We start from the raw sequence: 57,671 nt of genomic DNA, 5'->3' as shown, positions 1-57,671 counted from the left end.
AGAGGGTATCAGGTTTTATCACAATGTGATTGATGAATGCCTTGAGCAGGGGCTTGTCCCCTACATCACGCTGTACCACTGGGACCTTCCCGAGGCTTTGGAACAGGAGGGGGGCTGGACGGCATTTGGGATCAATACAGCTTTTAATGCTTTTGTGCTGCTGTGTGCCAAAACCTATGGAGATAAAGTGAAAAACTGGATGGTGCTCAATGAGCCATTTGGTTTTACTTCGCTTGGATATATGCTGGGCGTGCATGCGCCTGGTAAAACAGGGCTCACCAATTTCTTCTCGGCTGTGCACCATACCGCTATTGCGCAGGCAGACGGGGGAAGAATTTTAAGGGCAGAAGTTCCTGCTGCGAATATCGGTACTACCTATTCCTGCGCGGAGATTGTTCCGTATACGCAGAGCGACAGTGACATCCTGGCTGCTTCGCGGGTAGATTGCCTGATGAACAGGTTATTTGTGGAACCCGCCCTTGGAATGGGCTATCCCGGTGAAGACTGGGAGGTGATGGAAAAATTTGCCATTTCACATTCTACCTGGCGGCACACGGAACGCTTAACTTTTGATTTCGATTTTATAGGCATACAGAACTACTTTCCGCTGACCATTAAATACAATGCTTTTATCCCTACGCTGCAGGCCTGGGAAGTGAAAGCCAAAAGCAGAAAGAAACCCTATACGGCAATGGGCTGGGAGGTTAATGCCGACAGCTTCTATAATATCATTAAACAGTTTGCCTCCTATCCTAAAATCAGGAGCCTGATGATCACAGAGGGAGGGGCTGCCTACCATGATAAATTCATTGACGGAAAAGTTGATGATACAGAACGTATCGAATATTTTGAACTTTATCTGGCCGCATTGCTGAGAGCTAAACAGGACGGTATGAATATTACCGGATATATGGCATGGACACTGATGGACAACTTTGAATGGGCCGAAGGGTATAATGCCAGATTCGGACTGGTATACAATGATTTCAAAACCCAGAAACGGACAATTAAATCATCAGGCTACTGGTGGCAGGAGTTCTTAAAAAAACAGGCATAAAAAAAGCTCCCGCATGATACGGGAGCTTTTGTATATAGATCAGGCAGCAATTATGCTACTACTTGTCTGCGGATAATGTTTAATGCACCGCCGGCTTTGAACCATTCGATTTGCTGTGCATTATAACTGTGGTTAACCGGGAATTCTTCTTTAGAACCATCAGTATGGTTTAACACAAGTGTTAAAGGTACGTTAGGAGTGAAAGTAGTTAAACCTACGATATCGATCGCATCGTCTTCACGGATTTTCTCATAGTCCTCTTTATTTGCGAATGTTAATCCAAGCATACCTTGTTTTTTAAGGTTGGTTTCGTGGATACGTGCAAATGATTTTACCAATACGGCACGAACACCCAGGTGACGCGGCTCCATTGCAGCATGCTCGCGTGATGAACCTTCACCATAGTTTTCGTCGCCGACAACTATAGTTCCGATACCAGCAGCTTTATATGCGCGCTGAGTAGCAGGAACTGGTCCGTATTCTTCAGTCAGCAGGTTTTTTACATCATCAGTTTTGTCATTAAAGAAGTTGACGGCACCGATCAGCATGTTGTTGGAGATATTGTCAAGGTGGCCACGGAATTTTAACCATGGGCCAGCCATAGAAATATGGTCAGTAGTACATTTTCCTTTAGCTTTGATCAGCAATCTCAATCCTTTAAGATCTGTGCCTTCCCAAGGGGTAAAAGGATCAAGCAACTGCAGCCTGCTCGACGTTGGAGATACTAAAACCTGTACACCGCTTCCGTCAGCAGCCGGTTGCTGATAACCATCGTCATCCACATCAAAACCGCGTGTTGGCAGTTCATCACCCGTAGGTTCGTCAAGCATTACCTGCTCGCCGTTTGCATTGGTTAAGGTATCTGTTAATGGATTAAAGCTCAGATCACCTGCAATAGCCAAAGCAGTTACCAGTTCTGGTGAACCAACAAAAGCAAAGGTGTTAGGGTTACCATCGGCACGCTTGGCAAAGTTACGGTTGAAAGAGTGAACGATTGTGTTTTTCTCCTGTTTTTCCGCACCAACCCTGTCCCACATTCCAATACACGGTCCGCATGCGTTGGTAAACACTTTTGCACCAATCTGGTTGAATACATCTAAGAATCCGTCACGGGCAATCGTAAAACGCACGCGTTCAGATCCCGGATTGATGCAGTATTCTGCTTTAGCTGTCAGCCCTTTTGAAGCAACTTGTTTTGCAACACTTACTGCTCTTGAAATATCTTCGTAAGAAGAGTTTGTACAAGAACCGATCAGTCCTACATCAATTTTCATTGGCCATCCGTTTGCTGCTGCCACTTCTTTCATTTTAGAAATTGGTGTGGCCAGATCCGGAGTAAAAGGACCATTCAGGTAAGGCTCAAGAGTTGACAGGTCAATTTCGATTAACTGGTCGAAGAATTTATCAGGCTCAGCATATACCTCAGCATCGCCAGTAAGGTGTTCTTTTACTGCGTTGGCAGCATCAGCTACATCAGCTCTGTCTGTTGCACGAAGGTAACGTTCCATGCTCTCGTCATATCCGAAAGTAGAAGTTGTTGCACCAATTTCGGCACCCATATTACAAATGGTTCCTTTACCGGTACAGCTCATGCTTGTAGCGCCTTCGCCAAAATATTCAACAATAGCACCGGTACCACCTTTTACAGTAAGGATACCTGCTACTTTTAAGATCACATCTTTGGGAGAAGCCCAGCCGTTTAATTTTCCGGTGAGTTTTACTCCGATTAATTTAGGGAATTTAAGCTCCCATGGTAATCCTGCCATTACATCGCAGGCATCAGCACCACCAACACCAATTGCAACCATTCCCAATCCGCCTGCATTTACAGTGTGTGAATCGGTACCGATCATCATTCCGCCAGGGAATGCATAGTTTTCCAGAACTACCTGGTGGATAATACCAGCTCCGGGTTTCCAGAAACCAATACCATATTTGTTGGATACCGAAGCAAGGAAATCAAATACTTCTTTACTCTCTGTATTTGCTGCCGGTAAATCTATTTCTGCACCAAATTTTGCAGTGATCAGGTGATCACAATGTACTGTTGAAGGTACGGCAACTTTAGGCCTTCCAGCCTGCATGAACTGCAACAAAGCCATCTGGGCTGTTGCATCCTGCATTGCTACACGGTCAGGAGCAAAATCTACATAGTCCGTTCCCCTTACATAAGAGGTGTTCGTGTTTTCGTCCCAAAGGTGGGTATATAAGATTTTTTCTGAGAGTGTTAAAGGTCTGCCTACTAGTTTACGTGCCGCCTCAACGCGGGGGCCAAAGTTTGCATACACCTTTTTGATCATTTCAATATCAAAAGCCATTGATAATATGTGTTAAAAGGTAATATATTAGATTAAATTTCTAGCGAATTTACAAAAAAAAACAGGCTAAGGGCATCATATTGATATCATTATATTATTTATATATGTTCTAAATAAAAGCCTTCTGGCGGGGCTTGTGCCCCTGATCTTAAATTGCTGTCCGTTACTGAACGGATTCGTTCATAAACGGACACTGCCTTGTTTTAGGGGGCTTTTAAAGTGTTGCAGGACAGCGTTATTGACGGTTTATGATTTCTGGCCTGAACTTCGTGTCAGCTGCCGAAAATTATAGCGTATGAAACTGATAACCCTGTTTGGTAAAGAAACTGAGCGCAGCGGGCAGGGCAAACCGAAGCCGGTCAAATGCTTTGAGGCTGTCATGAAATACAATGATAGAACCGTTGCCTGTATGGCGGACAACATTCTCATAACATTTCTCCGGAGAAAGATTAAGGTCAAAATCTCCGCTTAAAACATCCCACATGATGATCCTAAGGTCGGGATTTATCGTTTTAAGATAGGAGATCTGAGATTTTTTGATCCTTCCGTAAGGGGGTCTGAAGAGGTTGGATCGGGTGAGCTGCTGGCATTGCTGAAAATTGCTGATGTAAAGGTCGTCTGCTGTTTTCCAGCCTTTTAAATGGTTAAAAGTATGGTTTCCGATGGCGTGCCCATCGTTTTTGACCCGTTCAAATATTTCCGGATGTTTAGAGATATTATCTCCGATGCAAAAGAAAGTTGCCTTGCAATTGAAACTTTTTAAAGTATTTAAAACAAAGTCTGTAACAACCGGTATGGGTCCATCGTCAAAGGTTAAATAAATGACTTTTTCGTTGCGGCTTTTGTTCCAGACTAATGATGGGTAATACCATTTTAATAAAAGAGGAGATTTAACCAGGTACATCACCAAATGTAATAAAAATCGGTGCTTGTACTGGGAAAATTACAAAATGAAATGAGTTGTTTATCTTAATATTGTGAAATTAGAATTATGAAAATGTTTACTAACAATAGTCTGTTGTCAAAATATACATTCGCAGCCGCCATTGGGTTCCTGAGTCTGGGGTTCTCAGTGTCCGCGCAGGCACAAGAAACATTAACTATACAGCAGGCCATTGAAAGAATGCTGCAAAATAACCTGAATATCAAAAGGGCGGTGCTCAGTGTGTCTTCTGCAGCGGTAGACCTGCAGCAATCCAAAGCAGCGCTTTATCCCAGTTTAAATGCAAGCGCTGATAACAGCCTCAGTTTTGGACGTGGTTTGAACAGTACAACATTTCAGGTGGTAAATCAGAAGTTTTACCAGGGAAGCGGTACCTTAAGCACCTCTGTGGATGTATTCGGTGGCCTTTCGAAGATTAACCAGATCAGACAGAACAAGATCCTGCTGGACGCCGGTAACAGTAACCTTGATAAAGTGAAGAATGATCTGATCCTGCAGGTGGTAACGTCTTATTTTCAGGTGGTTTTTAATGTGGAGCTTTTAAAAGCTTCCAAGGAGCAGCTATTGGTTGCACAGCAAACTGAAGAAAGAGAAGAAGCACTGATGGATGCCGGTAATAAAACAGTGGCAGATGTATCTCAGGCAAAGGCCCAGGCGGCTACTGCAGAGCTGAATGTAACCAATGCGCAGAATCAGCTTACCATTTCTTATTTGACCTTGTCCCAGCTGATGGAAATGCGGACAGATACCAATGAGTATAATGTTGTGGCCCCAACCGTTCAGGATATTGCAATGGCACAAAAGGTATTTAACGTAAATGACGTTTTCAATTCGGCAATGAGCGTTTTCCCTGATGTAAAACTGGCTGGTTTAAATAGACAGGCAGCAGAGAAAGGTATCGCTGTAGCCAGGGGCGCGCTTACCCCAAAAATTTCATTTGGTGCCAACCTGGGTTCTTCGTATTCCTACCTGCTTGCTGCTGAAAGCCAGAACCAGCATTTCTTTGACCAGGTGAGTTCAAGATTTAACCAGGGGATAGGCCTTAATCTGCAGATCCCTATATTCAATGGTCTTCAGGCCCGTTCAAATGTAAAAAGGGCAAAGATCAATTATGAAGATTATAAGCTGCAGGAAAATCTGACTAAAAACAATCTGTACAAAGTGATTGCACAGGCAATTGCCGATCTTAGGGCCGCAGACAGCCGTTATAGCTCTACCTTAAATACATTTAATGCCCAGAAGGACGCTTTCAATGTAATAGAGCAGCGCTACAATGTGGGGCTGGTAAATTCACTCGACTACAATACTTCAAGGACCAACAGAAATAAAGCAGAGACCGATTTTATACAGGCTAAATACGATCTGTTGTTCAGATCCAAGGTGATAGACTATTACTTAGGCCGGCAGATTAATTTTTAAAAATAAAAACCCAGACAAATAAATAAATTACAATGAACCCGCCTTTTTCAAATTAATTATTAAGCTCTCAGAGCAATAATTAATTTGAAAAACCAAGGCTCCATCAAACAACTAAAAACAAAATAAAATCAGATGAAATTAAAACACATACTCATCACTGTAGGCGTACTCATCGCTCTGCTGGTTGTAGCAAAGCTGACGGGCTTGATTGGCGGTGAAAAGATGGAGAAGGTTACCGTAGAGAAAGCAGCAAGCCGGAGAATTATAGAAACCGTTACTGCCAGCGGAAAAGTACAGCCCGAAACGGAAGTTAAACTGAGTTCCGAAGTTTCCGGAGAAGTGGTAGAGTTGCTGGTGAAGGAAGGTGATATTGTGAAGAAGGGACAGCTCCTGTTTAAAGTAAGGCCAGACGTGCTGCGCTCGGGTTTTGACAGGGCCAGTGCATCGTACAGTTCGCAGAAGGCAAGTGTGGCTTCGGCTGCGCAGGTACTGGAGCAGTCTAAGGCCAGTTTCGCCAACGAACAGGGTATATATAAACGTAACGTTGAGCTTTTCAAAAAGAAAGTAATCTCTGTTGCTGAATTTGATGCGGCAAAAGCAGCCTTTGTTACGGCAACAACTAATCTTGAAGGTGCCAAGCAGTCACTGATCGCTGCGAAATTTAATCTTGAAACATCAGGTGCCAATGTTCAGGAAGCAAGTGCGAATCTAGCCAAAGCAACGATCTTTGCGCCTGTTGACGGGGTGATTTCCAAGCTTTCGGTAGAATTGGGAGACAGGATTCTGGGTACTGCCCAGTTTGCAGGTACAGAAATCATGAGGATTTCAAACTTAACATCTATGGAAGTGAACGTGGATGTAAATGAGAATGATATCAACCGTGTAAATGTAGGCGACAGTGCTGTGATTGAAGTAGATGCTTTTGAAGATAAAAAGTTTAAGGGTGTAGTGACAGAGATCGCAAGTTCATCGAAAGATGTAGGCACCGCTGCCGCAACTGCAAGCACTGATCAGGTGACCAACTTTGTGGTTAAAGTACGTATCGCTGCGGACTCATACTCCGGGGTAAAAGGAGGAGCAAAAGATCTTCCTTCGCCATTCAGGCCAGGTCTTTCTGCAACGGTGGATATAGAAAGTTCTTCAGTAACCAGTTTGTCGGTTCCTATACAGTCTGTTTTTACCAAAGGAGGCAAAGATGAAGGCGATGCCAAGAACCCTGATGCAAATGCCGATAAGCAAAAAACAAAGCTGAATGATAAAACGATTAAACAGTATGTTTATACTTACGCTGAAGGCAAGGTAAAACAGGTAGAAGTGGTTACCGGAATTCAGAACGACCAGTATATCCAGATCAAAAAAGGATTGAAAGCCGGCACAGAAGTAATAAGCGGACCATATTCTGCCATTCAGAACAAACTGAAGGATGGTATGAAGGTAGAGAAAACCACTAAGGATAAGCTCTTTGCTGATCCTGGCAAAAAGTAAACTAACGCCTTATCAATAAAATAAGTAATTTGTCCCGGTTTAAACATTAAGCCGGGATTTTTTATTTATACAGAATGATACCAAAAGTCGCAATGATTGGTGGCGGTAGCTGGGCAACGGCCGTCATAAAGATGCTCTCTGACAATCTTACTGAAAAGGAAATTTACTGGTGGCTACGCGATGCCGAGTCCATTGCTTACCTGCAGAAATATAAGCATAACCCTAAATATCTGAGCGCAGTAGAACTCAATATCCCTGCAAGCCATATCTCAGGAGATATCGCTGAGGTTATAGGTTCTGCCGATTATATTATCCTGAACGTGCCTGCTGCATTTTTAAAAGAAACACTGAAAGATGTAAGTCCTGAGTTGTTGCGTGGCAAAAAGATCGTTTCTGCAATTAAAGGGGTTGTGCCAGACGAAAACCAGATTATCGGTGAATTTATGAACGAGCATTTCGGTGTTCCGCTGGACGATATACTGGTCATCAGTGGCCCCTGTCATGCAGAGGAAGTGGCACTGGAGAAATTATCCTATCTGACCATTGCTTCCATCAACATCGCATCGGCAGGGGATTTTTCAAAACTCCTAAATACAAGATACCTGAAAACCGTCATTTCGGATGATATTTTTGGTACAGAATATGGTGCCGTTTTAAAGAACATCTATGCTGTGGCCAGCGGTATCTGCCATGGACTAGGCTATGGTGATAATTTCCAGGCCGTACTGATCTCTAACGCAGTGCGTGAAATGGAGAGGTTTGTAGACGCCGTCCATCCTATTTCAAGGGACATCAAGGAGTCTGCCTATCTGGGTGATTTACTTGTTACTGCGTACTCCCAGTTTAGCAGGAACAGAACTTTCGGCAATATGGTGGGCAAAGGTTATACTGTTAAATCTGCGCAGCTGGAAATGAACATGGTGGCTGAAGGGTATTATGCTGCCCGGTGTATGCATATCGTAAACAACAAATACAAGGTAGAAATGCCAATTTGCCTCGCGGTATACCACATTCTTTACGAAGGTCATGCCCCGGCTACTGAGATGCAGGAACTCACTGAGCAGTTAAATTAAAACAATCCATATGTCGCGCTGTTGTATAGTTAAAATCTATAACGATGAACAAGAAATTTTTATCGGGTTTACTAACCCTTGCAATTGCCGGTACCATTTCCTTATCTGCTCAAGCACAGGAAAAAAAGAAAACTGTTGGTCAGACGATCGATAAAACTGCAACCAGTGTTGGACATAAAACGGCAGAAGTTGCTGTAAAAGGAACTTCAAAAGTAGGCGACAAAACATATAAAGGTAAAATGGCGCCAGATGGAACTGATGTATATATTGATGGTAAAAACCGTAAATATTATGTCAACAAAAAAGGCGGAAAAGTATATCTGAAAGCTTCTCAGATTATGGATAAGCCAGTAAAATAATTAAGGTTTTAACTATTACCTATTATTACCTGATCCGGATCATTTGATTCGGATTTTTTTTGCCCTTTCATTTCTAAAAAATTTTTAATGCCATTGAAATCAGGTATTTTTAAACACCTAAACAATCCTGATGATGACCAGAACTATTTTATTAACCTCGTTTGCAATCAGCCTCTGTGTTGAACTGTTTTCCTTCAATTGGGCTGCCGCACAGGAAATTCAGAAGTATAAACACGCAGCAGTAGTATGTGCGCATCCCGAAGCCGCCAGGGTAGGTGTGGCTATTATCAAAGATGGAGGAAATGCTGTAGACGCGGCTATTGCAGTACAGTTTGCACTGGCCGTAGTATATCCCAATGCCGGGAATATTGGCGGCGGAGGATTTATGATGTACAGAAGCAAAACCGGGGAGTCGGATGCGCTCGACTACCGTGAAACAGCTCCCGGAAAAGCTTCCCGTGATATGTACCTGGATGCAAAAGGGAATCCTGTCATTGATAAGAGTTTACTTGGTGCACTGGCCTCTGGCGTACCGGGATCTGTTGACGGAATGGTGAAGGCACATAATAAGTATGGTAAATTAAAATGGAAGAAAGATATCCAGCCCGCTATCGATCTCGCCGAAAAAGGTTTTGCTGTAACTGCACAGCAGGCTGCTGAACTCAACAGGCATAAAGCAGATTTTTTGAAATATAACAGTAAACCTGTTGCCTTCGTAAAAGAGGCCGTGTGGAAAGAGGGGGATCTGTTAAAGCAGCCACAGCTGGCAGCCACCTTAAAACTGATCAGGGATAAAGGCCGTGCAGGATTCTATGAAGGACCTGTAGCAGCTGCAATTGTTGCTGCTATGGCACATACGCAGGGTATTATCTCTGAGCAGGATCTGAAGGAATATAAATCTGTATGGAGAAAGCCGGTCTCCGGCAGTTATCAGAATTATACCGTCATCTCTATGCCTCCGCCGTCAAGCGGTGGTATTGCCTTGTTAACGATGCTGAAGCAGGTTGGCAATTATCCTTTATCGCGCTGGGGCTTTCAGCAGGATTCTACTGTACAGCTAATGGTTGAGGTGGAGCGCCGGGCATATGCAGACAGGGCCAGCTATCTGGGTGATCCTGATTTCTTTAAAGTACCGCAAACAGCACTGCTGGATACAAACTATATCCAGTCCAGGATCAAAGGGCTGAGTTTTGAAAAGGCCACGCTAAGTACTGATGTTAAACCGGGTGTATTGCCGGGATATGAAAGTGAGCAGACCACACATTATTCCATTGTTGATGCGGAAGGCAATGCAGTATCCGCAACGACTACGCTGAATGGTTCTTACGGTTCACTGGTTGTGGTAGATGGTGCCGGATTTATCCTCAACAATGAGATGGATGATTTTTCTGTAAAACCGGGATCTCCGAATATGTACGGGCTGATTGGCGGAGAGGCCAATTCTATCTACGCGGGCAAGCGGATGCTGAGCTCCATGACACCGACAATCATTGAAAAAGATGGGAAATTACTGATGGTTGTGGGCACTCCGGGCGGATCTACGATTATCACTTCTGTATTTCAAACCGTATTGAATGTACTGGCTTTTGGACAGGGCATGCAGGCTGCGGTTGCAGCGCCAAGGTTTCACCATCAGTGGCTGCCTGATGATGTCACGGTAGAAAAGGGTGCAATAGCACCAGCTGCGAGAGCACACCTTCAGGTAAAAGGATATACGTTTAAAGAGCGTGGTTCTATAGGCAGGGTTGATGCCATCCTGGTAAGGCCGGACGGTGAACTGGAGACAGGTGCTGATCCCAGGGGGAATGATACAGCCTCCGGTTTCTGATCACAGATGGTGGTGCAGGGTTGCAGCCTACCATCGCTGAGGGCAGAAAAGAAATCATATAGATATATTTAACGCTGTAAACAGAAATGGCCCGGACGATTGTCCGGGCCATTTCTGTTTATGATTGAGGAGTATTAAGATCTGCGTCTTCTGTCTCCGCTTCCGCTGCTTTCGCGTCTTCCGCTTCCACCGGCGTTTCCGCCTTCACGTGGTTTACCAGAGAAATCCCTGAATCCGCCACCAGCACTTGCGCCTTCACGTCTGCCACCGCCGCCAGAACTTCTTCTGTCGCCGCCGCCATAGCTCTTACGCTCGCCGCCACCGTAACTTTTACGTTCACCACCACCACTGTATGGTCTTCTTTCGCCGCCTCTGCTGCCGCCACCTTCTGGGGCATCACCAGATTTTTCGATTCTTACACCACGGTTGTTAAACTGGATATCGTTAAAGTTGGCAAACAAAGTATCAACACTTGCATTTTCAACTTCAAAGAATGAATAAACACCTTTAAGGTCGATTTTACCAATGTTTTTACCGCTGATCTTACCGTTGTTACATACAAAAGATAACAAGTCGCCTCTTGTAAATTCATCTACCGAACCTAAGTTGATAAATAAACGGGTGTAATCACTGTTTCTTGCGCCTCTTGCACCACGTTCTCCACGCTCGCCACGTTCATCCAATGCTGCTGCATTTAAGTCAGGCGCATTTTTGTAGTATTCTAAAAAGCGGTTAAACTCTAAAGATGCGAAACGTTTGATCACGTCCTCTTTGCTCAGTTCAGCAAATTCGTCCATGATCCTTGGAATGTACTGGTCAATCTGGCTTTCGTTTACTTCAACATTGTGAACTTTGTGAACCAAAGAGAACAATTGTTTTTCGCAAACATCAAACCCTGTTGGCAATTCTGCCTTAGTGAATGATTTACCGATGATTCTTTCAATCTGACGGATTTTGCCCAATTCTTTAGAATTGATGATACAGATAGAGATACCAGTTTTACCGGCTCTTCCTGTACGTCCGCTACGGTGCGTATAACTTTCAATTTCGTCAGGCAGTGAATAGTTCACAACGTGAGTTACGTTGTTTACGTCAATACCACGTGCAGCAACATCCGTTGCAATCAGCAATTGCATGTTACGGTCACGGAAACGCTGCATTACTTTATCACGTTGTTGTTGTGACAAATCACCGTGCAAAGCATCAGCATTGTAACCATCCTTGATTAAGTTTTCGGCAACATCCTGTGTATCCAGTTTGGTTTTACAGAACACTACTGCGAAAATTTCAGGGTTGAAATCCACAATACGTTTTAAGGCAGCATATTTATCTCTTGCACGTACTACATAGTACTCATGCTCGATATTTACGTTACCAGTGTTTTTGGTACCCATGGTCAACTCAGTAGGGTTGTCCATGTAGTTCTTAGCTATACGTCTCACTTCAGGAGGCATAGTTGCAGAGAATAACCATGTTTTTTTGTCGTCAGGAGTAGTAGATAAGATATCGTTGATATCGTCCTGGAAGCCCATGTTCAACATTTCGTCAGCTTCGTCAAGAACTACATATTTCACACTGCTGAAATCTATAGCCTTACGGCCGATAATGTCTAACATACGACCCGGTGTTGCAACAACAACTTGTACACCGTTTCTGATCTCACGCAATTGCTGCATAATGTTTGCGCCACCGTAAACGGCAACCACACTAGCACCAGGCGTGTTTTTTGAGTAATTTTTGATGTCGCTGGCAATTTGCAAGCAAAGCTCTCTTGTAGGGCATAAAATCAACGCCTGAGGCTTTTTAGAACTGAAGTCGATCAGTTCGATTAGCGGCAAACCAAATGCTGCTGTTTTTCCTGTTCCTGTTTGGGCCAAACCAACAAAGTCATTATTGCCCTCTAACAGCACAGGAATAGCTTGCTCCTGAATAGGTGTTGGATTTTCGAAACCTAAATCCTTTACGGCATTAACAACGTCATCACTTATCCCCAATAATTTAAATGGGTTTATCATTATAACTTTATTTATTAAGCCGCGAAGGTACGCTTATTTTTTGGTATTTGTTTGGTACATAACGAAATAATAATTAAATAGCCATTATCTCAGTCTGTCGGCCGACCGGATCAGCTGTTCGTCTTTGCGGATCCCTCTGAAAGCCAGTGCACAAAAAATGACAGACAGAAAGGGCAGGTAGGCGCCCAGATTGAAAACCGCACCAACAATTCCGCCGGGGATGTTGAGCGCATAATAAACGATGGCTGCAATCACCAGGATGATCACAAAGATGGCCAGGAGTACAATACGCTTCTGTAAGGCCCTGTTGTTAAATAAGAAGATAGCCGCCAGGCAGATCATGCCTGCAAGTATTGTACCGCCAAAAAGGGCAGAATAGGATACGGTTTTTTGAGTGATGTTATTTGCAGTGCTATAAATTCCGCCAACCTGCAGCCAGTTCAGCCCTGTGCTGGTGGGCACGGTAACTACCGGTAAAATAAGCAACAGGAACAGTGTCAGAGCAGCCAGAAAAAGCCATACAGATTGTACTCTTTGTATCATATCAATTTAATAATTTCAACAAATATATTAAAACACAACTAAACGCCTGTCTTGTTGAGGGGAAAAAAGTATTTTTGCAGTCAATTGAATACGCAACGCTTTTTTATAGAATTATCTTACGATGGCACAGCTTATCATGGCTGGCAGACACAGCCCAATTCGGTAACTGTGCAGCAGGAACTGGACAAAGCACTGTCTGTTTTTTTCAGGCAGCCGGTGGCAAGCCTGGGCTGCGGGAGAACGGATGCCGGTGTACATGCCAGTAAGTTCTTTGCGCACGCAGACTTGAAAGATGTTACTGAAACCGCGGCTGCAAATGCACTTGGCAGTATCAACGCTTTATTGCCTTATGCCATTGCAGTCAAAAGGATTTTTGCTGTGGAAGCTGAGGCCCATGCCCGTTTTGATGCAACGGCAAGATCCTACGAATATCATTTTCATTTTTGTAAAGATCCATTTAAGCTGAACCGCTCCTGGCTATATAAAGCGCCACTGGATGTTGCGGCAATGAATGCGGCAGCGGCCAGCCTGCTTAACTTTACAGATTTTACCAGCTTTAGCAAAACGAATACAGATACCGCCACAAACAACTGTAAAATTACTGAAGCCTGGTTCCGTGAAACGGATGAGGGGCTGATCTTCAGGATTTCTGCCGACCGCTTTTTAAGGAACATGGTACGTGCCATTGTAGGTACGCTGGTGCAGGTAGGGCGGAAAGAAATTGGTTTGGGTGATTTTACTTCAATCGTAGAAAGTAAAAACCGGAGCAGGGCGGGGCAGTCGGTACCGGCCTGCGGACTTTATCTTGTGAACATCATTTATCCTTTTGTAAATTAATTATGTCCAAAATTACCGGTGATGCTTTAAATGTAGGCCTGTTGAAAAGAGTTTTTCAATATGTAAAGCCTTACCGTACAATATTTATCTGGTCGGTCATTCTCACGATACTGCTTGCGGTTGTGGCGCCCGTAAGGCCATTCCTGATCAAATACACGCTGGATCATTATATCCTTCAGGGCCAGTATCAGGGATTGCTGATGATGACTGTGGTCATGCTGCTGTTGCTGGTGCTGCAAAGTGCAATCCAGTACAGTCATACGCTGCTTACCAATATCCTGGGGCAATCTGCTATTCGCGATCTAAGGATCAATGTATTTAATCACATCACTACGCTCCGTTTAAAATTCTTTGATAAAACCCCGATCGGGCAGCTGATCACACGTACTGTGTCTGATCTTGAAACGATATCCGATATCTTTTCTGAAGGGCTGATTGTTATTATAGGTGATATTTTGCAGGTAATTGCCATCATCTGTGTAATGTTTTATGCCGACTGGGGCTTGACCCTGATGGTATTGCTGCCCATGCCACTGCTGATTATTGCGACCTCAATCTTTCAGCGTTCTATCAAGTCGGCCTTCCAGGAGATCCGTACAGAGGTTTCCAATTTAAATACCTACCTGCAGGAACATATTACCGGCATCTCCATTATCCAGTATTTTGCCAGGGAAGATCAGGAGTACCGTAAATTTAAAAAGATCAATCAGCGCTACCGCGATGCCAATATCCGTTCTAACTGGTACTATTCTATTTTCTTTCCGGTTGTAGAAATTATATCGGCGATGTGCCTTGGCCTGCTCGTGTGGTACGGTGCTAAAAGCATCCTGTCCAAGCCGCTGGATGTAACTCCCGGCACTATTGCAGAATTTATCCTGTATATCGGTATGCTGTTTAAGCCAATCAGGGAGCTGGCGGACAAATTCAATACCCTGCAGATGGGTATGGTAGGCGCAGAGCGTGTTTTTAAGGTACTTGATACAGATGAAAAAACAGTAAATAATGGTACACACGCACCGGCGATGATGGAAGGAGATATTTCCTTTGATCATGTCTGGTTTGCCTATAGTGATGAGAACTATGTGCTGAAAGACCTCAGTTTTAAAGTTAAAGCAGGGCAGACAGTAGCCATGGTAGGTGCTACCGGTGCTGGAAAATCTTCTACCATCAATATCCTGAACCGTTTTTACGAGATCCAGAAAGGCGACATCAAGGTGGATGGGATTAATATCCATGATTATGAACTAGGCTATCTGAGGAGCCGCATCGCCACGGTGCTGCAGGATGTATTTCTGTTTTCTGATACAATCTTTAACAATATCACCCTGAACAATCCCCATATTACCATGAATGAAGTGGTAGACGCAGCGATAAAAGTTGGGGCACATGATTTTATTGAAAGGCTTCCGGGCGGATATCAGTACAATGTGATGGAGCGGGGCGCAACGCTTTCTGCGGGACAGGCACAGCTGATCTCATTTATCAGGGCACTGGTATACAATCCCTCTATCCTGGTACTTGATGAGGCTACCTCATCGGTAGATACAGAAACTGAGATGCTCATCCAGACCGCAATAGACAAGCTGATGAAGGGGCGTACTTCCATTGTGATTGCCCACCGGTTATCCACCATTCAAAAAGCAGATCAGATCATTGTACTGGATAAAGGAGAGATCATGGAAATGGGCAACCATCAGGAATTGCTGAGGTTAGATGGTTATTATAAACGTCTTTACGATCTGCAGTTCCATTCTGAGGGCATCGCTAAGTAGCATTTCTGTTTCTTTTCATTAATGTTTGAATTGCATTTGGCATTCCATGCAATAATCTTAGATTTGCATAAAAAATTATAGATACATGAGTGTTTTAGTAAATAAAGATTCGAAAGTAATTGTACAAGGTTTTACCGGAAATGAAGGTACTTACCATGCTTCACAAATGATAGAATACGGAACTGACGTAGTTGGCGGGGTAACACCTGGTAAAGGCGGACAAACTCATTTAGACAAACCGGTTTTTAATACGGTTAAAGATGCGGTTGATCAGGCTGGTGCCAATGTATCTATCATCTTTGTTCCGCCTGCATTTGCTGCAGATGCTATTATGGAAGCTGCTGAAGCTGGAATTAAAGTTATTGTATGTATTACTGAAGGTATCCCTACAAAGGATATGATTCAGGTTAAAGAATATATTGCCGGAAGGGATTGCCGTTTAATCGGTCCTAACTGTCCTGGTGTAATTACTGCGGATGAAGCTAAAATCGGTATCATGCCAGGTTTCATCTTCAAAAAAGGTACCGTTGGTGTAGTTTCTAAATCAGGTACGCTTACTTACGAAGCTGTTGACCAGGTAGTAAAAGCAGGTTTAGGTATCACTACTGCAATCGGTATCGGTGGAGACCCGATTATCGGAACAACAACTAAAGAAGCTGTTGAGCTGTTGATGAACGATCCTGAAACTGAAGGTATCATCATGATCGGTGAGATCGGTGGTGGTATGGAAGCTGAAGCTGCACTCTGGATCAAAGAAAATGGTACAAAACCAGTAGTTGGTTTTATCGCCGGACAAACAGCTCCTGCGGGCCGCAGAATGGGCCATGCTGGTGCAATCGTTGGTGGTGCCGATGATACTGCTGCTGCAAAAATGAAGATTATGGCTGAATGTGGTATTATCGTAGTGGAAAGCCCTGCTGAAATTGGCCAGGCAATGGCAGACGCACTAAAGAAATAATCCTTTTGATAAATAATATTGAATGAGGCTTGCCATGTTGGTTAAGCCTCATTTTTTTTATATCAACATATTGTCAATTTGCGCTGCGCCAACACTAAAAACCACCGGTTGTTGTTAATCGTATATAGGGCTTAACACACAAAAATATGATGAACAAATTAATTTTAATCATGGGTTTCGTCATGATCACCGGCTTAACTGCCTGTGCCCAGAAACAGGAAAAAGAAAATACAACTAAAACTACCAGCAAGATGGGATGGAATAAATTAACAAAAGAGGAAGAAGATGTAATCGTGCGCAAGGGAACAGAGTATCCGGGTACAGGAACATTGCTGAATAATAAAGCAAAAGGCACCTACACCTGCAAACGCTGTAATGCGCCGCTTTATCGCTCGGAGTCTAAATTTGAATCGGAATGCGGATGGCCAAGCTTTGATGATGAGATCAAGGGAGCTGTGATCAGGATCCCTGATGCAGACGGTTCGCGGACTGAAATTGTATGTGCAAATTGTAAGGCGCATCTCGGACATGTATTCCTTGGAGAAGGCTTTACTGCTAAAAACACACGTAACTGCGTAAACTCAATTTCAATGAATTTTGTTCCCGATAAATAGGGCCTGATGTTCCTTAATGCGCATAAATGCCCGATGATCAGTTCATTGGGCATTTTTTGTTTTGAAACTTGGGTGTTTTTTATATACCTTTGGCAGGTCACCAACAAAATTAAATATGAACCCGACTTGATTAAAATAATTATTTTAATCATCAAAGGCTCCATCTTTCAATTAAAAATCAATAGATGAATAAGATGAAATACTGTTTGCTTTTATTGAGTATGTTCGTGTTTCTGCAGGTCAGCGCACAGTCAGATGCTACCGGTACAGAATCCGGAACCGGTATTGTAACACGGATAAAAACAGGACTTGCAACCTATTATCATAGAAAATTTGAAGGCCGCAGAACTACCAGCGGTGTAAAGTACCGGGGCAGGAAATTCACCTGCGCGCATATGAGTCTTCCCCTGGGTACCATCGTTACCGTAACGAACCTTTCCAATGGAAAATCTGTAGATGTGGAGGTAAATGACAGGGGCCCGCACAGTAAACGCTATATTATTGATGTTTCTGAAAGTGCTGCCAAAGAACTTGGTTTCTTTAATAAAGGGCAGTCCCAGGTGAGCATCAGCTACGGTAACCCAACTTAAAATCAATCCGTACATCAATACAATCAGTCAGGTGAGGCATTATGCTGCGCTGCGCCTCCTTGCTGAAATCTTGATCTTTTCGCTTATAAAGTCAGGTTTGTAAATGTTATTAACATTTATCTGCTGCTCGCACGTGACAGCCGTAAATCATTAACAACTTTCTAAAGTAATTTATCGGTAATATTTTCCCCTCTGTGTGGATAATTACGCCCACTTGTTAACAACTATTGCTAACGATTAAAAGCTTCAAAGTTTATATTTGTTATTATAAGAATCCTGTTAAACTCATCAAAATATTGTTGGCTAAGGATTTAATATTTAATTAGTTAAGGTTAGATAATAAATCTGTTTTATTTTAAACTTTTGATTTGCGCAAGAAAAGCCGATGAAGAGGGTTTAACAGGAAGTTCGACGCAATTGATTATACATCATTTAAAATATACCATGGAAGAAGAAGTATTACTGAAAGAGAACAAAGATCGCTTTGTCCTGCTGCCAATCAAATATCCGGCAATCTGGGAAATGTATAAAAAGAGTGAAGCTAGTTTTTGGACAGCGGAAGAGATTGACCTCTCTGACGATCAGAAGCACTGGGATAACCTGAATGATGGTGAGCGTCATTTCATCTCTCATATCCTCGCCTTTTTCTCTGCCAGTGATGGTATCGTCAACGAGAACCTTGCGGTTAATTTCATGAGCGAAGTTCAGTTGCCTGAAGCACGCTGTTTTTATGGCTTCCAGATCATGATGGAAAATATCCATTCTGAAACCTACGCCTTACTGATTGATACCTATATTAAGGATGAAGCAGAGAAGGACAGGTTGTTTCATGCCATCGAAACCGTACCATGCGTAAAGAGAAAAGCAGAATGGGCACTAAGGTGGATTGATAACGGCAACTTTGCTGAACGGCTGGTAGCTTTTGCTGCGGTTGAAGGTATTTTCTTTAGCGGAAGCTTTTGCTCTATCTTCTGGTTGAAGAAACGCGGACTGATGCCCGGACTGACTTTCAGCAATGAACTGATCTCGAGGGATGAAGGTATGCACTGTGAATTTGCGTGTCTGCTTTACAAGATGCTGAACACCAGGCTTTCTCAGGAAGCGGTACATGGCATTATCAAAGACGCAGTGGAAATAGAGAAAGAATTTGTCACTGACGCATTGCCGGTTGCCCTGATTGGAATGAATGCGAAGTTAATGTCTCAGTATATTGAGTTTGTGGCCGACAGATGGTCTGCAGAACTGGGATATGATAAAATATATAATGCCACTAACCCTTTTGATTTCATGGAAATGATTTCTCTGCAGGGCAAAACCAACTTCTTTGAAAAACGTGTTGGTGATTACCAGAAAAGTGGAGTACTTACCTCGTCTGAAGACAAAGCTTCGGCTTTCTCTCTGGATGATGATTTTTGATATTTACAGCTGCCCTTGCCGGTAAGTATTGAACCAATAAAATAATATTAATTTATTGCCGATGTTGGGCGTTGCCTTGAACAACACTGAATAAGCAATACAAAACCCTGAAAAAATATGTTTGTAGAAAAAAGAGATGGTCGCAAAGAAGCGGTGCGGTTTGACAAAATCACAGCCCGCATCGAGAAATTATGTTATGGCTTCAATGCTGAACTGGTTGATCCTATTGATGTAGCCAAGAAGGTAATTGAAGGTTTATATGATGGCGTTACCACGTCAGAATTAGACAACCTTGCTGCTGAAACTGCCGCCTCTTTAACTACCAAGCATCCTGATTACGCCTTACTGGCGTCAAGGATCGCTGTATCCAACCTGCATAAAAACACGACGAAGTCGTTTTCTAAAACGATGGAAATGTTATACCGTTATGTAGATCCTAAAACTGACAAGTCAGCTTCACTGATTGCCGATGATGTTTGGGCAGTGATCGAGGCCAATGCCGATATCCTGGACAGTACAATTATCTACGACAGGGATTTTGGATTTGATTATTTTGGCTTTAAAACGCTTGAAAAATCTTACCTGCTGAAAATCAACGGAATTATCGTTGAGCGTCCGCAGCATTTATACATGCGTGTAGCCGTTGGAATCCATAAAGGTGATATCGACAGCGTTATTGCAAGTTACAACCTGATGAGCGAGCGCTGGTTTACACATGGAACGCCTACACTGTTCAATGCAGGAACACCTAAACCTCAGATGTCGTCGTGCTTTTTGCTGACGATGCAGGATGACAGTATCGAAGGTATTTATGACACCCTTAAACAAACTGCCAAGATTTCACAGAGTGCCGGCGGTATAGGTTTGAGCATCCACAATGTAAGAGCTACCGGAGCCTATATCAGCGGAACTAACGGTACAAGTAACGGTATCGTGCCGATGTTGAAGGTATTTAATGATACTGCCCGTTACGTAGACCAGGGTGGAGGCAAGCGTAAAGGTGCTTTCGCCATCTACCTGGAACCATGGCATGCAGATGTATTCTCATTCCTTGACCTGCGTAAAAACCATGGTAAAGAAGAAATGCGTGCCCGCGATCTGTTCTATGCACTGTGGATCTGCGATTTGTTTATGCAGCGCGTAGAGGACAATGGCGAATGGAGCCTGTTCAGCCCGGATGAAGCACCGGGACTGGCTGATTGCTGGGGCAAGGAATTTGAGGCTTTATATGAGCGCTACGAGAAAGAAGGACGTGCCCGCAAAACCATCAAAGCACAGGAATTATGGTTCGCAATTCTTGATTCACAGATCGAAACAGGAACGCCATATTTATTATACAAAGATGCCGCAAACGGCAAATCAAATCAGCAGAATTTAGGAACCATCAAAAGTTCTAATTTGTGTACCGAGATCATGGAGTACAGCTCTAAAGATGAGGTAGCTGTGTGTAACCTGGCTTCACTGGCCCTGCCAAGATTTGTAATCAACGGAGAATTTGATCACCAGAAATTATATGATGTAACTTACCAGGCTACATTGAACCTGAATAAGGTAATCGATTATAACTATTATCCGATCGAGGAAGCGAGATATTCCAACATGCGCCACAGACCTGTTGGCCTGGGTGTGCAGGGACTTGCCGATGCCTTCATCCTGATGCGCCTGCCTTTTGAAAGTGAAGGTGCAAAAGAACTGAACAAGGAAATCTTTGAAACGATCTATTTTGCAGCAATGACTGCTTCGCATGATCTTGCATTAAAAGATGGTGCATACGAAACATTCAAAGGTTCCCCGCTGTCGGAGGGTAAATTCCAGTTTGACCTCTGGAATGTAAAACCTGCCAGCAACCGCTGGAACTGGGAAGACCTGCGTGCCAAAGTGGTGAAAGACGGTGTACGTAACTCGCTGCTCGTTGCTCCGATGCCTACCGCATCAACTTCACAGATCCTTGGCAACAACGAATGTTTTGAGCCTTATACTTCAAATATTTATACCAGAAGGGTATTGAGCGGTGAGTTTGTGGTAGTAAATAAACACTTGCTGAAAGATCTTGTTTCTCTTGGCCTGTGGACACCTGCAATGAAAGACAGGATCATCCTGGCTAACGGATCAGTTCAGGATATCGCTGAGATCCCTGATTACATCAAGGAATTATACAAAACAGTTTGGGAAATTAAAATGCGCAGCATTATTGATATGGCGGCCGACCGTGGCGCGTATATCTGCCAGTCGCAGTCACTGAACCTGTTTATCAATGCACCGAATACTTCCAAACTGACTTCAATGCACTTCTACGCATGGAAAAAAGGTTTGAAAACGGGTATGTATTACCTGCGCACCCAGGCAGCTTCTCAGGCAGTTAAATTTACTGTAGAGAACCAGGCTGGCAAAGCAATGGAGCCTGTAATCCCTGAAATTATCGAGCAGGTGGTTGAAGAGATCACTGATGGCCCGGTTTGTTCTATGGAAGAAGGCTGTATCAGCTGCTCAGGATAATCTAAATCTCATAAAATTGAACGCATAAAGTACGGTAATTGATTTTACCGTACTTTTGTGTTTTAATCCTGTCCCTCAATGACCAAGCACGAAATCATACCATGCGAACGCTGCGGTTCGGCAATAGAGTGTAAGGCCAATTCTTATACCAAGTGCCAGTGCAGTGTAGTGCATCTCGATCTCAACGAGGTGCAGTATATCAGTGAACATTATGACAGCTGCCTGTGTGCCAAATGCCTGTTTGAACTGCAGCAGGAATACAAAGACAGCCTGATCATAGAGATGCCGCCTAAGGCTTCATAATCAGACAAACTATATCTGATCATATCAGTTTCGATATTTTCTTTAACTTTGCACCACAAAATTTCATAGAATGGCTAAAGTACAAGTTGGATTGGTGCAGATGAGCTGTACCAGTAACAAACAAGAAAATTTAGATAAGGCAATTGTAAAGATCCGCGAGGTAGCAGCACAGGGTGCCCAGGTGGTGTGCCTGCAGGAACTTTTTACATCACTTTATTTCTGCGATGTTGAAGATTACGAAAATTTTAAACTTGCGGAGACTATTCCCGGCCCTTCAACAGATGCATTATCTGCTGTTGCTGCCGAACTGAATGTGGTGATCGTTGCTTCACTTTTTGAGAAAAGAGCTGAGGGCCTTTACCATAATACTACCGCTGTTCTGGATGCTGACGGTACCTATTTAGGTAAGTACCGCAAAATGCACATCCCTGATGATCCCGGTTTTTACGAGAAGTTCTATTTTACTCCCGGCGATCTGGGCTACAAAGTCTTTAAAACCAAATACGCAAAAATCGGTGTGCTGATCTGCTGGGATCAGTGGTATCCTGAAGCTGCCCGTTTAACGGCGCTGATGGGTGCTGATTTCCTGGTTTACCCTACCGCAATCGGATGGGCAACTACACAGGATGAAGCCACAAATACCGAACAATATAATGCATGGCAGACCATGCAGCGTTCACACGCTATTGCCAACGGCGTTCCCGTGGTAAGCATTAACCGTGTAGGCGAAGAAGCAGGTGTTGCTTTCTGGGGCGGATCATTTGTATCCAACCCTTTCGGATCGCTTTTATATCTGGCTTCACACGATAAAGAAGAACTAAAAGTTGTAGAACTTGACCTTACCCTGTCCAACAGCTACAGGACACACTGGCCCTTCCTGCGTGACAGAAGAATTGACAGCTATTCGCAAATTACTAAAAGATATATTGATGACGAGTCTATTTGATCACTCGCCAAGGAGAGCCGGTTACCGCTTTCCGGCAGAATGGGAAGAACATGAAGCAACCTGGCTGACATGGCCGCACAAAGAGGCTTCGTGGCCCGGCAAGCTGGATACGATCTATGCACCTTACTGCGAATTTATTAAGGTTGTAGCCACAGGTGAAAAGGTACGGATCAATGTAAATGACGAAGCAACAAAAGCTTTTGCCATTTCAAAATTAGAGGAAGCCGGGGCGGACCTGAGCCAGATTGAGTTTTACTTTAACCCCAGCAATGATGCATGGTGCCGTGATCATGGGCCTGCATTTCTGATTAACCCCGGTTCAGATCAGAAAAAGGTGGTGGTAGACTGGGATTATAATGCCTGGGGCAATAAATATCCTCCCTATGAACTGGATGATGTGATCCCTACCAGAATTGGCGATCATTTTAACCTGCCGGTATTTAACCCCGGTATCGTGATGGAAGGCGGATCTGTGGAATTTAATGGTGCTGGCACCATTCTAACGTCGCGCGCCTGTTTATTAAATGAAAACAGGAACCCGCATCTCAGCCAGGAGCAGATAGAAGAATACCTGAAAGAGTGCTACGGTGCCCTGCAGGTGCTGTGGGTTGGCGATGGCATTGTTGGTGATGATACTGACGGACATATTGATGATATCACCCGTTTTGTAAACCCCAATACTGTACTGACAGTGATTGAATCCAATCCTCTGGATGAGAATTATATCCTGCTCAAAGAAAATCTTGAAGAGCTGAAGGCAATGCGCCTGATTAACGGCATGCCGCTGAATATCGTTCAGCTGCCGATGCCCTCACCGGTGATCCATGAAGATACAAGATTGCCTGCTTCATATGCGAACTTTTATATCGCGAATGCAGCAGTCATCGTACCTACCTTCAGGGATGTAAATGATGAGATTGCACTGGAGATCATCCGTGGTGTTTTCCCTGACAGGAAAGTGGTAGGTATAGATTCTACAGACATTATCTGGGGACTGGGCAGTTTCCATTGCCTGAGCCAGCAGGAACCTGCAGTATAAATAAAGATTTAAAAAAGCTGTTGAAGGGCATATGGCCTTGAAACAGCATACCAAACCATTAACAACCAATACATAACCAGATGAAATTATTAGAAGGAAAAACGGCATTAATAACTGGTGCCTCAAAAGGCATAGGACGCAAAATTGCTGAGAAGTTTGCTGAGCAGGGCGCGAATGTTGCTTTTACTTACCTGTCTTCTGTAGAAAAAGGAGAAGCCCTTGAACATGAATTGCAGGCTTTTGGAACAAAGGTTAAAGGCTACCGTTCTGATGCTTCTAAATTTGACGAAGCAGAAAAACTGATCAGTGACATCGTTGCGGAATTTGGTACACTGGATATCGTAGTAAACAACGCAGGTATCACCAAAGACGGTTTGCTGATGCGCATGAGCGAGGAAAACTGGGATGATGTAATCAATGTAAACCTGAAGTCGGTATTTAACGTAACCAAAGCGGCATCAAAGATCATGATGAAAGCCCGTAAAGGATCCATCATTAACATGAGCTCTGTGGTAGGTGTTCAGGGAAATGCAGGACAGGCAAATTATGCAGCTTCCAAAGCAGGTATTATCGGCTTCTCCAAATCAGTAGCCAAAGAACTGGGATCAAGAAATATCCGCACCAATGTTGTTGCTCCGGGATTTATCCGTACAGAAATGACCGATGTGCTTGATCCTAAAGTGGTAAAAGGCTGGGAAGAAGGTATCCCGCTGAAAAGAGCTGGAGAGCCGGAAGATGTAGCTAACGTTTGCGTATTTCTGGCATCAGACATGAGCGCATATGTTACCGGACAGGTATTGTCGGTTTGCGGCGGCATATTATAGCCAGCTGTAAAGCACGAGATACAGGCGTCAGGGATTTTCCCTGACGCTTTTTTTTTGCATCTTTACTTCCGGGCAATGGACAATTCATTTACTTTTTATTCATTTATAGCTGTTCTCTGCTGTTTACTGGCGGGAGGGTTTTTTGCGTGGCTGCTGTATGGCCGGTCTTCTGCCATGGCACAATCGCTGCGCGTAACACTGGCCATATTCAGGGCAGTTACCGTGTCTCTCATTTTATGGCTTTTATGTGCCCCGTTAATCAGGCAAATCAGTTATACGCTGGAAAAACCCATAATTGTGATTGCACAGGACAATTCACAATCGATTGCCGCATTTAGTTCTCCGGGCCTGGATACGCTGCAATACAGGAAGGCTGTAGAGGAGCTCAGGGATCAGCTTTCTCAGCAATATGAGGTAAGGGCCTATAGTTTCAGTGATCATGTCGCCAAAGGCCTTTATTTTGGCTATACCGGAAGATTAACCAATGCCGCGTTGTTGGTTAGCCAGCTGAAGGATGAGCTCATGAACAGAAATGTAGGCGCTGTTATACTTGCTTCTGACGGGATATTCAACAGGGGAGGTAATCCTGCGGAGGATATTGCAGAACTAAAGGCCCCGGTTTATACCATTGCCCTGGGCGATACTACGGCACAGAAGGATGTGCTGATCGCCAATATTAACAGTAACGACCTGGTTTACCTGGACAATGATTTCAGGATTGAAGTGCAGGCTGAAGCCTGGCAGTGTGCCGGTGCCGAAACGAGGCTGACGGTTACTGAAAATGGAACGAAACTGCATGAGGAAGTGCTGAAGCTGAATTCCGGTCAGTTTTTAAAGACGATACCCATAACCTTAAAAGCAAGCAGCCTTGGTACACACCGGTATACCGTAAGCCTGGCATCCGTTAAGGGCGAAATCTCCCTGAAAAACAATGTTCAGCGTGTGATTGTAGAAGTAATTGACGACCGACAGAAAGTGCTGATCGCTGCGGCAGGACCTCATCCCGATCTTGCAGCGCTGAAGGAAGCAATTGCCCTTAACAAACACTATGATGTATCTTTGCAGACTGGGGAGCAGCTCGCGCATACCGATCCGGCAACTTTTGGACTAATTGTTCTGTACCAGTTACCCAGCCTTTCCTACGATGCCCGTGGTTTTTTGGAAAAAGTCCGGGCTCTCAAAGTCCCTTTATGGTATATTGTGGGTGCACAAAGCAACCTCAGCCAGTTTAGCCAGTCGCAGGCCGGTGTAAGCATCGCTGCGGGCAGCAGGGCCTTGTTATATGCCTACAGCGATATCAATACTGCCAATTCTGTTTTTGATCTGGATGCAGCATCCAGGAAAGTCATTGAAAATTTTGATCCCCTGCAGGTAAGTTCAGGCGAGCTGAAAACCTTTGGTGATTTCCAGGCAGTTATCAATCAGCGCAGGGGCAAGATCAGTACAGGTTTGCCGCAGTTGTTTTTTATGAATGTGAACGGCCGGAAAACAGGTTACCTGATCGGGGAAGGATTATGGAAGTGGAAATTCTCAGAAGCGAAGGACAATCAGCTGGTACCGGTATTTTCATCGCTGATGGGCAAAATTGTACAGTACCTCTCTGTCCGCGATGATAAAAGGAAGTTCGTAGTACATGCCGCTAAACAGACCTTTGATGAAAATGAACATGTCCTGATCAACGCCAGTCTTTACAATGATAGCTATGTTCCTGTAAACTCTGCTGATGTGACCATTCAGCTCAGGAATGATGCGGGAAAAACCTATAACTTCAGCTTCTCCAAATTTGAATCGGCCTATCAGCTGGATGCAGGCATACTACCGCCGGGCAATTACAGTTATGTAGCAGGCACCGCACTGGGAACGCAGAAATATACAGCCAAAGGTTCTTTTTACATCAACGCCCTGATTGCAGAATTTCAGCAGACTGTGGCAAATCATCAGCTGCTCTACCAGCTTTCAAATCAGACAAATGGGAAACTGTACCTTCCTCAGCAGATACCGGCACTGCAAAAAGATCTGATGAGCAGTAAAGAGATGAAAACCCTGAGCTACGAAGACCGAAGGTATGAGGAGCTGATTAACTTTAAATCGCTGCTGGTACTGATCCTGTTACTGCTCAGCACGGAGTGGTTTTTAAGAAAGAGAAACGGAGCGATTTAACCTTCAACTGGTTCCTGTTATTGAAGCATGAAATGCTTAGTCTTTGGGCGCTTCCTTAATGATGATGAAGACATCTTCATTGTCCTTTTTCATAAAGTATTTCTCCCTGGCAAATTTCTCGGCAGTATTCAGATTGGTATTGAGTTCGTTGAGGTCTTTTTTTACCTGGGCAGTTTCCTTTTCATAGAAGTCTTTTTCTTCCTGTAGTTTGTGTACTTCCGCACGGTATTCATATTGAGAGAGCATGTCATTTTTATCGAAGAATAACATCCATACCACGAAGGCTGCGGCCGACAGAAAGTATTTGTTCCTAAAGATATCCAGCAATCTGTTCATAAGACAAATGTATATAAAAAAAAACATCCGAAGTTTAAAACTCCGGATGTTTTTAAAATGCTCATATTCATCCAATTGATCTATTGTTTTTCAATTGTTAGATGGGGCCTTGGATGATTAAATTCATCATCTCGGGTTCAAATGTTAACAAACGCTTGTCAACACATAAGGATACCTTATTATTTGATGAATTTGAAGTCTTTACCAATGAAACGCGCTGCAGAACCTAATTCTTCTTCAATACGTAACAACTGGTTGTATTTTGCGATCCTGTCTGAACGTGAAGCAGAACCAGTTTTAATCTGGCCACAGTTTAACGCTACAGCTAAATCAGCAATTGTAGTGTCTTCTGTTTCGCCTGAACGGTGACTCATTACTGAAGTATAACCATTGTTTTGTGCAAGAGATACTGCATTGATGGTTTCAGTTAATGAACCGATCTGGTTTACTTTAACCAGGATAGAGTTTGCGATGCTTTTATCAATACCTTGTTGTAAACGTTTTACGTTAGTTACGAATAAATCGTCACCTACTAACTGTACTTTGTTGCCGATAGCTAAAGTTAAAGCTTCCCATGCAGCCCAGTCATCCTCATCCAAACCATCTTCGATAGAAACGATAGGATATTTGTTAGCCCAGTCAACCCAGTATTTAACCATCTCGTCAGAAGTTAATTTCTCACCTGATGATTTATGGAAGTTGTAAGTTTTGGTTTTTGAATCGTACATTTCAGATGCAGCAGCATCCATAGCGATCCAGATATCTTTACCAGGAGTAAATCCGGCAGTTTCGATGGCAGTTAATACTGTTTCGATTGCCTCAACGTTTGAACCGATGTTCGGTGCAAAACCACCTTCATCACCAACGTTTGTAGAATATCCTTTTTTCTTTAATACGTCTTTCAGGTGGTGAAATACCTGAGTACCCATTTGCAATGCTTCAGAGAAGCTGCTGGCACCCAATGGCATGATCATGAACTCCTGGAAGTCGATTTTGTTGTCCGCGTGAGCACCACCATTCAGGATGTTCATCATTGGAACAGGTAAAGTGTTTGCATTTACGCCGCCGATGTAACGGTATAATGGTTGTCTGCTTTCTGCAGCAGCTGCTTTAGCAACCGCCAAAGAAACGCCCAGGATTGCGTTAGCACCTAAATTACCTTTGTTTTCTGATCCGTCAAGGTCGATCATGGCTTTGTCAATCAGATTTTGCTCAAAAACATCAATACCCTGAAGTTCTTTAGCAATTTTCTTGTTTACATTTTCAACAGCCTTTAAAACACCTTTGCCCATGTAGACTTTTTTATCCCCATCCCTTAATTCAACAGCTTCGTGTTTACCAGTACTTGCACCTGAAGGTACAGCCGCACGGCCCATCTGACCATTTTCAGTGATTACTTCTACTTCAACAGTAGGGTTACCTCGTGAATCGAGGATTTGCCTTGCATGAACATCAATAATTAAACTCATTTTATTTGTTTTAAGTGTTATATATCCTTAGTGTAAATATTACAATTACCCAGTTGATAATCAAAGTTAAAATAAAATTTAAACTATAGGGACGGATTGCCCTATAAAAATTATTCCCACTTGAATACCTTGACTGCCAGGGCATAAATTGCGATGCCCCAGATCAGCATAATTAAAATCTGTAATTTCACATCCCATAGCCCTGCGCCCTCAAAAGCCACCTGTCGCATCGCATCGTTTAAATAGGTAAGCGGTAAAGCGCGGCTGATCGGCTGCAGCCAAACGGGGAAATGATCTATAGAAAAAAACGTGCCCGACAATAAAAACTGGGGCAGTGTAATGATATTTGCAATCGGCGGAATGGTACTTTCGCTTTTAGCGATGCCTGATACCACAAAGCCAAAGCCCATAAAAACGATGAGCCCGATAATTGACAATACCAGCATATTCAGTACAGTGACTATGCCGTGTATCAGCGTAAAGTGAAAAAAGAAGTGGCCTATCATAATGATAAATACCGCTCCGAGCAGCGCAAAGCCAATTCTTGCCAGGCCTTCGCCTAAGATGATACTCGCCCTTTTAACCGGTGTTGCAAAGAAACGTTTGATCACCAGCGTTTGCCTTAAACTGAAAAAGACAAAGGCGGTTCCAAAAACGCCGGTACTCAGCAGGGAAAAGCCCAGCTGGCCGGGTAGGATGAAATCTATCGTTCTGTAAGTCCTGCCATGAACAGTACTTTCCCTGATCTCTGCCACAGATGGTTTTAAATCTCTGGTATTCAGCATGAACATCAGGTTGTTCAATACAGATTTCAGGATGTTGCCTTTATCCATTGAGGCCGAGGTATATTGCACATTGGCCAGGTAGGCGGGCTGTGGTACCGTGTTTTTACGAACGTCGATTACTCCTGCAATGTTTCCTTTTTCCAGCTGCTGCGCAATCTCTGTTTTAGATTTATTCTTCACCAGGTTGATGACAGCGGTTTCTTCCAGTGCTTTGATCACGGGGTTCTGCAGATCAGACCCGGGAGCGATGGCCAGATCTACCTTAATTCCCCCGCCGCCCAAAAATCCGAAAACCAGGATAAATATCAGTGGGAAGGCTAAAGTGAAAACTACTGCCGAAGGGCTGCGCATGATAGAGCGGAAACTTGCTTTGGCAAGCGCAAGGGTAGCCTTTGTATGGTTATACGGTTTATTCATCTTTGATATCATTTAGCCTTCGCGCCATTCTTTGCCGGTCAGGTTGATGAATACATCCTCCAGATTAGCTTTTTTTACTTCTTTTGTGCGTTCAAATCCTCTGCTCAGTAACTGATCAATAAGGTTATCCGGCGTATCCAGTGCGATGATCTCTCCGCGCTCTACAAAAGCAACCCGGTCGCACAGCTGTTCGGCCTCATCCATATAGTGAGTAGTGATCACTACCGTGGTGCCATTTTTTCTGATCTCTGTGATCAGGTCCCACAAGTTCCTCCTGGCCTGAGGGTCAAGTCCGGTGGTGGGCTCATCTAAAAATATGATCTTTGGAGAGTTAAGCAGGGTGGTAGCGATAGAAAATCTTTGTTTCTGACCGCCCGAAAGTGCTTTGTATTTTGCTTTGGCCTTGTCCTGCAGGTTTACCTTTTCGAGCATTTCCATCGGTTTGATATTTACCCCGTATAAACCGGCAAATAGTTCCATCAGCTCTACCAGGTTCAGGTTAGGATAATAACCTGCGGCCTGTAATTGTACACCGATAATACGTTTAATTTCATTGGCATCATGATCTACCGAAAAGCCATCAACAATGATTTCGCCGGATGTTTTCTCCCTGAGGGTCTCGATAATTTCAAGGGTTGTGGTTTTTCCGGCACCATTAGGGCCGAGCAGTCCGAAAATTTCATTTTCATAGACGTCAAAGCTCAACCCCTTCACCGCAGTGAAGTCAGCATAATTTTTTACCAGATTACGGACACTGATAATGGCGTTGTTTCTATCCATAGGATAAATGTAAGTATGTTTCATGCAAAAAGGATTGATATTGCACAATCCTTTTCAAATATGGTGGTCAGATGATGGTTAAACGCGGTTGAAAATGCTTACCAGGTTTTTTCGCTTGTGATCATATTTACAAAATCATCAAACAGGTAACGTGAATCATGTGGGCCAGGAGAAGATTCAGGGTGGTACTGTACCGAGAATGCTTTCTTACCTTTTACACGGATACCTTCGATCGACTGATCATTAAGGTTGATATGCGTAATTTCTACTTTATCAGAGTTTCTTACTTCGTCAGGGATCACACCAAAACCGTGGTTCTGAGAAGTTACTTCACAGTGATTTTTGATGATGTTTTTTACCGGGTGGTTTAATCCCCTGTGCCCGTTGAACATTTTCATAGTGCCGATTCCATTGGCCTGAGCCAGTAACTGGTGACCCAAACAAATACCGAAAAGCGGCTTGTCTGCTTCAAGGATTTCTTTTACCATCTCAATTGCATATGGCATGGCAGCAGGATCGCCGGGGCCATTGGAAATGAAATATGCATCTGCACCCCATTTGTCCATTTCTTCAAATGAAGTCCTGGCCGGGAAAACCTGGATGTATAAGTCCCTTTCATCAAAATTACGCAGGGTATTTTTCTTGATCCCGAAATCTACCGCTGCAACTTTATAGGTTGCATCAGGAGAACCGTAAAAATAAGGTTCTTTGGTAGAAACCTGCGAAGACAGCTCAAGGCCGTCCATTGAAGGCACACTTGCCAGCTTGGCTTTCAGTTCATCAATGTCAGTGATCTCTGAAGAGATGATGGCATTCATGGCGCCCTGGTCCCTGATTTTTCTTACCAGTGAACGCGTGTCAATATCTGATATACCAACGATGTTCTCATTCTGGAAGTAATCCTGTATAGATTCACTGGCTTCCTTGCGGCTATAGCCGATGTTGTAATTCTTACATACCAGACCTGCGATTTTAATCGAATCAGATTCGATTTCTTCTTTATGAATTCCGTAATTACCGATATGGGCATTGGTGGTGACCATGATCTGACCAAAATAAGAAGGATCAGTGAAAATTTCCTGATACCCTGTCATTCCGGTATTGAAACAAATCTCTCCTGTTGTTGTACCAATTTTTCCGGCAGCTTTACCGTGGTAAACGGTACCGTCAGCCAATAACAAGATCGCAGGTAACTTGGTGTAGTTAGTCATCGTAATTAAAATGAGAAAATAATTTGAAAAAAGGGGTTAATGAACCGGTAATTAGCAGATTGATACCGCTGTAAGAGCTGAAAAATGTGATGTTGAATACTCCGTTCATTTCGGGATACAAAGATACGTTTTTACGCAGTTAAATCAAGATTTTTTTTGAAAGGATTAAAATGTTACGCAACGCTGAGGATATAATAAACGTGAAGACACGGGTTTCTCAAATGAATACCCTAATTTTGTCCGCTTAAAGCATAAATTTATGTCTGTAAATAAAGAAGTAAAACGTATCACGACCCACATTCTGCAGGAAATGAAGCATCGTGGCGAAAAAATATCGATGTTAACGGCTTATGATTATTCCATGGCTACAGTTCTTGATGATGCGGGCCTGGATGTTTTATTGGTAGGTGATTCAGCCTCTAATGTAATGGCTGGCCACGAAACTACATTGCCTATTACCCTGGATCAGATGATCTATCATGCACAGGGCGTAGTAAGGGGCGCTACCCGCGCATTTGTGGTAGTTGATCTTCCGTTTGGATCATATCAGGGCAATTCTAAAGAAGCGCTGAGTTCTGCGATCAGGATCATGAAAGAATCGGGGGCCCATGGTGTAAAGCTGGAAGGTGGTACCGAGATCGTAGATTCTATCGAACGTATTATCACTGCAGGTATCCCGGTAATGGGCCATCTGGGCTTAACACCACAGTCTATCTATAAATTCGGTACCTATACCGTGCGCGCCAAGGATGAGGCAGAAGCAGAAAAGCTGAAAGTTGACGCAAAAGCGTTACAGGATGCAGGTTGCTTTGCGGTCGTTCTTGAAAAGATCCCTGCAGCACTGGCAAAAGAAGTAGCAGAAAGCCTTCATATCCCTGTGATTGGTATAGGTGCCGGACAGTATTGCGACGGACAGGTGCTGGTAGTAAATGATATGATCGGTTTAACCAAGGGCTTTAAGCCCCGTTTTCTTCGTCAGTATCTTAACTTATACGAAGAGATCCTGGGCGCTGCAAAATCTTACATCAGGGATGTGAAAGCAAACGATTTTCCAAATGAAAAGGAGCAATACTAAATGCCGGTAACAGATAAAGATATACTCTTTGAGGATAATCACCTGATCGCGATCAGTAAGCGTGCAGGGGATATCGTACAGGTAGACGAAACCAAAGACGAACCTCTGGACGAGATGGTGAAAAAGTACATTGCTGCAAAATATAATAAGCCCGGGGGTGCGTTCCTGGGGGTGGTACATCGTTTAGACCGTCCCGTAAGTGGTGTTATTCTTTTTGCAAAGACCAGCAAAGCGCTGGAGCGCATGAATGCTGTTTTCAAAAACCGGGAGGTAAAGAAAACCTATTGGGCAATCGTGCGCAATAAACCTGCAGTCCCTTCGGGCACGCTGGTACACTGGCTGGTGAAGAATCCTAAAACAAATGTGGTTACGCCGCATCTGAAAGAAGTGGAAGGGAGCCAGCGCGCAGAGCTGAGTTACAGGCTGCTGGGCGAGCTTGGCGGTTATTACCTGATCGAGGTTGATCCTCTGACGGGACGATCGCACCAGATCAGGGTGCAGCTGTCTACGCTGGGCTGCCCTATCGTGGGCGATAACAAGTACGGCTACCCAAGGGGCAGCCGTAAAGGTAGTATCTGTTTGCATGCACGCAGGCTGCAATTTTTGCATCCGGTAAAAAAGGAACCTGTAAATATATTTGCCAAACTGCCAGTAGATGGCTTTTGGGAGCGTTTCGAAGGATTTTAATACTTCGGAACGCCTATTTACATTCAACAGCGGTAAGGCCTATTGCACTTACAAATTTCAGTTCATGAACCTTTGTGAACACCATTTTACCATTTTCTTCCCGGGTATCGCCATAGCCTTCCAGTAGCTGGTCGCCTTTCTTTAAAAAAGCCACCTGCCGTACAGAAGTTACTCCTTCGCCTTTGGCCGTATAATCTGCGATGATGGTATCTCCTTTGATTATTCCATTGATCTGTCCTGAGTTTTTATCTTTTTCAAACAGATTGTTGCTGAATTCCCCGGCAATGTTATTTCCTGCGATCGTGTAAGAAAGCGTAACTGTATCCCTGTTTTTAATATATGCGTAACATGCTTTGGATTGCGCGGCTACGGTATCCGGCGACTTTGCAAGGCTGTCAATTTTCTCCTCGGGAGTTTTGCTCTGGCAGGCAGCCATGAAGACCGCAATCATACCAATTGATAAAATTGATTTGTTCATATGTATGGTTTCTATGTGTTAGAATACATCTTTTTTCAGCAATACCCTTGCCAAAGCAGGTGTTCTACCAGACAAAAGTCCCTACAGCCCCTCCAGCCAGCGATGCCGTAACGATTTTACCTTTGCTCAGGATATTAAATACCTGCTCACCAGGGTTTCCGTTTGCCACGATCAGTACTGTTTTACCTTCAGGTGTCTTAAAAGCTACATTTTGCAGCTCTCCGCTGATATTTGATGCAATCCTTACCGAACCCGGGCTCACAAATTTCGAGGCATGGCCGATGATATAATATGCTACGTTTCTTTTTACCGCATTGCTCACTGTAATGGCACCTAAGCAGGTTACACAGCCGCCAACAGTGTGCGGGCCATAAGAAGGATCGGCAGCAAGGTTCCATTCCAAAACATTGCGGCTCCAGTTGCGGGTAGCGCCAATGATCAGCGTAGATACATGCCATTTCAGATCCTCATCAAACTTACCGGGACCACCCACCCACTGCTCGGTAAAGTACAGGTTCTTATCAGGATGCGCATCATGGACAGTGCTTAAAGCCGAAATCTTGCCTGCATATAAGTGAAATGCAGAACCATCTACGTAAGGTTTGGCTTCAGCATCATTTAGGATCGTAACCGGATAATCCGGCCTGTCGGCATTATGGTCGTACAAAATGATCTTGGTTTTGATACCTGATGATTTAAACAAAGGCCCCAGTGCAGTTTTGATAAATACCGCCTGATCTTTTGCCTCCATGTACATGCTTGGCACATTACCTGGATGTAAGGGCTCATTCTGAATCGTGACCGCATCGATTGTAATGCCCTGGGCTTTCATCGCCTCAATATATTTTACAAAGTATTTTGCGTACGACTGGTAATACTCCGGCTTAAGGCTGCCGCCTTTAAAGCTGTTGTTGGTTTTCATCCAGATAGGGGCCGACCATGGGGAACCCAGGATTTTGATCTTAGGCTGGATAGCCACGATCTTTTTCAGCACAGGTATCAGTGCGCCCATATCCTTGCTGATGGAGAACTTTGTTTGTTCAGCATCCGTTTGCCCGGCAGGAAGATCATTATAGGTAAAGGTATCCGCACTCATATCTGATGCACCGATACTTACCCTGATATAACTTACCCCGATACCATCTTTTTTATTAGAAAATAAATTCTGTAAAAGCGAATCCTGTGCTGCGGCATTCATTCCGTTGATCAGTCCGGCGCTTCCGCCTGTAAGGGTATATCCAAAACCATCGATACTCTGGAATTTCTGCGACTCATCCACCGTAATGGTAGGGTTGCTGTTTTTCAGTTCTCCGAAATTCAAGACTGTATTTTGTTTTTCCAGCAGGGCAGAGCGGTCGCCTTTAGTCAGCCAGAAGGCAACATCACTGGCAGCATTGCTGTTTTGTTGGTTGTCTGCGGTATATTTCTTTGCTGAACAGGCCGCTAACGTGATTGCAACTGCACAAATTATATATTTCTTCATCTATTTTATCGTTAAGTCGCCCCCTTGTCATTTGGGCTTCATTTCAAATCAAGCCTATGCTCAGCGCTCCTGTAAATCCATTGAAAATACCAAAGGCTGAATGAACAGCCTTTGGTAGATATTATATTTATTTATTAATGTTGGGATTTCTGTCTACCTCTGCCTGTGGAACAGGAAAGTATAATTTTGCAGCCGTCACATTGTAATTCAGTGTATTCCCGCTGCCATCTTTTTGTGCGTTCATCACGGTGATTGCCCTGTTGGTTCTCAGCAGGTCAAACCATCTGTGGCCTTCAAAGGCCAGCTCCAGACGTCTTTCTTTTTCAATCGCCAGGCGCATGGCAGCCTGATCAGCTGCAGGCGTTCCTGCAAGGTTTACCCTTTTCCTGATCTGGTCCACAAGAACTTTGGCCTGCGACCATCCGCTTGCACTGATTTCATTCAGGGCCTCTGCTTTTAATAACAGGATGTCTGCCAGACGCAGCGTATAGATATTGCTTTTTGTATCCGCACGGTATTTGTTTACAAAGGGATATTTTGTTTTTGGCCAGTAATTATCAGACCATCCGTCACTGCTTACATCTTTAAACAAGATGCTGGCATTTTTACGGATCAGGTCGCCTTCCGCATCATATGCCGCAGAAAGATCATTGGTTGGCGTATCAAACCTTTTCCATCCCGTTCCTGTAATGATACCTGGCATCCAGTTACTATGCTGACTTCCGTCAAACTGCATTTCCCAGATAGACTCAGAGTTGTTTTCATTGGCCTCATCAAACAAGCCGCTGAAGCTGTTGAATAAAGAATATCCGTTTGCAATGGTGGCATCGCAATAGGTGTTCACCTTTGCCCAGTCGGGCGTAGCTTTGGATGCGTATACTTTTGCAAGCAATGCATTGGCTGCTCCCCTGGTAAAGATACCTTTGTTGGCCGCTGTAGTCTGCGCGTTTGTCGCTGCGTATTCCAGATCTGAGATGATTTGTGCATATACTGCGTCCACAGTAGCTTTAGAAGGCTGTGTTTCTGCGATGGAAGCCGGTGTTTTCAGGATCAGCGGAACCGGGCCGAACAATCTTACCAGGTTAAAATAAGAATAGGCGCGCAGGCCTCGCGCTTCTGCGAGGATCTGGTTTCTTCTGCCGCCGGCATCCAGTGCTGCATCGTTGATGTTCGGGACGTTTTCCAGCACTTCATTGGCATTTTTGATATCGCCGTAGAGGGCCGACCAGTCTCTCGATACGTTACCGTTGGTCGCATTTGGGGTAAAGAGGTCAATCTGGATGTTAGCCTGGTTATCACCACCTGCATAACAGTTGTCAGACGTTACATCACCATTTACCTGGTAATCCCAGATGTTATAGTCGTTGTATCTTCCATCGTAAGCACCCTGGATCAATTTTTCGGCCGCTGCCGCATTGGTGAATGCCTGATCTGCGGTAACCTGGTTGATCGGGTTTTTATCCAGGAAATCTTTTTTGCAGCCAGATTGAACTGAAAGGACAAATGCCCCGGCTGCGATCAGTGAATATATTTTTGAGTTCATTTTTCTAAAAATTAAAAGCCAACATTTACACCAAATATGAAAGTTCTGGATTGAGGGTAAGTACCATAGTCTACACCCATATCAGGCGTGTTTGACGTATAGCGGCTTACTTCAGGATCTAATCCGCTGTATTTGGTAAAAGTAAGCAGGTTATAACTTGAGGCAAAGATCATCAGCTTATCCATTTTCCAGTTGCCAAGGGTGGTTTTACCAAAGTTGTAGGAAAGGGTAGCTGTTTTCAGTCTCAGGTAAGAAGCGTTCTCTACAAACCTGCTTGAGGTTAAGGAATTCTCAGATGAGGCTACCAGTGCTTTTGGAATATCCGTGATCTGTCCCGGTGTAGTCCAACGGTTCAGTACAGCTGTAGATTGATTTTTTGAATCATACATTCCCTCAAGATCAAGTCTCGAAGCATTAAACATCTGGCTTCCCTGTACGCCCTGGAAGAACAGCGATAATCCAAAGTTGCCGTAAGTCAGGTTATTGTTTACACCATAGGTATATTTAGGTTGTGCATTGCCGATAAAGGTACGGTCGGCCGGATCTGCAGAACCAGTAATGCCGTTACCATTTGTATCCTGGTACATTGCTGCTCCTGTCTGAGCGTTTACACCTGTATATACATATCCGTAGAAACTGCCCAGCGGGCGTCCCGGTACAACTTTCACTGCTGCATCACGCTCATAAAGGGAAGCGTAATCCAGTGAGCTGGTTGCAGAACCCAAACTGGTTACTTTATTTTTGTTGAATGAGATATTCAGATCGGTGCTCCAGGTAAATTTCTCTTTCTGGAAATTTTTGGTGGACAGGCTAAATTCTAAGCCCTTGTTTTCCATTGAACCTACATTCAGTGCCTGTGTGCCTAGACCCGTTGATGGCGGCAGCTGTACATTGATCAGCAGATCATTGGTTTTTTTCAAATACGCATCAGCAGTGAACGTGACGCGGCTGTCGAACATTGTTAAGTCCAGACCAATATTGGTTTGCGTAGTTTTCTCCCATGACAGCTCGCTGTTTGCCGGCTGCGATAAGTTGTAAGAGTTCTGTGCCGTGATCTGGTAAAGTTTCAGGTAAGCGTAATCGCCGATGCCCTCGTCATTACCCACCTGGCCCCAGCTACCGCGAAGTTTCAAATCGTTGATCGTTTTGCTGTCTTTCAGGAAGTTTTCTCCTGAGATTCTCCATCCTGCGGATACCGAAGGGAAGTAGCCAAAGCGGTGTCCCGGAGCAAAACGGGATGATCCGTCAGCCCTGAAGTTGGAGCTGAAGAGGTATTTGCTGTCGTAAGCATAAGTAATCCTGCCTAAGTAAGATTGTTTAGCCCATTGTGCATCTGTATTTACGTTTACTGCCAGAGTAGGTGCAATAGCTGCTCCTGTTGTGGCATCAATGAAGCGTGATTCAGAATATGGTTTTAGCGAATAGTTGGATTCCTGAATGGTGTAACCGGCAATTGCACCGAAAACATTCTTACCAATCGTTTTATTGTAACTCAGGATATTTTCATTGAGCCATACATTGTCTTTGGTTTTGCTGTTATTGTAAATACCTCTTTCAGTACGTCCGTAAACAGTTTTGTAAGGATCAAGGAAGTAATTGTAGTATTCCTTCCTTCCGTTTGTACTGATACTTGATTTGAAGGACAGGTCTTTTGTGATTTTTATCTCACCTGCAAAGGCACCGATAAACCTGAAAGATCTTGTTCTGTTGTTTGAGCCAAAGGCATTTCCAATTGGTGAGTCGTAGCCTGCCGGAACCGCGGTGAAGTTACCGTTTGGATCATATATGGTTAGAGTAGGGGGAGTGGTAAGCGCGCCTAAGATAACGCCGCCTTTTGTAGAGCCTGCGTTATCAGGTACGTCTACTGAATTGTTAGAGGTTAGTGATGCTGTTGCTGTGAGTTTAAGCCAGCTGGTAATGCTTTGTGAACCGTTAAAGTTCATGCTGATCCTGTCCAGTTTTGCAGGCGCCACAACACCTTTGTCCTGCTGGTAGCCAGAAGAGAAGTAGTACTGGCCGCCTTTAGTACCGCCAGACAGGGAAACCTGGTAGTTATTCTGGGTACCTGTGCCAAAAGTTTCCTTTTGCCAGTCGGTATTCTGTGTTCCGCCGAAAGTGGTGTAACCCAATTCTCTCTGCAGTGCAATATACTGGTCGCTGTTGAGCACATCCTGTTTTTTCCAGAAGTTGGAAAATCCGGTGAAAGCATTGAAACCCACCTTCAGTTTTCCGGCTGTACCTTTTTTAGTGGTGATGAGCACCACACCATTGGCACCGCTAGAACCATAGATTGCAGCTGCGGATGCATCCTTAAGGATTGTCATCGATTCAATGTCGTTCGGGTTGATGAAACTTGCATCTCTTGAGGTAACACCGTCAATTACATACAGCGGACTGTTTGAACCGGTGATCGAAGTGTTACCGCGAATGCTGATGGATATTCCGGCTCCCGGTTTCCCTGATTGTGAGCTTACCTGTACACCTGCAGCTTTACCCTGTATGGCTTGCAGTGGATTGGTGATCGGCTGGTTCTGGATGTCTTTTGAAGATACCGATACTACCGCCGTGGTGAGGTCTTTCTTTACCTGGGTACCATAACCCACTACCACCACCTCGTTGAGCTGCTGGTTATCATCCGTTAGTTTGGTACTTAGCGTTGTTCTGTTGTTTACCGGCTCTTCGATACTTTTATAACCTATAAAAGAAAAGACCAGGGTCGCATCTTTTGGCGCAGACAGGAGATAACTTCCGTTGTTGCCGGTAACTACTCCCTGGGTAGAACCTTTAACCGTTACCGATACGCCCGGTAATGGCAAGCCCTGCTGATCTTTGACTTCACCTTTTATGGTGATGTTCTGTGCCATGGCAACAGAGATCCCGCATAAAAGGCAAATGATAAAAAGAGTAACTTTTTGTTTCATGATTTTGCTTGTGTTTAATTTTTATTTGGTGGTTAAAGTTAAGGCCAATTTAAGGTTATATGCAAGGAAAATCACAAAAATATTTTACATAAGTAACTGATATATAGTATGTTGAAGGTTTTTTAATACGTTATACTACCATAACTTCCGGAATAGCTTTAGTGCTGTAAATCAAGGTGTAACATCGTGCTACGAGGGGAGTATCCCGGCATAACTGATACGGTATGATACCTTGAGTATTTTAATGCATTTTATTGTGTAAGGGGGGTAAAACAGGCATTGAATTGCCATATTGAAGGGAGGGGAGAGTAAAAAAAAGGGGACTGAACTTCCGGAAAAACTCAGCGGCCTGTTCTTTTTACTCCAGAACGAGCTTGCTCCAACCATTTTTATTGGTTTTTTTGAGGATAGTCTTTCGCTCCTCCATGAGCAATTTGATCTTTGAACCGTAGGTCCAGCAGGTGCTCTGACGAATATTGAGGATTTCTGCGAGCTTATGGGATGAGATTTTTCCTTTGGTAGAGTAAATCAGGAAGATCATATAGAACGCTTTGTTGATAGGAATACGGGTATTATGAAATACAGTATACGTAGTTACTGATTCTTCATAGCCGCATTTGCTGCAGCGTCTGCTGTAGGGTATATGACCGTTATAATAATGGGTGTTTTTGCATTTTCGGCAGTGATATCCATCCTTCCATTTCAGGTCTGACAGGAACAGGTTGCAGCTGTCCTTGTCGGGATAGATTTTACTAAATTCCTCAAAGTCCACATCGGCAGACATCACCCTGTCGCGCGTAACCTTTTCCACGTTTACCTGCAACTCCTGGTTGTCCTGTTCCAGCAGCACATTCATCCTGGAGATCTCTTCTGCCTGTTGTTTCAGCAGGTCGTTTGCTTCCTGCAGTTCAGCATTTTTTGCTTCAATGATCAGCGACTTATGAAATACCTCTTTGGTGCGTTCTTCTACTTTTACTTCAAGCTGCAGGTTCAGCGTATCTTTCAGCTTCACATTCTCAGCCATCTGGCGGATCATCTGCCGTTGTACCTTGTCTTTTTTATGTTTCAGGATTCTCACTTTATCGCCAATGGCGAAGGAGAGAAATACCATTTCCAGCACAAAACAAATGCTTAGGCTGTAATAGCTGGCCACGCCAAAGTTGAGCCATGTGAGCCCTAACATGATCAGCAGCTTTAGAGTAAAACCGGCAAAGAGGAAGCTGTATCCCAGCACGAAAAAACGTGCAGGCTTGTAACCTTTCTTATAGATATATATACCGGTATAAAAAGCGACTGCCAGGGGGATAAACTCAACAAATTTATAGGTAAGCAGCGCGCGGTCAATCAGCAGTCCATACAAAAACAGAAGCGTCCTGATACCAATGATGTACAGGATCAGTTGGTTTAAACGGGGAGCTTTCGATTTGACAAATAATAGTTCGCGTGTAAATAACAGTGCAAAAACACTCGTTGCGTACAGCGCAAAGGCATATGCGATCTGGTTCCAGTGCGTGGCAGAAGACCAGAGGTACTGATAAGCAATACCGTCGGTGCTCATCTCAAAGAACCCCACACTTAAATTATAGAGCACGTAGTACAGGTACTGCCGCTGACGCATGGCAATAAACATGATCAGGTTATAAAAACTGAAGACCAGGATCATTCCATAGAAAATCCCAAAGTAGAAGTACTCATCGAGCGCATAGGAGATAAACCAGTCTACAGTTCTCAATACAATAATCACATCTGCAATCTGGGATGATTTAAATTTGAAATAGTAGGCCTGTGTTTCATTATTGTCATTGCGGATATACAACTCAAAATTCTTGTGGTGCAGTTCCCTGTGTTCAAAATCAAAGGTATCTCCAAACTCTTTCACCTGATAACTGCCGTCCCTGCGGGGCAGGTATGCTGTAACATGATCAATCGTCTGGTCAAAAAATTCAAGAAGAAACCTTTTATCTGCCAGGCTATTGTGCCTGATCCTGATTTTGAACCAGTAAGTCGATTTTAAATCTTTTGTCTGGGGAGTACTGCTCAGGTTTGTCTGGAAGTGTTTTTGGAATCCAGTGCTGCTGATTTCTTTAAAGCTGAGGCTGTTTTTTGGATCCTTTAACCACTCAATTTCACCAAAATTGAACATATGCTGCTCAACGCTGTCGTTTACAGCTACCACCTTTTGCGCCCTGGCCGTTGCAGCGATAAATATGCCTAAAGTTACTGCCAGTACAAGGGATAAAAAAGGATTGTTGAATCGATTAAACATAAAGATAAAGAAACCCGGATCTGATTAGCATACAAAGATAGGATTCCCTTTTGTATTCCGTTATTACCATGTTCTATATGCTGCCACCTTATTGCATAAGTGCAGATATGATCTATATTTGCAGGCAGATAACCCAATAATTTAGCCCGCATTGAACACTTATGGTTGTAGATACAGTACTTTGGGATCCCAGTGATTCTCTTATTGATTTAGGTTTTTTTGCACTTAGATATTACTCGATGTTTTTCCTGCTGGCTTTTGTTGCCAGTTATATTGTAGTTAAAAAACAATTTGTAAAATATGGGATCGATGTAGCACTGATGGATTCTTTAACCGTATATGTGGTGCTGGGCACGCTGATTGGTGCACGGCTGGGACATTGCCTTTTTTACGATTTTCGCTATTATTCGCAGCACCCGCTTGAAATTATCCTGCCATTTACCTTCACGCCCGAGTTTAAGATCACCGGTTTTCAGGGGCTTGCCAGTCACGGTGGCGGTATAGGGATTATGGTAAGCTTAGTACTGTTTTGCCGTAAGTTTAAGCTGAAACTGTGGTTTATGCTTGATCAGATTGCATTGGTAGTTCCACTGGCGGGGGCTTTCATCCGTCTGGGAAATCTGATGAACTCAGAGATCATCGGTAAACCTACGGATGTAAGCTGGGCTTTTGTGTTCCTGAAGATTGATGATATCCCCCGTCATCCCGCACAGCTGTATGAATCGATTGCCTATTTTCTCATCTTTGGGTTGGTTTATCTGCAGGTAAGCAGATATCCGAAAGCTTCCGGCTTTTATTTTGGCATGGTGATTTTCCTGATTTTTTGTTTCAGGATAGGTGTTGAATTTATTAAGGAAGACCAGAGCGCTTTTGAAGCCGGTCTCCTGTTAAATATGGGACAGATTTTAAGTATTCCTTTTATTCTTACAGGTCTGGTGATTATGTACCTGAAGAGAGGGGCGCCGGAAGAAACTGAACTGAAAATTGCTAGGCAATAGCTGCCTGCTCCAGTTTTACTTTTGCACTGAATCTCCAGGATAACAATATACAAAGTAAAAATCCTACAAAGGCCAGTAAAGCGCCCACATACTCCGGAGAAGTATAACCAAAACCTGCGGCGATAGGTAAGCCCCCAAGGAAAGCGCCTAAAGCATTTCCCATATTGGCACTGGCCTGCATAGCCGATGAAGCCAGCATCTCAGCTCCTTTTGCGGCGCCGATCATCAGCATCTGCATTGGTGCAATTACTGCGAACGCTAATCCGCCGGTGATGAACGTAAGAATGAGCGCTACTACTTTAAACTGGCTGAGCAAGGCCACCAGTATCAACACTACAATCATAGCAAGCAACAGGTAAAGCGTAGTTTTCAGCGGTGAAAATCTATCCGCTAAACGGCCTCCAACAAAGTTTCCTACAGCCATACCCAAACCGGCTACGATCATAATCGGCGTGATCATATTACTGTCGAAATGGGCAACATCTGTCATGAGCGGCGCTATATAGCTGATCCATGCGAACAGGCCACCTGTCCCTATCGCGGAAATACCGATAATGATCCACAGCTCTATCTTTTTAAAAACTTTTAAACTATCCGAAAATTTGGCGTCAGACTGCGACGGGAGCATCGGCAGCCAGCGCTTAATGCTTGCTGCTGTGATCAGTGCCATTGCCGAAATCAGGAAAAAGGAAATTCTCCAGCTGAAGTTATGACCAATAAATGTACCCAGGGGTACGCCGAGAATATTGGCTACGGTTAATCCGGCGAACATCACAGAGACGGACTTGGCCTCACTGCCCGGATCGGCCAGCTTGGCTGCAACTACGGCGCCAATCCCAAAAAATGCACCATGGGGCAGGCCAACCAGAAAACGGGCAACCAGCAGCAGGCCGTAGGTAGGGGCGATACTGAATAAAATATTTCCGCAGGCTACTGTGATCATCAAACCGATGAGAACTCTTTTAGGTGGATATTTGCCCAATACGCCCACCATTACAGGGGCGCCGACAATCACTCCCAAAGCATAGATAGCAATCAGGTTTCCTGCAGCAGGTATACTGATCGCCAAAGATTTAGCTACATCAGGCAAAACGCCCATCATCATAAATTCTGTCATTCCAAGGGTGATACCACCCAGACAAAGTGTAATCAGACTTGTTTTTGTATTTGAGAGGAGTTTGAGTAGCTTCATACTATGCGCAATTTTTTTGCAAAAGTATGAATTATATATTATTGAAAACGTTTTAGCTATTTATATGATACGGGAATGAAATTTCAGCCAGGTCTTCCAGCAGGAGCTCGCGGTCTTCCAGTGCCGGTATAAGTGCCAGTATCATTTCATCAGTAAGCGGCTCCTGATCAAAGATTGCGGTGACTACCTCAGCCGGAATACCTTCTTCTTTGTAGTTGCCTTTAAAATAATCTGTAGCCCATTTGTGGTAGGTTGTGGGCTTTCCGTCCAGAGGGCTCAGCAGTTCTTCAGAATGATCATCGCTCGCCACCGGTATTCCTGTTGCCCAGTCAAGCCCTTCAGTTTTCCAGACACAGAAAGTTGTTCCGGCAGAATTTACAGGCTCGCCAAACATAAACTCATGGAAAACCTGCGGCAGCCCCTGCGTAAGCAGGGTTTTATCGCCCTGCTCTGCTTCGGCAAAGAAACCATTGATCACCGTGCCTTCATTTTTGAAGAGGACCAGGAGCTGGTCGCCTTCCCCGTTCCGCATTTCAAAAAACTGTTCATCCTCGCTCCAGTCACTGTTATAGGAATGGTATCGGTACACCCATTCCTGACAGAGGATCGCGTCAAGTACTGCCATTGCCTTACAGGCTTCCTGCAGCTTTTTGCTGTCTGGCAACAACCGGAGGTCTTTTGTTGAGATCATTTATTGTTTTAATCTTATTTTATCAAATGAGGGCTTAACCGTTGATCACCTTTTTGCCTTCTACAGAAATATCAGATCCTTCTGCCAGCATCACAGATACCGGTTCCTGCTGGTTCAGAAAATCAAATGTATCACCATAGACCAAACCAAAATCTACATCAATATTAAAATCCTTCACCTTATATTGTGCCCATTTTGGATGCCTTACCTCATACTCATTTGTTTTTGAATCGCTGTACCGCGCATATCCCCAGTAATGTTCAGTTATAAACTCAGCTTCACTGCCGGACGGGATTTCTGATAAACCTTTATTTGCCCTGAGCCGGAACGACTGCCACTGGTTCTTACAGCGCCAGCGGTATTCCACTGCCCTGTCATCCTCAGACTCCGACCAGCTGTGCGTCATGGGCATCGTTTCATAATTCTCATTATAAATCGTATTCGCTACTACAGAAAGTGCAAACTTTGGAACAATCTCTTTGATAAAGACTACTCCGCGTTTCCAGTTTTCGCCATCTTTATACTTCACATAAAAGCGGAGGTTCACCTCTTCAAAATTGGCGTGGAAGGGGATGCTAAATCCCAATAGTTTAACATTTTTGAAGAGAAAACCAATCAAACTTACATAACAGGTGCCCTCCCATAGATCCAGTTCCGTTCCGGCTGGCAGGTATGGGGTTAAGAGACTTTTGTCAATGGCATAATTAGCGATGGCTAATTTTCTCCATTCTGCGGTTAGAAAACTCATTTTGACAGGTGTATAAAATAATTGACAGGGCAAAATACTAAAATTTATTCCTATCGCCGATTACCTTCAGCACTAATTCGTTCTCAGTGACAAAGCAGTATCCATAGTTGTAGCAGCAGTTGTACACTTCTCCTGCCTGTCCGGACAACTGGTGCGTGAAAAAATTGAAGTCGAAGCCCGCAACGATCAGCATTTGCTGCGTGAGTTTGGTAACTCCTTTTTCTTCCAGTTTCTGCAGGATTGCCGCGTTTTTTTTCAGGATGCTGTTGATCTCTTTGAGCGCAGTATTTTTGTTTTTGTTCAGTTCATTATTGTAGTGCCCCCTGCAATAATCGTCGCAGAATTTTTTATCCAGGCGTCCTGATAATTTTTTGCCGCAGTCCAGACAGTTCCCCATGGTTATTTACTTAGTTCCTGATAAAATTAATTCTAAGTTATTTAATTGTCTAATTAAAATTGTTTTATCCGTTTTTAATCGTTTAATACACGATTAGTATCCTCATCGCTTTTCATATTTGGCGTTAGGATTTCTATATCTAAAATTGAACTATTATGGAGAGAGTAAAAAACAGCGTAAGGTTAACAGGTTATGCGGGTGCAGATCCCGTAATCGTACATTTTGCCAGTGAGAAAAAGCTGGCCAGACTAAGTTTGGGTGTTCATGAGTTTTACAAAAACAGCCTGGGCGAGGCTGTAGACCAGACGCAATGGTTTCAGCTGATTTTCTGGAACCAGAAGGTAGAGCTGGTAGAAGGTGTAGTGAAGAAAGGATCGGCTTTACGGGTGGAAGGTAAGCTGAGCGTGCAGTCCTTTACAGATAAAAACGGTGAACAGCGTTACCTGACGGAAATTGTAGTGAATGAACTGGAGATGGTGGACAAGTACCAGCTTTGAAGTTTAAACCGGAAATCTAAAAGAATTCCGGTTTAAATCAGGTTGTGCTCTTGCATCCGGAACGGATCTGTCAAATGGTTAAAAGTGTGCGGCCAGGCCCCCGTAGAAGTTTCTTGAGGCAGCTGCATTATAATACCTTGCCCCTGCGGCATTCAGGTCGTTGCCCAAACTGTATTTTTGATCCAGGATGTTGTCTGCACCGCCGTATATTTCAAAGTTCGTTTTTCCAATTTTAATATCCTTCCAGCCTATTTTTGCCTGAACAAGATGATACTTGGCGGCATATACCGTATTGGCATCAGTGAGCGGAAGCTTAGCCGTATAATTGTGCTGCATAAATACATAGAGTCCTTTTGGCAGCAATATCTGTACGCCTGTTACCACTACGCTGCGCGGAACACCTGTGAGGTCCTTGTCAGAAAGGTTGGTCGTACCATTAAAATAGTCGTCAAACTTGAAATGGCTCAGGGTATAGGCATTGCTGAGCAGCAGACCCCTGATAAATTTGGTGCTGTTCTGCGCAATGATCCATGCAGACAGGGATGTTTCGATCCCCAGTTGTTTTGTGCCGCCTGCGTTGATAAAATATTCAGTACCGTTTTCATTCAATCTGCGCACAATCGCATTGTTGAGATGATAATAAAATCCGGTTAAATCAATAGAGATCCGGTTCTGAGCCAGCTGATACCGCAGGCCGGTTTCATAATTCCATCCTTTTTCTGGTTGCAAATCTGTGTTGATTACATTATCCGATGACCGGATCTCTGCCAATGTGGGCGGGGAGTAACCTTTGCTTACTGATGCCCTGGCCGAGAAGTCGGGGGTAAACAGGTAGGAGAGTGCTGCCCTCGGCATAAACTGCAGATCAAAGCTTTTCTTTTGCTCTGCCACAACTACGGGATAACTGCTTTTGTAATGATATCCATATAGGTTTCCGCTGGCCGACAGTTCCAGCAGCAGTTTCCTGGAGATATCGATATTCAGGTTGGCAAAACCAAAATTGGCTCCCGCTCTTAATTTGTCAAAAGCCTGCGGATTGGCAGGTGTGCCCAGATTGTTGTCGTAGTTCTTGTCATCGGTAGATGTTGATGAACTTTCCAGACCAAGATTAAATTTCCAGTTTACCTGATCGGTATTTTTTTCATATTCTACATAAGTACGCACACCAATGGTAGATTCCTTGCGGAATTCATAGTTGGTGATAAAGGGGCTTTCGAAATCTGTATGTGTAGCAAATACCGAGATCACGTGTTTAAAGGCCGGGCTGATCTGCCAGTTATTGGTTACTCCGCCAAACACAGTTTTAGTGTATATAGAAGAATGCTGCTCTACAGCGCCTTTGATTGCTCCGGCTGCGGGTCTGGCGGCTTTTGGATTGGCGGCAAACTGTGCAGCATTTAAACCGCCCGGCAATTCATAAAACAAATCGGAATAAAACGCCAGCGCCTGCAGGCTTGCATTTTTGGCATATTCCCATTTCTGGTTTACCTGTATATACTTACGCTCCATGGCGCTGTTGTAGCGGTAGCCATCACTTCGCTGGTATGACTGTACAATACTGAGCTGATATTTTTTCCACTGCTTTGCCAGCGCAATATTTTCACGGAAAAGACCAAAAGAACCTCCTGAAAGATTCAGGTCTATCCTGGTACTGTCTGTACCCGCCACCTGCGGATGAATTAAAACTACTCCGCCAGAGTTTGCCCCATAGATGCTGCTCTGCGGACCCTTCAGCACATCAATACTTCCTGCGGCAGCGATATCAATTGCATTTAAATAAGTGTTCCCCCCAGCGTCCGTTAAAGGAAAATCATCAAAATAAATTTTGACGTTCCTGATACCGAAAGGTGAACGCAACAGGCTTCCTCTGAGGGACAGTCGGTAACTGCCCGGTGAGCGTTCTTCCATGCGTACCCCGGGAATAGTGTTCATCGCAGGAACAAGAGAGCCCGGTGACTGCAGGGTGATGTTGTTCAAACTGATGCTGCCCACAGCCCCGGTTGATCTGATCAGCGGTTGCGACGAAAAGTAGGGGCGTATGATTACTTCATTTAATTTTTTTGTGGTATCCTGCTTAACCTGGCTAAAACCAGAAATTGAAGCAACTGCAAGAATGAGTGTTACGATTTTTCTCATCGTGGCAATAGGTTTGGAACGGCAATCATAAAAAAGTACGTTTTCATCAAATATATCTAGTTTGTGTAAAAGTAGGCAAAAAAAAGCCGCTTCATACCAGGTATGAAACGGCTTTTCCGGTTATTTAAAGCTTTTAGCTAATCAGGGTATTAACCTAATTTCGACTGTAAGTTTTCGTCAATTGCAGCTAAGAATTCTTCAGTATATAAGTAGTGCGTACCATGCTCTACTTTATTTCCATGGATACAAACAGCTAAATCTTTAGTCATTTTTCCGCTTTCTACAGTTTCGATACAAACCTGCTCTAATGCGTGACAGAAATCGATCAGCTCCTGGTTACCATCTAATACACCACGGAATTCCAATCCTCTTGTCCATGCAAAGATAGACGCGATCGGGTTAGTTGAAGTTGGTTTTCCAGCCTGGTGATCACGGTAGTGACGGGTAACTGTACCATGCGCAGCTTCAGCTTCCATAGTTTTTCCATCTGGTGTAACCAGTACAGAAGTCATCAGTCCCAATGAACCAAATCCTTGAGCAACAGTATCTGACTGTACATCACCATCATAGTTTTTACAAGCCCAAACAAAGTTACCGTTCCATTTCAATGCAGAAGCAACCATGTCATCGATTAAACGGTGCTCATAAGTGATGCCTGCTTCTTTGAATTTCGCTACGAAATCATTTTCATAGATTTCCTGGAAGATATCTTTGAAACGGCCATCGTATTTTTTAAGGATAGTGTTTTTTGTAGATAAGTATAAAGGCCATTTTTTGATCAGCGCCTGGTTAAAACAAGCATGAGCAAAACCACGGATACTTTCGTCAGTATTGTACATTGCCAAAGCAACGCCATCACTCTGGAAGTTATATACATCGAATGATTGTACATCACTTCCGTCTTCAGGAGTGAATGAAATCGTTAGTTTACCTTTTCCTTTAGTTACGAAATCAGTTGCACGGTACTGATCGCCAAAAGCGTGACGGCCGATACAGATCGGAGCAGTCCAGTTTGGTACCAAACGCGGTACATTGCTCATTACAATTGGTTCACGGAAAACAGTTCCATCCAGGATATTACGGATAGTACCGTTTGGTGATTTCCACATTTGTTTAAGACCGAATTCTTTAACACGCTCCTCATCAGGAGTAATTGTTGCGCATTTAATACCCACACCATATTTTTTAATGGCTTCAGCTGAATCGATCGTTACCTGGTCATTGGTTTCATCACGGTATTCTACCCCAAGATCATAATATTTAATATCAAGATCAAGATAAGGCAGGATCAATTTATCCTTAATGAATTTCCAAATGATGCGGGTCATCTCATCACCGTCTAATTCTACAACGGGCTGGGCTACTTTAATTTTTTGTATAGACATATTGTGGTTTCAATTTTTACTTATGAAAGAAACAAAGATATAAATTTTGAGATTATAGCCTCATCGCGGCGTAAATTACAAAAACAAATAAAGATAACGTAACGTTATATTGACATAAAACGAAGCATATGAGTACGAATGAAAATAATAACGGGGAAAATTTGAAAGCAGGAGATAAACTTCACAGTTCTGACCTTGGAGAAACTAAAGATTTTAACGACTTATCTTACAATAAAGAAAAAGGAAGTTATGAACTGGATGTAAAAGGCAAGGATAAAGATTATGATCACCCGCTGCCTTATGAAACGACTGCAGCAAACGGTGGTGATGATAACTCTGATTATGATGAGGCCAATCCGTATATAGGCGACGAATATGCCAATAAAGAAGAACAGCAGGAATCAGATCTGGATGATCTGGGAATGCATATCGATGACGGAGAAATTGTAGAGTTGGATGCTGAGGATGAATTTTTAGCAAGAACGCCGGAAGACGACCGTACCGATCTGGATGAAGAAGGTTATCCGGTTAATGATGATCCTAAAGCTGTTTAGGAATATTTTTAAGGTAACAGATCCAGGTTGAAGCGCTTGCGCAGATCTTCGAGTTTAGGATTTTTTTCTACGAGATAGTGGTAACGTTCAATACTGGTGTATAACCTGTTTTCGATCTTGTTCTCTACTTTCTTAGTTACAATCCCTACGTCAAAGTTCTTCAGCCTGGTTCTCAGGAAATTCAGGAAATCCACCAGTTCATTTTGAAGTATGCTTTCCTGTGCCAGATTGGTAATGAGCACCGTGATCTGTGTAGGTGTTGTCAGTACCGGCTCATTGGTAGTAAGGATAGTATAAAAGTTGATTTTATTTTCTTCTTTTACCTTCTTTATATACTCTTCCCACAAGACCATCAGTTCCTCAAACGTGAATGGCTCTTTGTCTTCCCCAAATACATATTTTGGCTCATCACTCTCTATCTCACCTTCGGCGTTAGTAGCAGACGTAAGAGAAGGAATCATTGTTCCGGCAGCGGGACTTCCCGAAATATTGGGCTTCAGCGCGATTTTATGAATAGAATTTAAATTCGGCATTGCCGGAATACGAACTGCATCAGGATTTTGCGCCTGCGTAGCAATAGGGATGGTTTTAGGCAGCTCTGTAAGTGGTGGGGCAGCAGGCACCGATGGTGTTTCCAGCGGCTTTGCATATCCAGCAGAGGGCGGCGGAAGTTCATCCGGCCTTTCAGGAATTGCGGGAGCTTCAGCAATTAGATTAGTTTTTTTTTTAATCTGATCTGAGTCAGTTGCCGGTGTTGAAGCGGTGTGAGGCAGTTGTGCCAGTTGCAGCACTGATGGGATATGGCACATCTTAATCAGCGATAGCTCCACCTGCAGCCGCTGGTTTTTACTGTTCTTATAAGTAAGGTCACACTGATTAGCCAGGTTTAAGGCAGTCAGAATGAAAGACACTTGTGTCTGCTGACTTTGGCTCAGGTATTTTTGCTTGATATTCTCGCTTACTTCCAACAGTTTAACAGTTTGGGGATCCTTTGCCACGAGCAGGTTACGCAGGTGACTTGCCAGTCCGTTAATAAAATTGTTTCCGTCGAAGCCGTTGTTCAGAATTTCATCAAACAGTACGAGCGCCTGACTCACATCAGCACCTGTAAGGTATTGTGTTAACCTGAAATAATAATCGTAATCAAGAATGTTGAGGTTATCGATTACTGATTTGTAGGTCAGGTTTTTATTGGTATAACTTACGATCTGGTCAAACATCGAAAGCGCATCACGCAGCCCGCCATCTGCCTTTTGGGCAATAATATGCAGACCATCAGCCTCTACACTTATATTTTCACGAATAGCGATCTTATTGAGCAGGCCAGAGATATCGTCTACCTGGATCCTGTTGAAATCGAAAATCTGGCAACGTGAAAGTATAGTTGGCAGAATTTTGTGTTTTTCTGTTGTAGCGAGGATAAAAATCGCGTATGATGGCGGTTCTTCCAGTGTTTTCAGAAAAGCATTGAAAGCATTTGCCGAGAGCATGTGCACCTCATCGATAATATAAATCTTATACTTTCCTGCCTGTGGCGGGATACGTACCTGCTCGATCAGGCTACGGATATCGTCTACGGAGTTATTTGAGGCGGCATCCAGCTCATGAAAATTGAATGAATGTCCTGTTTGAAATGAAACACAGGATTCGCAGATCCCGCAAGCTTCGGTTTCAGCAGTCAGATTGGTGCAATTAATTGTTTTGGCAAGGATCCTTGCGCAGGTAGTTTTACCTACACCCCTTGGTCCGCAAAAAAGAAAGGCCTGTGCAAGCTGGTTATTTTTGATTGCGTTTTTTAGTGTCCCCGTAATATGGTGTTGCCCCACAACGGTTTCAAACGTTGCCGGACGGTATTTACGGGCGGAGACAATAAAATTTTCCATTTCAATGCGAAATTATAAATTTTTTGCGGAGCAAAACGGATATGTGGGAAAATAAAATCAGTGATTCACATCGTAACAAATCTAATCAGCGGCGGAATAATTGAATGTTGACTGAAATTAATTTTAGTTTTGTGGACAACTATATTAATCATCTCAATGAAACGCTTTCTTTTTTATTTATTATCGGCTCTTCCTTTTATTTCTGCTGCACAGTCTAATTTCCACAAGGGATATGTGGTAACCAATAACAATGACACACTTAAAGGTTATGTTAATTACAGGGAACGGTCGGTAAGTCCTTCATCTGTTCAGTTTAAATCCAGGCCGGATTCTAAAGCGGAAACCTTTACGCTTAAACAAAGTTCTGCCTATACGGTGGACGGACTTGAGAAATTCCGCCGTTTTACGGTAGACATCAGTATGAGCAGTGGAACGATTACCAATCTGTCTATCGGGGCAGATTCCAGCTCCACAAGGGATACCGTATTTCTGAACGTGATTCAGGAAGGTGATAATGTAACCTTATATTTGTACAAGGACAAGGTTAAAAACAGGTTCTATATCTCGGATAAGGATATGGCTGTACCCTTGGAACTTGTTTATGAACGTTTTCTCGATCCGGAGGAGCCCACCAGAATAGTTACTGTAGGGAAATATAAGGGGCAGCTCATGGATTTAATCATTAAGTATAAAGCAGGTACGATTGCCGACAGTGAAAAAATCAGGCGCGTTAAATATGATGAGGCGGACTTGACAAAGATCGTGGCGCTAATCAATAAAAAGGAGGTGATTCAATCAACTTACTCCAGGACAAGGTTTTTCGCAGGAACAGGACTCAGTATTTCTAAGACAGCGTACAGGGGAGAAAACGACCTGGCCAATGCTGGGGCAGAAAATAAATCTTCAGTTTCGCCAATACTGACAGCCGGGGTTGATCTGTTTGCAAATCCTGCTATTGGAAAATTAATCTACAGAGTGGAACTGTCACTGGTACAAAGTAAGAACGATATATCTACTACAACCAGTACACAGGCACAGGCAATTTTAACGCATACTTTTGACCAGTACACTGCCATGATCGTTCCTCAATTGATTTATAACGTATACAATACTAATCCACTGAAAATTTTCCTGGGAGCAGGCTTTGCGATGAACATCTCAAAGTACAGCAATAACAGGTCCAGCCGATACAATTCCTTCCGTAACGAAACCACCGTGACGGAAAAACAAATTGCCCTGGAAGCTTTTAACACGGCGTTTCCGCTAAGGGTTGGTGCAGTATTCAATAAAAGGATAGAATTTTCTGCCATCTATACGCCTGTTACATCAATTACAAATTATAACTTATTCAATATTGGCGTTCAGAGATATACGGTGGGGCTCAATTACCTTTTTGGTAAATAATAGATTTTTGTTTCCAGTTTAGATTAGGTAGCTTGTATTTACAAATTCCATTAAAATGAAATCTAAATCTATTATGCATTGCCTGCTCATTCTTGCAGCAGTTTTGATGAGCAACACCATTTACGCCCAGAAATACAGGATCCTTGTGTTTTCAAAAACCGCGGGTTTCCACCATGAGTCTATAACTGTAGGAGTACCTGCAATACAGAAGCTGGGTATAGAAAATAAGTTTGGTGTAGATACAACTACAGATTCCACCCAGTTCACACCCCTTAATTTGAAGAAATACGCTGCAATAGTTTTTCTCAATACCACCGGTAATGTACTGGGTGAAGAAGAACAAAAAGCTTTTGAACAATATATCAAAGGCGGAGGCGGATACGTAGGCGTGCATTCTGCAACCGATACAGAGTATGACTGGGCCTGGTACGGCAAACTGGCAGGAGCATATTTTCTAAAACATCCTGCACAGCAAATGGCCGACCTTCATGTGATCAACCGTAAAAGCATTGCAACAAAGCACCTGCCGGCAACCTGGTCAAGAAAAGATGAATGGTATAACTTTAAGGAGATCAGCCCTGATCTTAAAGTGCTGATCGAACTGGATGAAAGTACCTATACCGGTGGTACGAACGGGGCACATCACCCTATGGCCTGGTACCATAACTATGATGGGGGAAGGGCTTTTTATACAGGTTTAGGGCATGTAGACGCTTCTTACACGGATCCTTTGTTCCTTAAACACCTGCTCGGCGGTATACAATATGCTATGGGTCAAAAGCGTATGGAATAAAAAGCTGAGTAATTTTTAAACTGAACCGTTTGATTTATAGAAATTTATTCCTAAGTTTGCATCCCCGTAGTCATACGGGAATTAACATAAAATAATCATAACAATGAATCAGTACGAAACTGTTATCGTTCTAACCCCGTTGTTGTCAGAAGAAGTTGCGAAAGAAGCATTAGCGAAATTCAGCAAGATCATCACTGACAGCGGAGCCGAAATTGTTCAAGAGGACAATTGGGGTTTGAGAAAATTAGCGTATCCGATTGAAAAAAAAGCAAGCGGATTTTTCCACCTTACAGAGTACAAATCTTCAGGTGAATTAATTAACAAATTGGAATTAGAACTAAAACGCGATGAGCGTGTTCTACGTTTCCTTACCATTAGATTAGACCGTCACGCGGTTGCGTATAATGAGAAGAAACGCAGTGGTGCTTTTAACAAAAAACCTAAGAAAGAGGAGGCTGCAGCATAATGGCTAAGGATCAAATACAATATGTTACCGCTCCAAAAGTGGACGATAACAGAAAAAAATATTGCCGTTTCAAAAAGAACGGTATTAAATATATTGATTACAAAGACGCAAACTTTTTGTTAAAATTCATCAATGACCAGGGTAAAATTTTACCACGCCGTTTAACCGGTACTTCATTGAAATTTCAACGTAAAGTGGCTCAGGCGGTAAAACGCTCTCGCCATATTGGTTTGTTACCTTTCGTTGCTGACCAATTAAAATAGGATCTGAGACATGGAAATTATATTAAAACAGGACATCAAATCTCTTGGAGAGAAAGATGATATTGTGAACGTAAAGCCAGGTTACGGTCGTAACTACTTAATCCCACAAGGATTTGGTGCTTTAGCTACTCCTTCTGCTAAAAAAGTATTAGCAGAGAACTTAAAGCAAGCAGCGTTTAAACAAGATAAAATTAAGAAAGATGCTGAAGGTATCGCAGCCCGTTTAACTGATGTTAAACTGAGCATTGGTGCTAAAGCTGGTGAAACTGGTAAAATCTTTGGTGCAGTAAACACTATTATGATTGCTGATGCATTAAAACAACAAGGTTTTGATGTTGACCGTCGCCGTATCACTTTCGAAACTGAACCTAAATTTGTTGGTGAATATGTAGCCAACTTAAACTTACACAAAGAAGTGAAAGTTAAAGTTCCTTTCGAAGTTGTAGCTGAGTAATCTCATCTTAAACGATATAAAAAAAGCGTTCCTTTAAGGGACGCTTTTTTTATGCTTAAGTTTTTACAGGGAAGATTATACTCTTCTTCTTTTCGACCTGTTTTCATCAATGATCTTTCTGATCTCTTTGATGTCGCTCTTGGAGAAACCATGAACTTCTACTTTGGTACCAGTAGTGAACAGGCGCAGTGTCGCAAAGCCGATCATTGGAGAATCTACTTCAATAGAAGTAATATCTTCGTAATTCAGGTATTTGGAATCACCACTGAACAGCCCCGGGACCTTAATCTCGATACTGTTTTCTTCTAAATGGATTTCTGCCGGGAAAACCATGTTTCCTTCTGAGAGTCTTGATGCTGTAAACTTCATTTTTCTGATCTGATATAACCTGAAACAAATCTAGTTATTACGCAGATTGTTTTTGCTGTTCTATTGCATTTAATAATTTCTCATAGGGAGCATTGAATTTTTCAATTCCCTCATCCTCCAACTGCTGGGTCAACTGATCCAGGTCGATCTCTGCATGGCGCAGCTGCGCAAGAACGGATGACGCTCCTTCAAGATCTATTTCCAGCCTGCTTTCAGGATCTCCATGGTCGCGGTAAGCCTCTAATGTTTCCATAGGGATCGTATCAACGGTATCAGGGCCAATCAGTGCTTCTACATATTTAGTGTCTTTAAAAGCCGGGTTTTTACTGCTGGTACTTGCCCAGAGCAATCGTTGCGGCCTGGCACCTTTAGCGCCCAGTTTTTCCCATCTTTCCCCGGTGAACAGCTCTTTGTATATTTCATATGCTTTTTTAGCCGAAGCAATAGCAACTTCGCCTTTTAGCTCACCAAGGTGTTTTTCGTCCAGTATCGGATCAATCAGTACGTCGATACGGCTCAGGAAGAAACTCGCCACAGATGAAATTTCATTGATGCTTTGTCCTTTCTCCACACGTTCTTCCAGTCCTTCGATGTAAGCTTCGGCTACTTTTCTGTAGCGTTCGAGGCCAAACAACAGGGTTACGTTGATGTTTAATCCTTCGGATATTGTCTTTTTTATTGCTGCAAGTCCCGGCTGGGTGCCCGGAATCTTGATCATGACATTTTTACGGTCTACCTCTTTCCATAGCTGTAGTGCCTGTTTAATCGTGCCTTCGGTATCAAGCGCCAGCAATGGTGAAACTTCAAGGCTTACATATCCATCCGCTCCTTTTACTTCTTCATTGTATACGGGCAGTAAAATATCTGCTGCCTGTTGGATATCCTTTACGGCAAGACGGTAAAAAATATCGTCATTGCTCAGGTTTTCTTTTGATAGCTCAGCGATGTCTGCATCATAATCAGAGCTGCTGCTGATTGCTTTTTCGAAAATGGCA

Annotated in this window: 51 protein-coding genes (2 of these 51 only partly in view); 28 read left to right on the top strand and 23 right to left on the bottom strand. The window is 43.5% G+C overall.

The features are described 5' to 3' along the window. Window positions 1-1,057 carry the 3' portion of a GH1 family beta-glucosidase gene (locus FN831_RS11295; protein ID WP_142528333.1) on the top strand. Its footprint begins 287 nt before the window's first position, so 1,057 of the gene's 1,344 nt are visible here — the last part of the coding sequence; the start codon falls outside the window, past its left edge; it ends in the stop codon at window positions 1,055-1,057. A 50-nt stretch (window positions 1,058-1,107) separates the two neighbouring features. Here FN831_RS11295 and FN831_RS11290 read toward each other — a convergent pair whose 3' ends face one another. Next, window positions 1,108-3,375, bottom strand: coding sequence for an aconitate hydratase (locus FN831_RS11290; RefSeq protein WP_142528332.1), 2,268 nt, complete (start codon window positions 3,373-3,375; stop codon window positions 1,108-1,110). Window positions 3,376-3,661: 286 nt separating this feature from the next. After that, window positions 3,662-4,279: a polysaccharide deacetylase family protein gene (locus FN831_RS11285; protein ID WP_142528331.1), complete on the bottom strand. Its 618-nt coding sequence runs from the start codon at window positions 4,277-4,279 to the stop codon at window positions 3,662-3,664. Between the two features lie 114 nt (window positions 4,280-4,393). Between FN831_RS11285 and FN831_RS11280 the strand changes: the two genes are divergently transcribed. The 5 genes from FN831_RS11280 (at window position 4,394) to ggt (ending at window position 10,482) form a co-directional block, all read left to right on the top strand. Beyond that, entirely contained in the window at window positions 4,394-5,737 is a 1,344-nt protein-coding gene (locus FN831_RS11280) for a TolC family protein (protein ID WP_246101477.1), read from the top strand. A 132-nt stretch (window positions 5,738-5,869) separates the two neighbouring features. Further along, window positions 5,870-7,222: an efflux RND transporter periplasmic adaptor subunit gene (locus tag FN831_RS11275; protein WP_142528329.1), complete on the top strand. Its 1,353-nt coding sequence runs from the start codon at window positions 5,870-5,872 to the stop codon at window positions 7,220-7,222. Between the two features lie 74 nt (window positions 7,223-7,296). Next, window positions 7,297-8,295, top strand: coding sequence for an NAD(P)H-dependent glycerol-3-phosphate dehydrogenase (locus tag FN831_RS11270; protein WP_142528328.1), 999 nt, complete (start codon window positions 7,297-7,299; stop codon window positions 8,293-8,295). 44 nt (window positions 8,296-8,339) lie between these two features. Further along, window positions 8,340-8,654 carry a hypothetical protein gene (locus tag FN831_RS11265; RefSeq protein ID WP_246101475.1) on the top strand — a complete coding sequence of 105 codons (315 nt, stop codon included), beginning with the start codon at window positions 8,340-8,342 and terminating at the stop codon, window positions 8,652-8,654. A gap of 133 nt (window positions 8,655-8,787) precedes the next feature. Next, the gene (gene ggt / locus FN831_RS11260) at window positions 8,788-10,482 is read left to right on the top strand and encodes a gamma-glutamyltransferase (protein WP_142528516.1); all 1,695 of its coding nucleotides are present in this window, start codon (window positions 8,788-8,790) and stop codon (window positions 10,480-10,482) included. A 134-nt stretch (window positions 10,483-10,616) separates the two neighbouring features. Here the strand turns inward: ggt and FN831_RS11255 are convergent, their stop codons facing one another. Both FN831_RS11255 and FN831_RS11250 read right to left on the bottom strand, forming a co-directional pair. Continuing rightward, the gene (locus FN831_RS11255; RefSeq protein ID WP_185960453.1) at window positions 10,617-12,497 is read right to left on the bottom strand and encodes a DEAD/DEAH box helicase; all 1,881 of its coding nucleotides are present in this window, start codon (window positions 12,495-12,497) and stop codon (window positions 10,617-10,619) included. 84 nt (window positions 12,498-12,581) lie between these two features. Continuing rightward, window positions 12,582-13,040, bottom strand: coding sequence for a DUF4293 domain-containing protein (locus FN831_RS11250; RefSeq protein ID WP_142528326.1), 459 nt, complete (start codon window positions 13,038-13,040; stop codon window positions 12,582-12,584). Window positions 13,041-13,124: 84 nt separating this feature from the next. On the opposite strand from FN831_RS11250, the gene truA reads away from it, so the two are divergent. The 12 genes from truA to FN831_RS11190 all read left to right on the top strand — a co-directional run bounded on the left by truA (window position 13,125) and on the right by FN831_RS11190 (window position 26,995). Further along, on the top strand, window positions 13,125-13,877 hold the full coding sequence (truA, locus tag FN831_RS11245; protein ID WP_142528325.1) for a tRNA pseudouridine(38-40) synthase TruA: 753 nt from the start codon (window positions 13,125-13,127) through the stop codon (window positions 13,875-13,877). A gap of 2 nt (window positions 13,878-13,879) precedes the next feature. Next, complete coding sequence (locus FN831_RS11240; protein WP_142528324.1) at window positions 13,880-15,649, top strand: ABC transporter ATP-binding protein; 1,770 nt, start codon at window positions 13,880-13,882, stop codon at window positions 15,647-15,649. An 85-nt stretch (window positions 15,650-15,734) separates the two neighbouring features. Then, window positions 15,735-16,607: a succinate--CoA ligase subunit alpha gene (sucD, locus tag FN831_RS11235; RefSeq protein ID WP_142528323.1), complete on the top strand. Its 873-nt coding sequence runs from the start codon at window positions 15,735-15,737 to the stop codon at window positions 16,605-16,607. A gap of 146 nt (window positions 16,608-16,753) precedes the next feature. Then, window positions 16,754-17,221 carry a methionine-R-sulfoxide reductase gene (locus FN831_RS11230; protein WP_142528322.1) on the top strand — a complete coding sequence of 156 codons (468 nt, stop codon included), beginning with the start codon at window positions 16,754-16,756 and terminating at the stop codon, window positions 17,219-17,221. Between the two features lie 185 nt (window positions 17,222-17,406). Further along, window positions 17,407-17,811 carry a septal ring lytic transglycosylase RlpA family protein gene (locus FN831_RS11225; protein ID WP_246101473.1) on the top strand — a complete coding sequence of 135 codons (405 nt, stop codon included), beginning with the start codon at window positions 17,407-17,409 and terminating at the stop codon, window positions 17,809-17,811. Between the two features lie 444 nt (window positions 17,812-18,255). Beyond that, window positions 18,256-19,227 carry a ribonucleoside-diphosphate reductase small subunit gene (locus FN831_RS11220; RefSeq protein ID WP_142528321.1) on the top strand — a complete coding sequence of 324 codons (972 nt, stop codon included), beginning with the start codon at window positions 18,256-18,258 and terminating at the stop codon, window positions 19,225-19,227. 117 nt (window positions 19,228-19,344) lie between these two features. After that, the gene (locus FN831_RS11215; RefSeq protein WP_142528320.1) at window positions 19,345-21,723 is read left to right on the top strand and encodes a ribonucleoside-diphosphate reductase subunit alpha; all 2,379 of its coding nucleotides are present in this window, start codon (window positions 19,345-19,347) and stop codon (window positions 21,721-21,723) included. 78 nt (window positions 21,724-21,801) lie between these two features. Continuing rightward, window positions 21,802-22,026 (top strand): cysteine-rich CWC family protein, encoded by a 225-nt coding sequence (locus tag FN831_RS11210; protein ID WP_142528319.1) that lies wholly within the window; start codon window positions 21,802-21,804, stop codon window positions 22,024-22,026. A gap of 70 nt (window positions 22,027-22,096) precedes the next feature. Then, a complete protein-coding gene (locus FN831_RS11205) occupies window positions 22,097-22,972 on the top strand; it encodes a carbon-nitrogen hydrolase (protein WP_142528318.1) in 876 nt (291 codons plus the stop codon). After that, a complete protein-coding gene (locus tag FN831_RS11200) occupies window positions 22,956-24,011 on the top strand; it encodes an agmatine deiminase family protein (protein ID WP_142528317.1) in 1,056 nt (351 codons plus the stop codon). The genes FN831_RS11205 and FN831_RS11200 overlap by 17 nt, the downstream gene beginning before the upstream one ends. A gap of 80 nt (window positions 24,012-24,091) precedes the next feature. After that, entirely contained in the window at window positions 24,092-24,835 is a 744-nt protein-coding gene (fabG, locus tag FN831_RS11195) for a 3-oxoacyl-[acyl-carrier-protein] reductase (protein ID WP_142528316.1), read from the top strand. Between the two features lie 75 nt (window positions 24,836-24,910). After that, on the top strand, window positions 24,911-26,995 hold the full coding sequence (locus tag FN831_RS11190) for a VWA domain-containing protein (protein WP_142528315.1): 2,085 nt from the start codon (window positions 24,911-24,913) through the stop codon (window positions 26,993-26,995). A 36-nt stretch (window positions 26,996-27,031) separates the two neighbouring features. On the opposite strand, the gene FN831_RS11185 is transcribed toward FN831_RS11190, so the two are convergent. The 5 genes from FN831_RS11185 to carA all read right to left on the bottom strand — a co-directional run bounded on the left by FN831_RS11185 (window position 27,032) and on the right by carA (window position 31,993). Beyond that, complete coding sequence (locus FN831_RS11185; RefSeq protein WP_142528314.1) at window positions 27,032-27,331, bottom strand: FtsB family cell division protein; 300 nt, start codon at window positions 27,329-27,331, stop codon at window positions 27,032-27,034. Between the two features lie 179 nt (window positions 27,332-27,510). Continuing rightward, a complete protein-coding gene (gene eno / locus FN831_RS11180) occupies window positions 27,511-28,800 on the bottom strand; it encodes a phosphopyruvate hydratase (protein WP_142528313.1) in 1,290 nt (429 codons plus the stop codon). 110 nt (window positions 28,801-28,910) lie between these two features. Beyond that, window positions 28,911-30,002, bottom strand: a complete 1,092-nt coding sequence (locus FN831_RS11175) for an ABC transporter permease (RefSeq protein ID WP_142528312.1) — start codon at window positions 30,000-30,002, stop codon at window positions 28,911-28,913. 12 nt (window positions 30,003-30,014) lie between these two features. Continuing rightward, a complete protein-coding gene (locus tag FN831_RS11170) occupies window positions 30,015-30,782 on the bottom strand; it encodes an ABC transporter ATP-binding protein (protein ID WP_142528311.1) in 768 nt (255 codons plus the stop codon). A 98-nt stretch (window positions 30,783-30,880) separates the two neighbouring features. Next, window positions 30,881-31,993, bottom strand: coding sequence for a glutamine-hydrolyzing carbamoyl-phosphate synthase small subunit (carA, locus tag FN831_RS11165; RefSeq protein WP_142528310.1), 1,113 nt, complete (start codon window positions 31,991-31,993; stop codon window positions 30,881-30,883). Window positions 31,994-32,252: 259 nt separating this feature from the next. On the opposite strand from carA, the gene panB reads away from it, so the two are divergent. Both panB and FN831_RS11155 read left to right on the top strand, forming a co-directional pair. Continuing rightward, complete coding sequence (panB, locus tag FN831_RS11160; protein ID WP_142528309.1) at window positions 32,253-33,068, top strand: 3-methyl-2-oxobutanoate hydroxymethyltransferase; 816 nt, start codon at window positions 32,253-32,255, stop codon at window positions 33,066-33,068. Further along, window positions 33,069-33,755: an RluA family pseudouridine synthase gene (locus FN831_RS11155; RefSeq protein ID WP_142528308.1), complete on the top strand. Its 687-nt coding sequence runs from the start codon at window positions 33,069-33,071 to the stop codon at window positions 33,753-33,755. It begins immediately after the preceding gene. Window positions 33,756-33,768: 13 nt separating this feature from the next. On the opposite strand, the gene FN831_RS11150 is transcribed toward FN831_RS11155, so the two are convergent. From FN831_RS11150 to FN831_RS11130, 5 genes are all read right to left on the bottom strand, one after another. Next, window positions 33,769-34,233, bottom strand: coding sequence for a hypothetical protein (locus FN831_RS11150; RefSeq protein WP_142528307.1), 465 nt, complete (start codon window positions 34,231-34,233; stop codon window positions 33,769-33,771). A 64-nt stretch (window positions 34,234-34,297) separates the two neighbouring features. Further along, a complete protein-coding gene (locus FN831_RS11145; protein ID WP_142528306.1) occupies window positions 34,298-35,716 on the bottom strand; it encodes a glycoside hydrolase family 30 protein in 1,419 nt (472 codons plus the stop codon). Window positions 35,717-35,843: 127 nt separating this feature from the next. Further along, the gene (locus FN831_RS11140) at window positions 35,844-37,259 is read right to left on the bottom strand and encodes a RagB/SusD family nutrient uptake outer membrane protein (protein WP_142528305.1); all 1,416 of its coding nucleotides are present in this window, start codon (window positions 37,257-37,259) and stop codon (window positions 35,844-35,846) included. Window positions 37,260-37,270: 11 nt separating this feature from the next. Beyond that, on the bottom strand, window positions 37,271-40,180 hold the full coding sequence (locus FN831_RS11135) for a SusC/RagA family TonB-linked outer membrane protein (RefSeq protein WP_142528304.1): 2,910 nt from the start codon (window positions 40,178-40,180) through the stop codon (window positions 37,271-37,273). A gap of 358 nt (window positions 40,181-40,538) precedes the next feature. Continuing rightward, window positions 40,539-42,446, bottom strand: a complete 1,908-nt coding sequence (locus FN831_RS11130) for a 7TM diverse intracellular signaling domain-containing protein (RefSeq protein ID WP_142528303.1) — start codon at window positions 42,444-42,446, stop codon at window positions 40,539-40,541. 161 nt (window positions 42,447-42,607) lie between these two features. Here FN831_RS11130 and lgt point away from each other — a divergent pair, with 161 nt between their 5' ends. After that, window positions 42,608-43,444: a prolipoprotein diacylglyceryl transferase gene (gene lgt, locus FN831_RS11125; protein ID WP_142528302.1), complete on the top strand. Its 837-nt coding sequence runs from the start codon at window positions 42,608-42,610 to the stop codon at window positions 43,442-43,444. On the opposite strand, the gene FN831_RS11120 is transcribed toward lgt, so the two are convergent. Genes FN831_RS11120 through FN831_RS11105 form a run of 4 tightly spaced genes read right to left on the bottom strand, consistent with a single transcriptional unit; the run spans window position 43,434 to window position 46,472 of the window. Further along, entirely contained in the window at window positions 43,434-44,636 is a 1,203-nt protein-coding gene (locus tag FN831_RS11120) for an MFS transporter (protein ID WP_142528301.1), read from the bottom strand. The two genes, lgt and FN831_RS11120, sit on opposite strands and share 11 nt — an antisense overlap. A gap of 52 nt (window positions 44,637-44,688) precedes the next feature. Further along, the gene (locus tag FN831_RS11115; RefSeq protein WP_142528300.1) at window positions 44,689-45,327 is read right to left on the bottom strand and encodes a hypothetical protein; all 639 of its coding nucleotides are present in this window, start codon (window positions 45,325-45,327) and stop codon (window positions 44,689-44,691) included. A 34-nt stretch (window positions 45,328-45,361) separates the two neighbouring features. Next, the gene (locus FN831_RS11110) at window positions 45,362-46,075 is read right to left on the bottom strand and encodes a YqjF family protein (protein WP_142528299.1); all 714 of its coding nucleotides are present in this window, start codon (window positions 46,073-46,075) and stop codon (window positions 45,362-45,364) included. A 37-nt stretch (window positions 46,076-46,112) separates the two neighbouring features. Next, complete coding sequence (locus FN831_RS11105) at window positions 46,113-46,472, bottom strand: hypothetical protein (protein WP_142528298.1); 360 nt, start codon at window positions 46,470-46,472, stop codon at window positions 46,113-46,115. A gap of 155 nt (window positions 46,473-46,627) precedes the next feature. On the opposite strand from FN831_RS11105, the gene FN831_RS11100 reads away from it, so the two are divergent. Further along, on the top strand, window positions 46,628-46,969 hold the full coding sequence (locus tag FN831_RS11100) for a single-stranded DNA-binding protein (protein WP_142528297.1): 342 nt from the start codon (window positions 46,628-46,630) through the stop codon (window positions 46,967-46,969). Between the two features lie 78 nt (window positions 46,970-47,047). Here the strand turns inward: FN831_RS11100 and FN831_RS11095 are convergent, their stop codons facing one another. Together FN831_RS11095 and FN831_RS11090 are read right to left on the bottom strand one after the other, a co-directional pair. Beyond that, window positions 47,048-49,105, bottom strand: a complete 2,058-nt coding sequence (locus FN831_RS11095) for a TonB-dependent receptor (RefSeq protein ID WP_142528296.1) — start codon at window positions 49,103-49,105, stop codon at window positions 47,048-47,050. Between the two features lie 149 nt (window positions 49,106-49,254). Beyond that, entirely contained in the window at window positions 49,255-50,490 is a 1,236-nt protein-coding gene (locus tag FN831_RS11090) for an NADP-dependent isocitrate dehydrogenase (protein ID WP_142528295.1), read from the bottom strand. Between the two features lie 128 nt (window positions 50,491-50,618). Here FN831_RS11090 and FN831_RS11085 point away from each other — a divergent pair, with 128 nt between their 5' ends. Further along, a complete protein-coding gene (locus FN831_RS11085) occupies window positions 50,619-51,044 on the top strand; it encodes a hypothetical protein (RefSeq protein ID WP_142528294.1) in 426 nt (141 codons plus the stop codon). A gap of 8 nt (window positions 51,045-51,052) precedes the next feature. Here FN831_RS11085 and FN831_RS11080 read toward each other — a convergent pair whose 3' ends face one another. After that, window positions 51,053-52,927, bottom strand: coding sequence for a DNA polymerase III subunit gamma/tau (locus FN831_RS11080; protein WP_142528293.1), 1,875 nt, complete (start codon window positions 52,925-52,927; stop codon window positions 51,053-51,055). Between the two features lie 156 nt (window positions 52,928-53,083). On the opposite strand from FN831_RS11080, the gene FN831_RS11075 reads away from it, so the two are divergent. The 5 genes from FN831_RS11075 (at window position 53,084) to rplI (ending at window position 56,307) form a co-directional block, all read left to right on the top strand. Continuing rightward, window positions 53,084-54,331 (top strand): hypothetical protein, encoded by a 1,248-nt coding sequence (locus tag FN831_RS11075; protein WP_142528292.1) that lies wholly within the window; start codon window positions 53,084-53,086, stop codon window positions 54,329-54,331. A 55-nt stretch (window positions 54,332-54,386) separates the two neighbouring features. Beyond that, window positions 54,387-55,124, top strand: coding sequence for a ThuA domain-containing protein (locus FN831_RS11070; protein ID WP_142528291.1), 738 nt, complete (start codon window positions 54,387-54,389; stop codon window positions 55,122-55,124). Between the two features lie 103 nt (window positions 55,125-55,227). After that, entirely contained in the window at window positions 55,228-55,590 is a 363-nt protein-coding gene (rpsF, locus tag FN831_RS11065; RefSeq protein ID WP_037444035.1) for a 30S ribosomal protein S6, read from the top strand. Further along, window positions 55,590-55,853, top strand: a complete 264-nt coding sequence (gene rpsR, locus FN831_RS11060) for a 30S ribosomal protein S18 (RefSeq protein WP_008244392.1) — start codon at window positions 55,590-55,592, stop codon at window positions 55,851-55,853. Before rpsF ends, rpsR begins: the two co-directional genes overlap by 1 nt. Window positions 55,854-55,863: 10 nt before the next feature. Further along, window positions 55,864-56,307 carry a 50S ribosomal protein L9 gene (gene rplI, locus FN831_RS11055; protein ID WP_142528290.1) on the top strand — a complete coding sequence of 148 codons (444 nt, stop codon included), beginning with the start codon at window positions 55,864-55,866 and terminating at the stop codon, window positions 56,305-56,307. A 75-nt stretch (window positions 56,308-56,382) separates the two neighbouring features. On the opposite strand, the gene FN831_RS11050 is transcribed toward rplI, so the two are convergent. Together FN831_RS11050 and tal are read right to left on the bottom strand one after the other, a co-directional pair. Further along, window positions 56,383-56,676: a PH domain-containing protein gene (locus FN831_RS11050; RefSeq protein ID WP_142528289.1), complete on the bottom strand. Its 294-nt coding sequence runs from the start codon at window positions 56,674-56,676 to the stop codon at window positions 56,383-56,385. Window positions 56,677-56,713: 37 nt separating this feature from the next. Next, window positions 56,714-57,671: the 3' portion of a transaldolase gene (gene tal, locus FN831_RS11045; protein WP_142528288.1), read on the bottom strand. 140 nt of this gene lie beyond the right edge of the window; the window shows 958 of its 1,098 coding nt (coding positions 141-1,098); its start codon lies beyond the right edge, outside the window; the stop codon is at window positions 56,714-56,716.

The organism is Pedobacter westerhofensis (assembly GCF_900182595.1).
GTDB lineage: Bacteria > Bacteroidota > Bacteroidia > Sphingobacteriales > Sphingobacteriaceae > Pedobacter > Pedobacter westerhofensis.
The sequence above is the reverse complement of the archived record's forward strand: the minus strand, read 5'-3'. Positions and strand labels throughout refer to the sequence as shown.

Bases quoted from the DNA above. Each gene is read 5' to 3' on its own strand.
- FN831_RS11290 (WP_142528332.1), bottom strand. From the start codon at position 3,375: ATGGCTTTTGATATTGAAATGATCAAAAAGGTGTATGCAAACTTTGGC.
- FN831_RS11285 (WP_142528331.1), bottom strand. From the start codon at position 4,279: ATGTACCTGGTTAAATCTCCTCTTTTATTAAAATGGTATTACCCATCA.
- FN831_RS11275 (WP_142528329.1), top strand. From the start codon at position 5,870: ATGAAATTAAAACACATACTCATCACTGTAGGCGTACTCATCGCTCTG.
- FN831_RS11270 (WP_142528328.1), top strand. From the start codon at position 7,297: ATGATACCAAAAGTCGCAATGATTGGTGGCGGTAGCTGGGCAACGGCC.
- FN831_RS11265 (WP_246101475.1), top strand. From the start codon at position 8,340: ATGAACAAGAAATTTTTATCGGGTTTACTAACCCTTGCAATTGCCGGT.
- ggt (WP_142528516.1), top strand. From the start codon at position 8,788: ATGACCAGAACTATTTTATTAACCTCGTTTGCAATCAGCCTCTGTGTT.
- FN831_RS11255 (WP_185960453.1), bottom strand. From the start codon at position 12,497: ATGATAAACCCATTTAAATTATTGGGGATAAGTGATGACGTTGTTAAT.
- FN831_RS11250 (WP_142528326.1), bottom strand. From the start codon at position 13,040: ATGATACAAAGAGTACAATCTGTATGGCTTTTTCTGGCTGCTCTGACA.
- FN831_RS11240 (WP_142528324.1), top strand. From the start codon at position 13,880: ATGTCCAAAATTACCGGTGATGCTTTAAATGTAGGCCTGTTGAAAAGA.
- sucD (WP_142528323.1), top strand. From the start codon at position 15,735: ATGAGTGTTTTAGTAAATAAAGATTCGAAAGTAATTGTACAAGGTTTT.
- FN831_RS11230 (WP_142528322.1), top strand. From the start codon at position 16,754: ATGATGAACAAATTAATTTTAATCATGGGTTTCGTCATGATCACCGGC.
- FN831_RS11225 (WP_246101473.1), top strand. From the start codon at position 17,407: ATGAATAAGATGAAATACTGTTTGCTTTTATTGAGTATGTTCGTGTTT.
- FN831_RS11220 (WP_142528321.1), top strand. From the start codon at position 18,256: ATGGAAGAAGAAGTATTACTGAAAGAGAACAAAGATCGCTTTGTCCTG.
- FN831_RS11215 (WP_142528320.1), top strand. From the start codon at position 19,345: ATGTTTGTAGAAAAAAGAGATGGTCGCAAAGAAGCGGTGCGGTTTGAC.
- FN831_RS11210 (WP_142528319.1), top strand. From the start codon at position 21,802: ATGACCAAGCACGAAATCATACCATGCGAACGCTGCGGTTCGGCAATA.
- FN831_RS11205 (WP_142528318.1), top strand. From the start codon at position 22,097: ATGGCTAAAGTACAAGTTGGATTGGTGCAGATGAGCTGTACCAGTAAC.
- FN831_RS11200 (WP_142528317.1), top strand. From the start codon at position 22,956: ATGACGAGTCTATTTGATCACTCGCCAAGGAGAGCCGGTTACCGCTTT.
- fabG (WP_142528316.1), top strand. From the start codon at position 24,092: ATGAAATTATTAGAAGGAAAAACGGCATTAATAACTGGTGCCTCAAAA.
- FN831_RS11190 (WP_142528315.1), top strand. From the start codon at position 24,911: ATGGACAATTCATTTACTTTTTATTCATTTATAGCTGTTCTCTGCTGT.
- FN831_RS11185 (WP_142528314.1), bottom strand. From the start codon at position 27,331: ATGAACAGATTGCTGGATATCTTTAGGAACAAATACTTTCTGTCGGCC.
- eno (WP_142528313.1), bottom strand. From the start codon at position 28,800: ATGAGTTTAATTATTGATGTTCATGCAAGGCAAATCCTCGATTCACGA.
- FN831_RS11175 (WP_142528312.1), bottom strand. From the start codon at position 30,002: ATGAATAAACCGTATAACCATACAAAGGCTACCCTTGCGCTTGCCAAA.
- FN831_RS11170 (WP_142528311.1), bottom strand. From the start codon at position 30,782: ATGGATAGAAACAACGCCATTATCAGTGTCCGTAATCTGGTAAAAAAT.
- carA (WP_142528310.1), bottom strand. From the start codon at position 31,993: ATGACTAACTACACCAAGTTACCTGCGATCTTGTTATTGGCTGACGGT.
- panB (WP_142528309.1), top strand. From the start codon at position 32,253: ATGTCTGTAAATAAAGAAGTAAAACGTATCACGACCCACATTCTGCAG.
- FN831_RS11155 (WP_142528308.1), top strand. From the start codon at position 33,069: ATGCCGGTAACAGATAAAGATATACTCTTTGAGGATAATCACCTGATC.
- FN831_RS11150 (WP_142528307.1), bottom strand. From the start codon at position 34,233: ATGAACAAATCAATTTTATCAATTGGTATGATTGCGGTCTTCATGGCT.
- FN831_RS11145 (WP_142528306.1), bottom strand. From the start codon at position 35,716: ATGAAGAAATATATAATTTGTGCAGTTGCAATCACGTTAGCGGCCTGT.
- FN831_RS11140 (WP_142528305.1), bottom strand. From the start codon at position 37,259: ATGAACTCAAAAATATATTCACTGATCGCAGCCGGGGCATTTGTCCTT.
- FN831_RS11135 (WP_142528304.1), bottom strand. From the start codon at position 40,180: ATGAAACAAAAAGTTACTCTTTTTATCATTTGCCTTTTATGCGGGATC.
- FN831_RS11130 (WP_142528303.1), bottom strand. From the start codon at position 42,446: ATGTTTAATCGATTCAACAATCCTTTTTTATCCCTTGTACTGGCAGTA.
- lgt (WP_142528302.1), top strand. From the start codon at position 42,608: ATGGTTGTAGATACAGTACTTTGGGATCCCAGTGATTCTCTTATTGAT.
- FN831_RS11120 (WP_142528301.1), bottom strand. From the start codon at position 44,636: ATGAAGCTACTCAAACTCCTCTCAAATACAAAAACAAGTCTGATTACA.
- FN831_RS11115 (WP_142528300.1), bottom strand. From the start codon at position 45,327: ATGATCTCAACAAAAGACCTCCGGTTGTTGCCAGACAGCAAAAAGCTG.
- FN831_RS11110 (WP_142528299.1), bottom strand. From the start codon at position 46,075: ATGAGTTTTCTAACCGCAGAATGGAGAAAATTAGCCATCGCTAATTAT.
- FN831_RS11105 (WP_142528298.1), bottom strand. From the start codon at position 46,472: ATGGGGAACTGTCTGGACTGCGGCAAAAAATTATCAGGACGCCTGGAT.
- FN831_RS11100 (WP_142528297.1), top strand. From the start codon at position 46,628: ATGGAGAGAGTAAAAAACAGCGTAAGGTTAACAGGTTATGCGGGTGCA.
- FN831_RS11095 (WP_142528296.1), bottom strand. From the start codon at position 49,105: ATGAGAAAAATCGTAACACTCATTCTTGCAGTTGCTTCAATTTCTGGT.
- FN831_RS11090 (WP_142528295.1), bottom strand. From the start codon at position 50,490: ATGTCTATACAAAAAATTAAAGTAGCCCAGCCCGTTGTAGAATTAGAC.
- FN831_RS11085 (WP_142528294.1), top strand. From the start codon at position 50,619: ATGAGTACGAATGAAAATAATAACGGGGAAAATTTGAAAGCAGGAGAT.
- FN831_RS11080 (WP_142528293.1), bottom strand. From the start codon at position 52,927: ATGGAAAATTTTATTGTCTCCGCCCGTAAATACCGTCCGGCAACGTTT.
- FN831_RS11075 (WP_142528292.1), top strand. From the start codon at position 53,084: ATGAAACGCTTTCTTTTTTATTTATTATCGGCTCTTCCTTTTATTTCT.
- FN831_RS11070 (WP_142528291.1), top strand. From the start codon at position 54,387: ATGAAATCTAAATCTATTATGCATTGCCTGCTCATTCTTGCAGCAGTT.
- rpsF (WP_037444035.1), top strand. From the start codon at position 55,228: ATGAATCAGTACGAAACTGTTATCGTTCTAACCCCGTTGTTGTCAGAA.
- rpsR (WP_008244392.1), top strand. From the start codon at position 55,590: ATGGCTAAGGATCAAATACAATATGTTACCGCTCCAAAAGTGGACGAT.
- rplI (WP_142528290.1), top strand. From the start codon at position 55,864: ATGGAAATTATATTAAAACAGGACATCAAATCTCTTGGAGAGAAAGAT.
- FN831_RS11050 (WP_142528289.1), bottom strand. From the start codon at position 56,676: ATGAAGTTTACAGCATCAAGACTCTCAGAAGGAAACATGGTTTTCCCG.